General features: G+C 65.7%; 51 protein-coding genes and 1 tRNA gene (1 of these 52 running past the window's edge). 31 read left to right on the top strand and 21 right to left on the bottom strand.

Going from position 1 to position 57,671, the window contains the following annotated elements; translation table 11 throughout:
* From EWH12_RS02780 to EWH12_RS02770, 3 genes are all read right to left on the bottom strand, one after another.
* Positions 1-2,263: the 5' portion of a hydantoinase B/oxoprolinase family protein gene (locus tag EWH12_RS02780; protein WP_129925630.1), read on the bottom strand. Its footprint begins 1,316 nt before the window's first position; the window shows 2,263 of its 3,579 coding nt (coding positions 1-2,263); the start codon lies at positions 2,261-2,263; the stop codon falls past the left edge of the window.
* Between the two features lie 139 nt (positions 2,264-2,402).
* The gene (locus EWH12_RS02775; protein ID WP_242495929.1) at positions 2,403-3,563 is read right to left on the bottom strand and encodes an FAD-dependent oxidoreductase; all 1,161 of its coding nucleotides are present in this window, start codon (positions 3,561-3,563) and stop codon (positions 2,403-2,405) included.
* An 88-nt stretch (positions 3,564-3,651) separates the two neighbouring features.
* On the bottom strand, positions 3,652-3,963 hold the full coding sequence (locus EWH12_RS02770; protein WP_242495928.1) for a hypothetical protein: 312 nt from the start codon (positions 3,961-3,963) through the stop codon (positions 3,652-3,654).
* 131 nt (positions 3,964-4,094) lie between these two features.
* Between EWH12_RS02770 and EWH12_RS02765 the strand changes: the two genes are divergently transcribed.
* The 4 genes from EWH12_RS02765 (at position 4,095) to EWH12_RS02750 (ending at position 7,771) form a co-directional block, all read left to right on the top strand.
* Positions 4,095-5,339, top strand: a complete 1,245-nt coding sequence (locus EWH12_RS02765; protein WP_129925628.1) for a putative DNA modification/repair radical SAM protein — start codon at positions 4,095-4,097, stop codon at positions 5,337-5,339.
* A gap of 74 nt (positions 5,340-5,413) precedes the next feature.
* On the top strand, positions 5,414-5,764 hold the full coding sequence (locus EWH12_RS02760; RefSeq protein WP_066604803.1) for a hypothetical protein: 351 nt from the start codon (positions 5,414-5,416) through the stop codon (positions 5,762-5,764).
* Positions 5,765-5,838: 74 nt separating this feature from the next.
* Positions 5,839-6,309 (top strand): hemerythrin domain-containing protein, encoded by a 471-nt coding sequence (locus EWH12_RS02755; RefSeq protein WP_066599412.1) that lies wholly within the window; start codon positions 5,839-5,841, stop codon positions 6,307-6,309.
* Between the two features lie 52 nt (positions 6,310-6,361).
* Complete coding sequence (locus tag EWH12_RS02750) at positions 6,362-7,771, top strand: UdgX family uracil-DNA binding protein (RefSeq protein WP_129925627.1); 1,410 nt, start codon at positions 6,362-6,364, stop codon at positions 7,769-7,771.
* Between the two features lie 108 nt (positions 7,772-7,879).
* On the opposite strand, the gene EWH12_RS02745 is transcribed toward EWH12_RS02750, so the two are convergent.
* Positions 7,880-8,437 carry an outer membrane protein gene (locus EWH12_RS02745; RefSeq protein ID WP_129925626.1) on the bottom strand — a complete coding sequence of 186 codons (558 nt, stop codon included), beginning with the start codon at positions 8,435-8,437 and terminating at the stop codon, positions 7,880-7,882.
* A gap of 313 nt (positions 8,438-8,750) precedes the next feature.
* Between EWH12_RS02745 and EWH12_RS02740 the strand changes: the two genes are divergently transcribed.
* Positions 8,751-9,452: a peptidase gene (locus EWH12_RS02740; RefSeq protein ID WP_066599406.1), complete on the top strand. Its 702-nt coding sequence runs from the start codon at positions 8,751-8,753 to the stop codon at positions 9,450-9,452.
* Positions 9,452-10,138, top strand: coding sequence for a hypothetical protein (locus tag EWH12_RS02735; protein WP_129925625.1), 687 nt, complete (start codon positions 9,452-9,454; stop codon positions 10,136-10,138). The genes EWH12_RS02740 and EWH12_RS02735 overlap by 1 nt, the downstream gene beginning before the upstream one ends.
* A 135-nt stretch (positions 10,139-10,273) precedes the next feature.
* On the opposite strand, the gene EWH12_RS02730 is transcribed toward EWH12_RS02735, so the two are convergent.
* Complete coding sequence (locus EWH12_RS02730) at positions 10,274-10,729, bottom strand: peptidylprolyl isomerase (RefSeq protein ID WP_129925624.1); 456 nt, start codon at positions 10,727-10,729, stop codon at positions 10,274-10,276.
* A gap of 169 nt (positions 10,730-10,898) precedes the next feature.
* On the opposite strand from EWH12_RS02730, the gene mgtE reads away from it, so the two are divergent.
* Together mgtE and EWH12_RS02720 are read left to right on the top strand one after the other, a co-directional pair.
* Positions 10,899-12,335: a magnesium transporter gene (mgtE, locus tag EWH12_RS02725; protein WP_129925623.1), complete on the top strand. Its 1,437-nt coding sequence runs from the start codon at positions 10,899-10,901 to the stop codon at positions 12,333-12,335.
* A gap of 43 nt (positions 12,336-12,378) precedes the next feature.
* Positions 12,379-12,777, top strand: coding sequence for a DUF1489 family protein (locus EWH12_RS02720; RefSeq protein WP_129925622.1), 399 nt, complete (start codon positions 12,379-12,381; stop codon positions 12,775-12,777).
* A 31-nt stretch (positions 12,778-12,808) separates the two neighbouring features.
* Here the strand turns inward: EWH12_RS02720 and ppc are convergent, their stop codons facing one another.
* On the bottom strand, positions 12,809-15,511 hold the full coding sequence (gene ppc, locus EWH12_RS02715) for a phosphoenolpyruvate carboxylase (RefSeq protein ID WP_129925621.1): 2,703 nt from the start codon (positions 15,509-15,511) through the stop codon (positions 12,809-12,811).
* 127 nt (positions 15,512-15,638) lie between these two features.
* Between ppc and EWH12_RS02710 the strand changes: the two genes are divergently transcribed.
* Complete coding sequence (locus tag EWH12_RS02710) at positions 15,639-17,090, top strand: helicase HerA domain-containing protein (protein WP_129925620.1); 1,452 nt, start codon at positions 15,639-15,641, stop codon at positions 17,088-17,090.
* Entirely contained in the window at positions 17,087-17,545 is a 459-nt protein-coding gene (locus tag EWH12_RS02705) for a low molecular weight protein-tyrosine-phosphatase (protein ID WP_066599382.1), read from the top strand. Before EWH12_RS02710 ends, EWH12_RS02705 begins: the two co-directional genes overlap by 4 nt.
* Here the strand turns inward: EWH12_RS02705 and EWH12_RS02700 are convergent.
* On the bottom strand, positions 17,542-18,555 hold the full coding sequence (locus tag EWH12_RS02700; protein WP_129925619.1) for a LacI family DNA-binding transcriptional regulator: 1,014 nt from the start codon (positions 18,553-18,555) through the stop codon (positions 17,542-17,544). The two genes, EWH12_RS02705 and EWH12_RS02700, sit on opposite strands and share 4 nt — an antisense overlap.
* A gap of 346 nt (positions 18,556-18,901) precedes the next feature.
* Here EWH12_RS02700 and EWH12_RS02695 point away from each other — a divergent pair, with 346 nt between their 5' ends.
* The 14 genes from EWH12_RS02695 (at position 18,902) to EWH12_RS02630 (ending at position 33,028) form a co-directional block, all read left to right on the top strand.
* On the top strand, positions 18,902-21,025 hold the full coding sequence (locus tag EWH12_RS02695) for a sodium-translocating pyrophosphatase (protein ID WP_129925618.1): 2,124 nt from the start codon (positions 18,902-18,904) through the stop codon (positions 21,023-21,025).
* Positions 21,026-21,235: 210 nt separating this feature from the next.
* On the top strand, positions 21,236-22,231 hold the full coding sequence (locus tag EWH12_RS02690) for a sensor domain-containing diguanylate cyclase (protein WP_066599375.1): 996 nt from the start codon (positions 21,236-21,238) through the stop codon (positions 22,229-22,231).
* A 71-nt stretch (positions 22,232-22,302) separates the two neighbouring features.
* The gene (locus EWH12_RS02685; protein ID WP_129925617.1) at positions 22,303-23,427 is read left to right on the top strand and encodes an 8-amino-7-oxononanoate synthase; all 1,125 of its coding nucleotides are present in this window, start codon (positions 22,303-22,305) and stop codon (positions 23,425-23,427) included.
* The gene (bioD, locus tag EWH12_RS02680; RefSeq protein WP_129925616.1) at positions 23,424-24,056 is read left to right on the top strand and encodes a dethiobiotin synthase; all 633 of its coding nucleotides are present in this window, start codon (positions 23,424-23,426) and stop codon (positions 24,054-24,056) included. The genes EWH12_RS02685 and bioD overlap by 4 nt, the downstream gene beginning before the upstream one ends.
* Positions 24,057-24,160: 104 nt before the next feature.
* Entirely contained in the window at positions 24,161-26,212 is a 2,052-nt protein-coding gene (locus EWH12_RS02675) for a M13 family metallopeptidase (protein WP_129925615.1), read from the top strand.
* Positions 26,213-26,436: 224 nt separating this feature from the next.
* A complete protein-coding gene (locus EWH12_RS02670) occupies positions 26,437-26,853 on the top strand; it encodes a DUF4168 domain-containing protein (RefSeq protein ID WP_129925614.1) in 417 nt (138 codons plus the stop codon).
* Positions 26,854-26,988: 135 nt separating this feature from the next.
* Positions 26,989-28,800 carry a cation:proton antiporter gene (locus tag EWH12_RS02665; protein WP_066604790.1) on the top strand — a complete coding sequence of 604 codons (1,812 nt, stop codon included), beginning with the start codon at positions 26,989-26,991 and terminating at the stop codon, positions 28,798-28,800.
* Positions 28,797-29,411 carry an OmpA family protein gene (locus tag EWH12_RS02660; RefSeq protein WP_129925613.1) on the top strand — a complete coding sequence of 205 codons (615 nt, stop codon included), beginning with the start codon at positions 28,797-28,799 and terminating at the stop codon, positions 29,409-29,411. The genes EWH12_RS02665 and EWH12_RS02660 overlap by 4 nt, the downstream gene beginning before the upstream one ends.
* A gap of 130 nt (positions 29,412-29,541) precedes the next feature.
* Positions 29,542-30,840 carry an adenosylmethionine--8-amino-7-oxononanoate transaminase gene (locus EWH12_RS02655; RefSeq protein ID WP_129925612.1) on the top strand — a complete coding sequence of 433 codons (1,299 nt, stop codon included), beginning with the start codon at positions 29,542-29,544 and terminating at the stop codon, positions 30,838-30,840.
* A gap of 65 nt (positions 30,841-30,905) precedes the next feature.
* Positions 30,906-31,124, top strand: a complete 219-nt coding sequence (gene infA / locus EWH12_RS02650) for a translation initiation factor IF-1 (RefSeq protein WP_003049127.1) — start codon at positions 30,906-30,908, stop codon at positions 31,122-31,124.
* 11 nt (positions 31,125-31,135) lie between these two features.
* Complete coding sequence (locus tag EWH12_RS02645; protein WP_129925611.1) at positions 31,136-31,708, top strand: Maf family protein; 573 nt, start codon at positions 31,136-31,138, stop codon at positions 31,706-31,708.
* A gap of 8 nt (positions 31,709-31,716) precedes the next feature.
* Entirely contained in the window at positions 31,717-32,706 is a 990-nt protein-coding gene (locus EWH12_RS02640) for a ribonuclease (RefSeq protein ID WP_129925610.1), read from the top strand.
* Positions 32,696-32,902: a DNA gyrase inhibitor YacG gene (locus EWH12_RS02635; protein WP_066599351.1), complete on the top strand. Its 207-nt coding sequence runs from the start codon at positions 32,696-32,698 to the stop codon at positions 32,900-32,902. Before EWH12_RS02640 ends, EWH12_RS02635 begins: the two co-directional genes overlap by 11 nt.
* 50 nt (positions 32,903-32,952) lie before the next feature.
* Positions 32,953-33,028: transfer RNA gene (locus EWH12_RS02630), tRNA-Phe, on the top strand.
* 57 nt (positions 33,029-33,085) lie between these two features.
* On the opposite strand, the gene EWH12_RS02625 is transcribed toward EWH12_RS02630, so the two are convergent.
* The 5 genes from EWH12_RS02625 to EWH12_RS02605 form a co-directional block, all read right to left on the bottom strand.
* Positions 33,086-33,445 carry an NAD(P)-dependent oxidoreductase gene (locus EWH12_RS02625; protein WP_422917711.1) on the bottom strand — a complete coding sequence of 120 codons (360 nt, stop codon included), beginning with the start codon at positions 33,443-33,445 and terminating at the stop codon, positions 33,086-33,088.
* Positions 33,446-33,529: 84 nt separating this feature from the next.
* Positions 33,530-34,333 (bottom strand): inositol monophosphatase family protein, encoded by an 804-nt coding sequence (locus EWH12_RS02620; RefSeq protein ID WP_066599347.1) that lies wholly within the window; start codon positions 34,331-34,333, stop codon positions 33,530-33,532.
* On the bottom strand, positions 34,320-35,666 hold the full coding sequence (locus EWH12_RS02615) for a TldD/PmbA family protein (protein WP_066599345.1): 1,347 nt from the start codon (positions 35,664-35,666) through the stop codon (positions 34,320-34,322). The genes EWH12_RS02620 and EWH12_RS02615 overlap by 14 nt, the downstream gene beginning before the upstream one ends.
* 45 nt (positions 35,667-35,711) lie before the next feature.
* Positions 35,712-36,644, bottom strand: coding sequence for an NAD(+) diphosphatase (nudC, locus tag EWH12_RS02610; protein WP_066599343.1), 933 nt, complete (start codon positions 36,642-36,644; stop codon positions 35,712-35,714).
* Positions 36,631-37,698 carry an A/G-specific adenine glycosylase gene (locus EWH12_RS02605; protein ID WP_129925608.1) on the bottom strand — a complete coding sequence of 356 codons (1,068 nt, stop codon included), beginning with the start codon at positions 37,696-37,698 and terminating at the stop codon, positions 36,631-36,633. The genes nudC and EWH12_RS02605 overlap by 14 nt, the downstream gene beginning before the upstream one ends.
* A 26-nt stretch (positions 37,699-37,724) precedes the next feature.
* On the opposite strand from EWH12_RS02605, the gene EWH12_RS02600 reads away from it, so the two are divergent.
* The 4 genes from EWH12_RS02600 to smc all read left to right on the top strand — a co-directional run bounded on the left by EWH12_RS02600 (position 37,725) and on the right by smc (position 43,357).
* On the top strand, positions 37,725-38,267 hold the full coding sequence (locus EWH12_RS02600) for a DUF721 domain-containing protein (RefSeq protein ID WP_066599332.1): 543 nt from the start codon (positions 37,725-37,727) through the stop codon (positions 38,265-38,267).
* 114 nt (positions 38,268-38,381) lie between these two features.
* Positions 38,382-39,068: a thioredoxin domain-containing protein gene (locus EWH12_RS02595; protein ID WP_066599329.1), complete on the top strand. Its 687-nt coding sequence runs from the start codon at positions 38,382-38,384 to the stop codon at positions 39,066-39,068.
* Between the two features lie 45 nt (positions 39,069-39,113).
* Positions 39,114-39,845 (top strand): DsbA family protein, encoded by a 732-nt coding sequence (locus tag EWH12_RS02590; protein ID WP_129925607.1) that lies wholly within the window; start codon positions 39,114-39,116, stop codon positions 39,843-39,845.
* A gap of 68 nt (positions 39,846-39,913) precedes the next feature.
* The gene (gene smc / locus EWH12_RS02585) at positions 39,914-43,357 is read left to right on the top strand and encodes a chromosome segregation protein SMC (RefSeq protein ID WP_129925606.1); all 3,444 of its coding nucleotides are present in this window, start codon (positions 39,914-39,916) and stop codon (positions 43,355-43,357) included.
* A gap of 1 nt (position 43,358) precedes the next feature.
* Here the strand turns inward: smc and EWH12_RS02580 are convergent, their stop codons facing one another.
* Positions 43,359-44,813 (bottom strand): phospholipase D-like domain-containing protein, encoded by a 1,455-nt coding sequence (locus EWH12_RS02580; RefSeq protein ID WP_066599324.1) that lies wholly within the window; start codon positions 44,811-44,813, stop codon positions 43,359-43,361.
* Positions 44,810-45,718 carry a 4-hydroxybenzoate octaprenyltransferase gene (ubiA, locus tag EWH12_RS02575; RefSeq protein WP_066599321.1) on the bottom strand — a complete coding sequence of 303 codons (909 nt, stop codon included), beginning with the start codon at positions 45,716-45,718 and terminating at the stop codon, positions 44,810-44,812. Before ubiA ends, EWH12_RS02580 begins: the two co-directional genes overlap by 4 nt.
* A gap of 94 nt (positions 45,719-45,812) precedes the next feature.
* On the opposite strand from ubiA, the gene EWH12_RS02570 reads away from it, so the two are divergent.
* A complete protein-coding gene (locus tag EWH12_RS02570) occupies positions 45,813-46,559 on the top strand; it encodes a 16S rRNA (uracil(1498)-N(3))-methyltransferase (protein ID WP_129925605.1) in 747 nt (248 codons plus the stop codon).
* Positions 46,560-46,658: 99 nt separating this feature from the next.
* A complete protein-coding gene (locus EWH12_RS02565) occupies positions 46,659-48,032 on the top strand; it encodes a glutamate--cysteine ligase (protein ID WP_066599315.1) in 1,374 nt (457 codons plus the stop codon).
* A 172-nt stretch (positions 48,033-48,204) separates the two neighbouring features.
* Here EWH12_RS02565 and EWH12_RS02560 read toward each other — a convergent pair whose 3' ends face one another.
* On the bottom strand, positions 48,205-49,503 hold the full coding sequence (locus EWH12_RS02560; protein WP_129925604.1) for a methyltransferase family protein: 1,299 nt from the start codon (positions 49,501-49,503) through the stop codon (positions 48,205-48,207).
* A 160-nt stretch (positions 49,504-49,663) separates the two neighbouring features.
* Between EWH12_RS02560 and EWH12_RS22135 the strand changes: the two genes are divergently transcribed.
* Positions 49,664-49,816: a CBS domain-containing protein gene (locus EWH12_RS22135; RefSeq protein ID WP_165363559.1), complete on the top strand. Its 153-nt coding sequence runs from the start codon at positions 49,664-49,666 to the stop codon at positions 49,814-49,816.
* Between the two features lie 297 nt (positions 49,817-50,113).
* On the opposite strand, the gene EWH12_RS02545 is transcribed toward EWH12_RS22135, so the two are convergent.
* From EWH12_RS02545 to EWH12_RS02520, 6 genes are all read right to left on the bottom strand, one after another.
* Entirely contained in the window at positions 50,114-51,505 is a 1,392-nt protein-coding gene (locus EWH12_RS02545) for a purple acid phosphatase family protein (RefSeq protein WP_129925603.1), read from the bottom strand.
* Positions 51,505-54,327, bottom strand: a complete 2,823-nt coding sequence (locus tag EWH12_RS02540; protein ID WP_066599304.1) for a TonB-dependent receptor — start codon at positions 54,325-54,327, stop codon at positions 51,505-51,507. The genes EWH12_RS02545 and EWH12_RS02540 overlap by 1 nt, the downstream gene beginning before the upstream one ends.
* Before the next feature lie 192 nt (positions 54,328-54,519).
* The gene (locus EWH12_RS02535; protein ID WP_129925602.1) at positions 54,520-55,734 is read right to left on the bottom strand and encodes an acetyltransferase domain-containing protein; all 1,215 of its coding nucleotides are present in this window, start codon (positions 55,732-55,734) and stop codon (positions 54,520-54,522) included.
* 23 nt (positions 55,735-55,757) lie between these two features.
* The gene (locus EWH12_RS02530) at positions 55,758-56,375 is read right to left on the bottom strand and encodes a hypothetical protein (RefSeq protein WP_129925601.1); all 618 of its coding nucleotides are present in this window, start codon (positions 56,373-56,375) and stop codon (positions 55,758-55,760) included.
* Position 56,376: 1 nt separating this feature from the next.
* Entirely contained in the window at positions 56,377-57,105 is a 729-nt protein-coding gene (locus EWH12_RS02525) for a HupE/UreJ family protein (protein WP_129925600.1), read from the bottom strand.
* Positions 57,106-57,115: 10 nt separating this feature from the next.
* On the bottom strand, positions 57,116-57,496 hold the full coding sequence (locus EWH12_RS02520) for a hypothetical protein (RefSeq protein ID WP_066599294.1): 381 nt from the start codon (positions 57,494-57,496) through the stop codon (positions 57,116-57,118).
* Positions 57,497-57,671 lie beyond the last annotated feature (175 nt).

The following is a 57,671-nucleotide window of genomic DNA, read 5'->3' as shown; positions in this document are numbered from 1 at the left end:
CGATCGGCGCACCGTCCGCGCCAACCCCGCGCCGCCGCATGATCGTGCGGATGCTGTCGCCCATGCTGCCCAGATGCACCGGCATATGCGGCGCGTTGGCGACCAGATGGCCCGCCGCGTCGAACAGCGCGCAGGAAAAATCGAGCCGCTCGCGGATATTGACCGAGGAGGCGCTATGCTGGAGCGCGGCGCCCATTTCCTCGGCGATCGCCATGAACAGACCGCCCATCACCTCCAGCCGGACCGGATCGACGGCGGCGGCGTCGCCGCTTTCGGGCCGGGCGCGTGGGATGTGGCGCGTGAGGATCAAATTGCCATGGCCATCGAGCCGCGCGCGCCAGCCCGGTTCGACCGCGGTGGTGGAGACGGGATCGATGATGAGCGCCGGGCCGTCGATGACGCTATCGGCGGACAGGCCGGCGCGGTCATGAACGGGCGCGGCGTCGCCCGCATAGTCGACATGGGCCAGCGGCGGGGCGGCCTGCGCCGCGATCGCCGCGATGCCGTCCATGGCTTCGTGCGCCGATGCGATCGCCTCCACCCGCGCCATATCAACCAATATGCCCCCCTTGCCCGCGAAGCCGAAGCGGGCGTGATGCTGGGCCAGGAAATCGGCACGCATGGCGTCCACATCCCCCAGCGGCACGTCGAACAGGCTGTCGGCGCCATCATAGCGCAGCCGCAGCAGCGTTTCGATCCGGTCGGCCTGTGGCAGGTCGGCGCGGGCGTCGGCGGCTAGGGTGGCGAGCGCCGCGTCCAGCCCATCGTCACCTAATGGCAGCGCGATCGTCTTCTCCCGCACCGCCCGCCGATCAGCCAAGCCCATGCCATAAGCGGACAACACGCCGCCCAGCGGATGGATCATCACCCGGTCCATGCCCAGCGCGTCGGCGACCAGGCAGGCATGTTGCCCGCCCGCCCCGCCGAAGCTGGCGAGCGTGTAGCGGGCGACGTCATGGCCGCGCGCGACCGATATGCGCTTGATCGCATTGGCCATGCTGGCGACGGCGACCGCGACGAAGCCCTGCGCGGCGTCGCGCGGCGTCATGGCGCGGCCGGTCTCCGCCTCCACCTGCGCGCAGAGGGCGGCGAAGCGCGCCTCCACCGCTTGGCGGTCGAGCGGCTGGTCGCCGTTCGGGCCGAACAGGCTGGGGAAATGATCCGGCTGGACCTTGCCCAACAGGACGTTGCAGTCGGTGATGGTGAGCGGCCCGCCGCGCCGGTAGCAGGCAGGCCCCGGCACCGCGCCCGCGCTTTCCGGGCCGACACGGAAACGCCCGTCCAGGAACGAACAGACGGAGCCGCCGCCCGCCGCGATGGTATGGATGCGCATCATCGGCGCGCGCAGGCGCACCCCCGCCACCCGCGCCTCATTGTCACGCTCATAGACGCCGGCATAGTGCGACACATCGGTCGAGGTGCCACCCATGTCGAAGCCGATGACCTCGGTGAAGCCCGCCTGCTCTGCCGTTCGTGCCAAACCGACGATGCCGCCGGCCGGGCCGGACAGCACCGCATCTTTGCCCCGGAACAGCGCGCCGTCGGTCAGGCCGCCGCTCGACTGCATGAAAAGCATCTCTGCCTGATCGCCCAGCGCATCGCGCAAGCCATCGACATAGGCGCGCAGCACCGGCGAGAGATAGGCGTCGGCCAGCGTCGTATCGCCGCGCCCGACCAGCTTGATGAGGGGGGCGACATCATGGCTGGCGCTGATCTGGGTGAAGCCGATATCGGCCGCGATCCGCGCCAGCGCCCGTTCGTGATCCGGGTAGAGATAGCCGTGCATCAGCACGATCGCGACGGCGCGCAACCCCTTGTCATAAGCGCCCTGCAACGCGGCGCGCGCGGCGCTTTCGTCCAGCGCCACGCGCACCGTGCCGTCGGCCATCAGCCGCTCGTCCACCTCGACCACATCGGCGTGGAGCGGATCGGGCAGGCGGATGCGGCGCGCGAACAGGTCCGGCCGTTCCTGCGTGCCGATGCGGATCGCGTCGCGGAACCCGCGCGTGATCGCCAGCAGCACCGGCTCGCCCTTGCGCTCCAGCAGCGCATTGGTGGCGATGGTGGTGCCGATGCGCAGGACGCAGGGCGGGATCGGCCCTTCACCAGAGCCGGTCAGCCGCCGCACGGCTTCGACCGCCGCATCGGCATAGCGTTCCGGGTCGCTCGACAGCAATTTGGCGGTGTGCAGCCGCCCATCGGGCGCGCGCGCCACCACATCGGTGAAGGTGCCGCCGCGGTCGATCCAGAAATGCCAGGTCATGGGCGCAGGTGATGGCGGCGCGGGGGTGGAATGGCAAGAGACGGGTGGAAAGCATCAGGGACCATTGGCCATCATCCAATACCGTCATTCAGCAAAGGCCGGGATGACGGAGAAATGCGGATACCCCGCTCCCTCCCTGTTACGCCCCCTTACCGTCCGCCCAGAATTGCGCCAGTTGCAGCACCGACGCCTGGGCCGCTGCGTAATCCGGTTCTTCGTTTGCGTCATTATAGCCGAACCATTCGTCGGCCCCGACTTCCTGCACGACGATGCCGTCGCGCCGGGCGAGCATGGATAGCGAGCCATAATAGACGCCGTAGGTCGCGCCCGCCTGCGGGATCAGCCAGGCGATCTGGCCGCGGACCGGCACGATGCTCTCATCCCGCCACAGCGCGCGGGCGCCATAGCCGGTGCAGTTGATGATCGATTTCTGGCGCAGCTTCGTCACGTCATTGGGATCGTGCAGTTCCATAGGTACGACCTTGCCCCCCGCCAGCCGGAAATCGGCCATGAGTTGATGGGCCAGGTCGGCGACGTTGAAGGTCAGGCCGCTGCCGCGTCGGGCATAGGCCGGGCGGAAGGGGTGGGCGCCGGGCGCCAGTTCGACCGAGCGTGGGGTGATGTCGGCCAGTCGCTGTTCGAGGCGGAGAAATTCATCGGGATGCTCGCCTGTCGGCGCGTGTCGCACCCGTTCGGTGAAGGGCGTGTCCGACAGAATGTAGCGGTCGGTCCATTCGACCGGGTCGCCGGGCAGGCCCAGATAGCTCTGGTGCATGGTGAAAGACGCACGGGCCATCGCCTCCCACCGGTCGCCGAAGCCCGGATCGACCGCCTTCTGCATCGCGATCCGGCTGTCGGGCGTCCAGCCGCCGGTCGCGCGGGCGGAGCGGACATAGGGAAATTGCTCTTTGGCATAGATGGTGACGTCGGCCCCGGCGCGCTGGGCGGTGAGCGCGGCGGTCAGGCCCAGCGCGCCCGCGCCGATCACCGCAACGTCGCGCACTCCGTCCGCCAGCGCCATGCCGACCGCGACCTGCGCCGATCCCCAGGATAGCGACCAGCCGCTGCCGCCATGGCCATAATTATGCACCACCCGCTTGGCCCCGACCCGCTCCACCTCGATCCGCGGCCCGGCGGCGCGGAAAGGGCGCAGGCAGACGGTGACGCGAAACAGGCGATCGGGGGTGGCGCGGATCGGCGGCGGCATCCCCTCGCACAGATTCGCCGTGCGGCCCGCCGTCCCCAGCGACAGCGCCGCCATGCCGCCCATGCCCCGGCCCAGAAATGCGCGCCTGTCCACTCGCCTGTCTCCCTGTTCGCTTCGCCCTTTTGACATAACGAACGACTGCGCGGGAGCCGCAAGCGCTGGCAGGTCGCGCCAGCGGCGATCAGTTGCCGTCGGCGTCGACCGTGAACACCATCGGCTTGCCGCGCGATCCGGGTTCCCAGCCCGCCTCCAGAGCGGCGCGGATGCCGCGCGCGATCATCGCATCGTTGATCTGGAGCCGGCCGCGCTGCAATCCCTTGAGCAGCCGTTTGGGCGGGGGAAATTCCAGCAACGCGCCGCGCTGCATATCCTTCTGCAACAGGGCGATGGCCATGCCTTTCCACCCGTCGATGTCGCTCCACTGCGGCTCGCGCCGCAATTCCCATTCATATGTGAAGCCGTCGACGTCGACGGAACCGCTACTACTGTGCATGGCGACGCGCATAGCATGGTTAGCCGCGCGCGCCAGCTTTCTTGCCCGGCCCCCTCCCGGCCCCCTGATCCTTGGGGCAGGACTGATCGAGATTGTGGACAAGCGCCTTACACGAACATATCAGGAACGATATGGCCCAGCTTTCCACCCGTTCGAAACTCGAAATCCTCGCCGACGCCGCCAAATATGATGCGTCCTGCGCTTCGTCGGGCACCACCAGGCGCGACAGCCGCAGCGGCAAGGGGATCGGATCGACCGAGGGCATGGGCATCTGTCACGCCTATGCGCCCGACGGCCGCTGCATTTCGCTGCTCAAGATATTGCTGACCAACAGTTGCATCTTCGATTGCCATTATTGCATCAACCGCCGGTCCAGCGATGTCCGCCGCGCCCGCTTCACCGCGCAGGAGGTGGTGGACCTGACCCTGAGCTTCTACCGCCGTAATTATATCGAGGGGCTTTTCCTGTCGTCGGGCATCATCCGCTCGTCCGACTATACGATGGAGCAGATGGTCGAGGTGGCGCGATCGCTGCGCGAGGACCATCATTTTCGCGGCTATATCCATCTCAAGACCATTCCCGACGCCGACCCGGCGTTGATCCACCAGGCAGGGCTCCATGCCGATCGCCTGTCGATCAATGTCGAGTTGCCGACCGAAAGCGGCCTCAAGCGGCTGGCCCCGGAAAAAAATGGGGTGCGGATCGAAGGGGCGATGAGCCGGTTGCGCAGCGACATGGAGGATGGGCAGGACGCCCGCCGCAAATATAAGAGCGCGCCGCATTTTGCCCCCGCCGGCCAATCGACCCAGATGATCGTGGGCGCCGACGCGGCCGACGACCGGGCGATCATCGCGCGGGCCAGCAGCCTGTATGACCGGCACAAGCTGCGCCGCGTCTATTACAGCGCCTTCTCCCCCATCCCCTCGCCCAGCGCGGTGCTGCCGCTCAAGCGCCCGCCATTGCTGCGCGAACATCGGCTCTACCAGTCCGACTGGATGATCCGATTCTATGGCTATGACGCGCAGGAGATCGCCGCCGCGACGGATGCGGCGACGGGCTGCCTGCCGCTCGACATCGATCCCAAGCTCGCCTGGGCGCTCAACCATCGCGCGACCTTCCCGGTCGATGTCAACCGCGCTCCGCGCGAGGCGCTGTTGCGAGTACCGGGCCTGGGGGTGAAAGCGGTGGATCGTATCCTGTCGAGCCGCCGCCATCGCCGCCTGCGGCTGGACGATGTCGCGCGTCTGACGACATCCATCAGGAAGCTGCGCCCCTTCCTGATCGCGGCGGATTGGCGACCCCTGGCGCTGATCGACAGCGCCGACCTGCGCGCGCGGGTCGCGCCGCCCGCGCAGCAGCTGGATTTGTTCGCCTGAACGCCGATTTACGGTTGATCCATGCCGCGACTCGTGAAATTCTGTCGTCAGGGTCAAGCAAGGAGTTCGAGGCTTTGGCGACGGCGCTCGGCAATCGCACATATCAGCGCAAGGCGTTTGCGAAGCGGATCAGCACGCATCTGGCGGCGTCGCTGGTTGTCTTCTGCCTGCTTCAGATCGGCATCGTCGCCAAGACCGGCGGCTCGCTCGTCCTGCATCTGGGCGTCATCGTCGCGATTGGCGGCTATGCCGTGGCCGCGCGCGGACTGGAACGGCGCTGGCAGTTGCTGGAACGGGGCGGCCTGCCCGACAGCGGCCTTGCCGTGCGCTTCCGTCGCGACGTGGCGCAACTGTGGGCCGCCAGCCTGTTGGGGGCGCTGCTCTGGATTCCGGTCGCGATCATCTTCCGCTTTCTGTTCGGCTGAATATCGGTCGGCTTTTTGGCGGGAGCCAATTGCCGCGCCTGTCGTTGTCTGTCCTCGAAAGAGGAGGACCAATCATGGCCGACGCCAATATTTTCGACCGCCTGAAGCAGGATCACGACACCCATCGCCAGTTGTTCGACAAGATGGCCGACGCGGAGCGCGAAAAGAACGAGGACCGGCTGGAAAAGCTGTTCGAGCAGTTCAAGGTCGAAGTGTCAGCCCATGCCGCCGCAGAGGAGGAAACCCTCTACGCCACCATGCTGGCCCGCCCGGACCTGCGCGAGGATGCGCAGCACAGCGTATCCGAGCACAAGGAGATAGACGATTATCTCGAAGAGCTGGACGCGCTAAAATTCAACGGCGAGGCATGGCGCAAGAAATTCGCCGAGATGAAGAAGCGCTACCTCCACCATATCGAGGAGGAAGAGGAGGAGATGTTCCCCGACGCCGCCAAGGAATTGACGGCGCAGGACGAGGATCGACTGGGCAAGCTGTTCGCCAAGCGCAAGCCGGCCGAACTGGAGCGCGCGCAGGCCGAGGACTGAAGGCCGAAGCTGCAATCGGCCCGCCGCCGGTGTCGCGCGTGGATCGGACGCTATGTATCGCATCGCACTGACCGCCCCGGACGATTTCGACGGCTGGCGGTCAGCAGCGCGGCGCTTGGCGATGCAGGGCGTCGATCCCGCCGACATCGTCTGGCAGGTGGGGGACGCGGGCGGCGATCTGTTCGGCGATGCGCCCCTGCCCCCTGAACGTCCCGGCGCAGCCTTTTCCGTGCCGCGCGCTTTCGTCGATCTTGCGCAAAGCGCGATCCTGCATAGCGACCCCGAACGCTTCGCCCTGCTCTATGCGCTGCTGCGCCGGCTGCGCGATCGGCCGGGGCGGATGGAGGACAAGGCCGATCCGCTGCTGCGGCGGGTCGATATGCTGGCCAAGGCGGTGCGGCGCGACATCCACAAGATGCGCGCTTTCGTCCGGTTCCGTGCGTTAGAGGATAATATTGGGCTGCGCTTCGTCGCCTGGTTCGAACCCGATCATCATATCGTCCGCGCCAATGCGGGCTTTTTCATGCGCCGCTTCGCGTCCATGCGCTGGTCGATCCTGACGCCGGCGGCCAGCATCCATTGGGACGGCGACGTCTTGACCGAGGGACCGGGCGCCAGCCGCGCCGGCGCACCCGCCGACGATCCGGTCGAGGAGATGTGGAAGGGCTATTATGCCGCGATTTTCAATCCGGCCCGGCTCAAGACCGGGGCCATGCTGTCCGAAATGCCGAAAAAATATTGGCGCAACCTGCCCGAAGCCGCGCTTATCCCCGACCTTATCGCCGGGGCGCAGGCGCGCGAGGCGGCCATGATCGCCACGCCCCCCCTGCCCGAAAAAGCGCCGCCCAAGCGCCAGGGCAATGCCGCCGCCGTCTGGGCGGCGGTTCGCAGCGAGGCGAAGACCTGCACCCGCTGCCCGTTGCATCGGAACGCCACGCAGACGGTGTTCGGCGAAGGACCGCTCGACGCGCCCCTGTTCTTCATCGGCGAACAGCCTGGCGATCAGGAGGATCTGGCCGGGCGGCCGTTCGTCGGACCGGCGGGGCAATTGTTCGACCGGTCGTTGGCGGCGGCGGGCGTCGACCGATCGCGCGCTTACGTCACCAATGCGGTCAAGCATTTCAAGTTTGAGAGGCGAGGGAAACGCCGCCTGCATCAATCACCCGACGCTGGCGAGATCGAAGCGTGCCGCTGGTGGCTGAACCAAGAGATCGATCTGGTCCGCCCGCGCATCATCGTCGCGCTGGGCGCGTCCGCCGCGCGCGCGATGCTGGGCAAGGCGGTGACGATCAGCCGGACACGGGGTGAGGCGATCGCGCTCGATGGCGGTGCGGAGGGCTGGGTGACGGTGCATCCGAGCTATGTGCTGCGCCTGCCGGACGAGGGTCGCCGGGCGGAGGAGCAGGCCCGCTTTATCGAGGACCTGCGCGCTATTGGCGAGCGGGTGAAGACACTGGCCTGAGCGGGGAATGCGGAACGGCTACAGTCCAAAGAAGCCGCTCCGCACCCCAACTTCCGTTCGGAAGCTGACTCAAAGGCGGGGCGGGCATGGCACCCGCCCGCCCATTATTCAGAATTTTGCGACGACGCCCGCCATCGGGCGGATCGAGTGGAAATCGCCGGTCGTATCGGCCTGCACGCGCAGGCGGATATTGCTGCTCTGGGCCGAACCGCCCATGTCGGCGGGCGACAGTTCGACGCCGGCGCCATAGGTCATGCCGTGATAGTCGCGGCTATCCTTGCCGAGCGCGTCGAAATTGGTCCACTGATAGCCGACCTTGGTGAAGATCATGCTGTCCTTGCCCGCCTTCACGCCGACCCGGCCCGCGGCGCCATATTCCCAGTCGATGTCGCCCGACACGCCCTTGGACGCGGTGCCCTCGACGCCCAGCACCAGCGGCCCTGCGACATTGACGTTCACGCCTGCCACGCCTTCGACCATGCGGCCTTTGTAACCGACCGGCGGGATGCCTTCCTTGCTGGTTTCGCTGTCATAATTATGCACGCCACCCATCACGCCGACATAGGGTTCGATGCGGCGGGTGGACGAACCGGCGTCATCTTGCGCCATGGCGGCGGCAGGCAACAAGGACGCGGCGGCGGCTGCCGAAAAAAGCAGTGTCTTCATGGGGGTGACCCTTTGTCTATTGTGGATTTGTTCAGCGGCGGTTTGGACCCGCCGGGCCGATGCGAGCGCTTAAAGCTGCGATCGACAGGGGAAAGAATGACCGGACCGGCCGGAAGGTTTCCTGAACAATTCACAAAAGCTGGCCGAAAGGCGATTATGTGACGGAAAGAACACGCTTTCTGTCGCCCCGATGAACAAAAGCCGACATTTCTGAACCTGCGATAAACGCTGGTGCGGAAAGGATAATCCATTCACAACCAATTCAACCGGGCCGCGTTAAGCAAAGGATCAGATGGAGATGAGGAGAAAGGCGATGACGGGCATCCGACATCGGTTCCTGGCGGTAATCGGACTTGCAGGCGCGCTGACCCTGGGTGGTTGCGCCTATGATGACGGCTATGGCTATGGCGGCGTCAGCGTGGGTAGCGGCTATTATGGCAATGGCGGCTATTATGGAGACGGCTATTATGGGCCGTCGGGCTATTATCAGCCCGGTGGTTTTGGCGGTTGGTACGACAATTATTATTATCCCGGCAACGGCTATTATGTCTATGACCGCGGCGGTCGACGCCACCGCTGGAATGACGGGCAACGCCGGTATTGGGAAGGCCGTCGGACCGAACGCGGCGACGATGGTCGCTGGCGCGGCCGGGATCGCGATCGGGACGGCACTTGGCGCGATCGCGATCGGCAACCGGGCAATGGCAACTGGACCCGTCCGCCCCAGGGCGGCGACCGGGATCGAGACCGCGGCGATCGCAATTGGGGACGGGATCGCAATGATGGCCAGGGTCGCGACCGCAACCAGTGGCGCGGCAATGACCGCGGCCGGGGCGATGGCGCGCGACCCACGCCGCAGCCGGGCCTGCGCCAACCCCAAACCCGACCACAGGCGCAACCTCAACCCCGCCCGTCGCGACCGCAGGTCAGCCAGCCGCGCCCGCAGCGCGACTGGGGTGGCGCGGGCCGCGTGACGCGCGGGCGCGAACCGGCGGCGCGGGTCCGTCCGAACTGATGCGGGCAGCGATCAAGACCGCCGCCCTGTTGTCCCTCCTGCTCGTCGTCGCCTGCGACGGGCGGGAGGAGAGCGCGATCGACAATCTGGCCAATGGCGCCAATGCCGCGCAGGTGGAAAACCAGTTTCGCGCCGAAGCGATGGCGGTGATGGAGCCGCTCAACCCGCCCGCCCCCGGCGCGCCGGGCGGTTTGCCCGTCGATCCCGCCCCGATCGCCGAAGGATCGATCGACCCCGACAGCGCGCAGGGCGCGGCGCAGGTGGTGCAGGGCTATTATGGCCTGCTGGAGGAAAAGCGGTTCGAGGATGCGCAGGATCTGTGGAATCCCGCAGGCGCGATCGGATTGCAGGACGACGCCCATTTCGCCGCGCGCTTTCGCGGCTTTAGCGAGATTCACGCCAATGTCGGCGCGCCATCCGACCCGGAAGGGACGGCCGGATCGATGCATGTGACAGTGCCGGTGCAGGTCTATGGGCGCATCGCCGCCAATGGCCGGCCCTGGCATGTGCTGCGGCAGGTGGTGTTGCGCCGCGTCGATGACGTCCCCGGATCGACGCAGGAACAACGGCGCTGGCATATCGAAACGATCGGGGCTTATCAGCCGCCGGTGGATGCGCCCGGTGCGGATAACGGCACGGAGGCGCAGGCCATTTCGGTGACCGACGGGATGGCGAAACGACCGTAGAGGCCGGCAAGGTGATTGCCGGATCGATCGGCGCACCGCCTTCCGCTCGCAATCCCGATGATTCGTCACCGCCTGTAAAAAAGACGCCCGGTCTTTGCGACAGGACGCCTTTTCCTATCCGATGTCAGGCTGATCTCAGGCGACGGTCGCCGTGACGATCTTGCCCGGCGTGCGCGGCGGCTCGCCCTTGGGCAAGGCGTCGACATATTCCATGCCCGACGTCACTTCGCCCCAGACGGTATATTGACCGTCCAGGAAGGTGGCGTCGTCGAAGCAGATGAAGAACTGGCTGTTGGCGCTGTTCGGATTCGACGAACGGGCCATCGAGCAGACGCCGCGGATATGCTTTTCACGGCTGAATTCGGCCTTGATGTCGGGCTTGTTGGGGTGGCCGCCCATGCCGGTGCCGGTCGGATCGCCGCCCTGCGCCATGAAGCCGGGGATGACGCGGTGGAAGACCACGCCGTCATAAAAGCCTTCCTTGGCGTTTTCCACGATGCGCGCGACATGGCCAGGGGCCAGGTCGGGGCGCAGCTTGATCACGACGTCGCCGCCGCTGTCGAGGGTAAGGGTAAGGGTTTCGTCGGCCATGAAGCATCCTCTCATGTGGGAAGGGGTGATGCCCCCCATATAGAGGCTTCAAAAGGGGATGGAAGTTTCTTGTGGAGAAGGCGTCAACCGCCCGTCACCCCATTGCAATTCCATGTTGCATGGGCGAAAGCATCCGCCATGTTACAGGAACCGGACAGTAGGGGGCGCCATGAGCGAGCGCGGCGATCCAGCCGACCCCCTGTTGCGTGGGGACGACACGGACGATGAAACGATCCTTGAACAGGCTGAAACAGGCCTGGACGAGGATGATCGGCTGAAGCCCGAATTCCTGTCCTCCGTGCTTGACGCGGTGGAGGATGGCGACAGTGAAACCGCGCGCGACCTGGTGTCGCCGCTCCACCCGGCCGACATTGCCGACCTTCTGGAACTGACGCCGTCGGACCGGCGCGCCGATGTCGCCTCTGCGCTGGGCGACTTGGTCGGCGCGGAAGTTCTGTCGGAACTTAACGACTATGTCCGCGACGACCTGATCGGCGCGCTGGCGCCCGAACAGGTCGCCGAATTCGCCGCCGAACTCGATACCGACGACGCCGTCGCGATGATCGAGGATATGGAGGAGGCCGACCAGCAGGCCGTCCTTGACGCGCTCGACCCCGAAGACCGCGCCGCGATCGAAAGCGCGCTGTCCTACCCGGAAGAATCCGCCGGTCGCCTGATGCAGCGCGATCTGGTCGCGGTGCCGGCGCATATGACGGTCGGTCAGGTGATCGACTATCTGCGCGACAATGCCGACCTGACGCAGGATTTCTGGGAAATCTATATCGTCGATGCGGCCCATCGGCCGATCGGCTATTGCCAGCTTAGCTGGATTCTGACCTGCCCCCGCGGCATCGCCATGACCGACCTGATGAAGCGCGAACAGACGCTGATCCCGGTCGACATGGATCAGGAAGAAGTCGCGCTGCGCTTCCAGAAATATGCGCTGATCTCCGCCGCCGTGGTGGATTCGGCGGGCCGTCTGGTCGGCATGATCACGGTCGATGACGTCGTCCACATCATCGCCGAGGAAGCGGGCGAAGACATACTCCGCCTGTCGGGCGCGGGCGAAGGCGACATCAACCAGCCGATCCTGATGACGGTGCGCACCCGCCTGGTCTGGCTGGTCGTCAATCTGGGCACCGCCATGGTCGCCGCGTCGGTGGTGGGCCTGTTCGAAGATACGATCGAACATCTGGCGATGCTGGCCGCGCTGATGGGCATCGTGTCGGGCATGGGCGGCAATGCGGGCACGCAGACGCTGGCGGTCATGGTGCGCGCCATCGCCACCAATCAGGTCACCAGTTCCAACACATTGCGCATGATCGTGCGGGAATTTCGCATCGCCGCGACCAATGGATCGGTGCTGGGCGTGCTGATCGGCATCGGTTCCTATCTGATCTACGGCCAGCTTGGCCTGTCGCTGGTGTTCGCCACCGCGATCCTCATCAACAATATGGTGGCGGGTCTGGCGGGCGTGCTGATTCCCGTGACGCTCGACCGGCGTAACATCGATCCAGCCATATCCTCGGCCGTGTTCGTGACGATGATGACCGATTCGCTGGGCTTCTTGACCTTTTTGGGGCTGGCTACGCTCTTCCTGACCTGATGATGCATTGATCTGGCGGCTTCGGCCGCCCATGTGCTGACCCATGCCGCTCCACATGACCAAGATCGCCTTCCGCAGCGAAAGCCCCGCATCCTTGCGCGCCTGGCTGGAAAGCCATGCGGGCGAAGCACGGCTCACGACCCGTTACCTGCCCAAGCGGGTGGAGGAGATGGCGGGCGGGTCGCTCTACTGGATTCACGGCCATATGCTGGTCGGCCGCAGCCCGATCCTGGGCTTTGAGGAAACAGGCCAGGGCCGCCACTGGATCCGGCTGGAACCGCGCCTGATCCCGGTCCGCGCCAAGCCCAAGCGCGCGCATCAGGGCTGGCGCTATCTGGAGGATGCGGATGCCCCGCCCGACTTGGACGGGAGCGAGGCTGACGACCTGAACCCCATGCCCGCCGCTTTGCTGGGGGAATTGAGCAAGCTGGGGCTGGTGTAGGGCGAACGGCGTTGGCGTTAGCTTTCTTTGCCTACCCGCTATTGCGCAGCGCCGTCGCGATCGCGTTGATCGACAATTCGATCCCCTCCTTGATCCGCGGATCATCCTCGCCCGCGCGATGGCGTTTGAGCAATTCCACCTGGAGCAGGTTCAGCGGCTCGATATAGGGCAGGCGCAACCGGATGGAGGCGTCCAGCGCCGGATTCTTCTCCAGCAGCCGCGACTGGCCGGTCGCGGCCAGCAGTCCGTCATGCGCCTGTTGCCACCCCTCGCGGATACGGCCGAACATCGCCTCGCCCGCCGCCTGGTCCTCCACCAGCGGCAGGTAGCGCGCGGCGATGCCGAGGTCCGACTTGGCCAGCACCATCTCCAGATTGGCGAGCGCGGATTTCAGGAACGACCAATGCTGCCCCATGTCGGCCAGCAAAGCCTTGTCCTCAAACTGTGCCAGCGCCTGCCCCACGCCATACCAGCCCGGCAGCATCACCCGCGCCTGCGCCCAGCTGAACACCCAGGGGATGGCGCGCAGATCCTCGATCGCGTTGCTCTTCGTCCGGCTGGCGGGGCGCGACCCGATCTTGAGGCCCGAAATCTCCTGGATCGGAGTGAGCTGGCGGAAAAACTCCTTGAACCCCTCCGTGCCGTACACCAGGTCGCGATAGGCGGCGAAGGCGTTTTTCGACAGTGCGTCCATCGCCGCGCTGAACCGGGCGGCGTCGCGATCGGAAATCCCCTCCGGCTCCAGGCTGGCGAGCAGGGTGGCGCTGGTCATCGCCTCCAAATTGGTCATGGCGACGTCGCGCGAGCCGAATTTGGCGGCGATCATCTCCCCCTGTTCGGTGATGCGGATGCGCCCCTGCACGCTGCCGCGCGGCTGCGCCTGGATCGCGGCGAAGGCCGACCCGCCGCCGCGCCCCACCGCGCCGCCGCGGCCGTGGAACAGCTGCATCGCCGCCCCGGCGTCGGCGAACACCGGCTCCAGCGCCTGGCTCGCCTTGTACAGGCTCCAGGTCGATGTGATGTAGCCGCCATCCTTGTTGCTGTCGGAATAGCCGATCATCACTTCCTGATGGCCCCGCGCCTTCACGACGCCGGCGATTTCGGGCAGGCCGAAATAGGCGGTCATGATGGCGGGCGCAGCCTCCAGATCGGCGATCGTCTCGAACAGCGGGATCGCCATGATCGCGGCCTGCGGCGGCGCGCCATCCACGCCCGCCTGCCACAGCCCCGCTTCCTTCAGCAGGATGCTGACCTCCAGCATGTCGGACACGCTTTCGGCCTTGGAGATGATATAATGGGTGATGCAGGCCGGTCCGTACAGCCGGTGCGCGGTCGCGGCGGCATGGACGATCGCCAGTTCGGACGTGGTTTCCTCGCCATAAGCGGAAAAACGAGACCCCAGCGGACGATTGCTGGCCAGTTCGCGGCGCAGCAGCGCGATCCGCGCATATTCGTCGAGCGCGAGATAGTCCGCCTCAACCCCCGCCGCCTTGAGCAGTTCCGCCACCACCCGCTCATGCACGGCGCTGTTCTGGCGCATGTCGAGCGTGGCGAGGTGAAAGCCGAACGTCTCCACCGCGCGGATCAGCCGCCCCAGCGCCCCCCCGGTCGCCAGCGCGCCGTCGCCCTCGCTCGCCAGCCCCTGCGCCACCGTCACCAGATCGCGGCGGAACTCCTGGGGTGTCGCATAGGCGTCCCCCTTCAGGCTCGACGGCCGCGCCGGCTGCCCGCCGGTCAGCGCGGTGCAGGTGGCGGCCAGCCGCGCATAGATGCCGGACAAGGCGCGGCGATAGGGTTCGTCCTTGCGACTGGGCGATGCGTCGCCGCTGGCGTCCGCCAGGTCCAGCACCGCCTGCGGCACATGGGCGAGTTCGGTCGAGAGCGAGAGTTCCGCCCCCAGCGCATGGAGCGCGTCGAGATAATAGGCGATCGCCGCCTGGCAGCCGCGTTTCAGTGCGAACTCCAGTTGCGGCGCCTGGACGAAGGGATTGCCGTCGCGATCGCCGCCGATCCACGACCCCACCCGCAGGAAGCTTTGCGGCCGCGCGCCCAGCACCCGCTCCCACCGCGCATAGAGCGCGGGCAGCACCGGCAAAAACGTGTCGCGGAAATAGGCGAGCACATTATCGATCTCGTCGGCGACGAACAATTTCTCGCGCCGCAACGGCCGCGTCTGCCACAACAAGGCGATCTGGCGGAAAATCGCCTCGTCCAGATTTTCGCCCTCTGCCGTCTCGATCCGCCCGGCATCCTTGAGGTGCATCAGGTCGGCGATGCGATTCTTGTGGTCGATCATGCTCTTGCGCCGCACCTCGGTCGGGTGGGCGGTCAGGACCGGCACCATCAGGCTGTGCGCCAGCAGGCCCAGCACCGCATCCTTGTCGATGCCATGCGATTCCAGCCGCGCGACCGCCGACGCCACATCCGCGCCCGGCTCCGCCGCCACCCCCTGCCGATCCTCGGCCAGGTTGGCGAGCATCGAAAACAGCATGAAACCGCGGGTGAAATTGAGCGTATCGTCCAGATCGAGCGCGTCCAGCCCGCTATCGGTCAGGTCCGCCCCCTGCAATCCCCGCGCCCGGTCGACCGAGGCCGATCGGATATATTCGGTCTGCTTATAAAGCTTCTCCCCCCCATAAGCGCGGATGACATCGCCCAGCAGCCGCCCCAGATAGCGAATGTCGGGATTTTGCGTGATCGCCGGAGCGGACGGGGAGGGGGAAAGAGTCGCCATGGCAAGGATGCTGCATTGCAACAGGGGAAGGGTCAAGCGGAGGTTGCTGATGGGAACGTAGGTCACCATAGCCGACATCACCGCCCCCCCCTTGCGCTCCCCCACCCCCTGCGCCAAAGACGCGATCGTGACCGCCAGCATCAGCATAGGGACCGACAGCCACGGCAAGGACGTGCTGGTCGATGTCGAGGAATTGCTCGCCACCCGGCTGCTCGTTCAGGGCAATTCGGGGTCGGGCAAGTCGCATCTGCTGCGTCGCCTGCTTGAAGAATCCGCGCCGATGGTGCAGCAGGTGGTGATCGATCCGGAGGGCGATTTCGTCACGCTGGCCGACGCCTATGGCCATATCGTGATCGATGCGGGCGACTATAATGAGCGCGAGATCGTCAAGATGGCGATGCGCATCCGCGAACATCGCGCCTCGGTGGTGCTGAGCCTGGAATCGCTGGAGCTGGAGGCGCAGATGAAATGCGCCGCGACCTTCCTGTCGACCCTGTTCGATGCGCCGCGCGACCATTGGTATCCCGCGCTGGTGGTGGTGGACGAGGCGCAAATGTTCGCCCCGGTATCGGCCGGCGACGTGTCGGACGAAGCGCGGCGGCTGAGCCTGGCCGCCATGACCAACCTGATGTGCCGGGGGCGCAAACGGGGGCTTGCGGGCGTGATCGCGACCCAGCGGCTGGCGAAACTCGCCAAGAATGTCGCGGCCGAAGCCTCCAACTTCCTGATGGGCCGCACCTTCCTGGATATCGACATGGCCCGCGCCGCCGACCTGCTGGGCATGGAGCGGCGGCAGGCGGAGCAGATTCGCGATCTGGAGCGCGGGCGCTTTCTGGGCCTTGGCCCAGCGATCGCGCGTCGGCCGGTCAATGTGAAGATCGGCGCGGTGCAGACCGGCACGCGGGGCGGCGCGCACAAGCTGATCGCCCCGCCCACCACCAGCGGCGAGGATTTACAGGAATTATTGTTCGCCCGCGGCGAGGAGGATATGCCGCCCCCTCCGCCGACGCGCGCCGATCCCCCGCCCCGCCCGGCCGAGGAGATCATTCGCGCGCTCGCCGATACCCCATCGGCCCGGCCCGCCGCGCCGGAACTGGATTTCGGCCAGAACGAACCGGTGGTGATCGCCGTGCTGGACGAGATCGTCGCCGATCTGGGCGACTCGGCCCCCAGCGTTTCGACGCTGTATCAGGATTTCGGCGTGCGCTGCCGGATGAAGGGGCTGCGCACGCCCCCGCTCGACCTGCCCGCCTTTCGCAAGCGCTTCGCCATGGCGCAGGCCGGGATGGCCGATGCGCATGATCCGCGCTGGGCCGATGCGATGCAGGCGGCGGAGCCTCTGCCGGAGGATATGCTCGCCCCCTTCCTGCTGATCGCGCGCGCCGCGATGGCGGGCCTTCCCTGCCCCGATGACGCGCTTCTGGCCCGCGCCTATGGCACCAGTTCGCCGGGGCGGGTGCGGCGGCTGATCGACTATATGGAAAAACTTGGCGTCATCGTCGCCCGCACCGATTTTTCGGGCAAGCGCTCGATCGGCGTGCCGGGTCTTGGCCTCTCCACCGCGGCGGCGGATGGATGACGGCCGCCTCCGTCCTTTTCGTCTGTCTTGGCAATATCTGCCGCTCGCCCTTGGCCGAAGCCGCGCTCAGAGCAGAGGCAGCGAAGACAGGCGTCGATATGACCGTCGATTCGGCCGGGACCGGCGACTGGCATGTAGGCCACCCGCCCGACCGCCGGGCGCAGGCGGTGGCGTTGCGCCATGGCATCGACATTGGCGGCTATCGGGGGCGGCAGGTCGAACCGGCGGATTTCCAGCGCTTCACCCATATTTTCGCGCTCGACGCCGACAATCTCAAAAATCTGTGTCACATCCGCCCGCCGGACGGGACAGCGGACCTGCGCCTGCTAATGGATATGGTGCCGGGGCGCGAAGGAACGGGCGTGGTCGATCCCTATTATGGCGACGATGCCGGGTTCGACCTGACTTGGGACGATGTGACCCGCGCCGCCAGAGCGATCGTCGCCGGCCTTTAGCTCGTTTCGCGGACGATCAGTTCGGGGGCGATCTGCACCGATCCGGCGTCTTCCCCGCCGATGCGCCGGAATAGCAGATCGACCAGATGGTGTGCGCCAGCCTCTATATCCTGCCGGACGGTGGTGAGCGGCGGACGGGCCAGGCGGGCGAGCGGGATGTCGTCGAAGCCGATGATCGACAGGTCTTGCGGCACGCGCAGGTCATGGTCCGCCGCGGCGGCGACCAGGCTCATCGCCACCACGTCGGACGCGGCGAAAATGCCGTCGGGGCGGTTTCCGGCCGCGAACCAGTCGCGCGCCTTGGCATGACTCGCTTCCGGCGTGAGCGGACTGCATATCAGCGCGACGCCGCCACGCAAGGATGCGGGCAGGCCAGCGAGGAAGCCGGCATGGCGGGCGGCGAATTCGGGCACGTCCATGTCACCGAAAAAGGCCAGGCTGCGTCGCCCCCGCTCCACCAGATGCTGCGCCGCCAGCCGCCCGCCCGCTTCATTGTCAGCGCCCACCATGGCGGGACCGCCGCCCGCCCCCTGTTCGCCCCAGACGACCATCGGCCGGTAATGAGCGGCGACGCGGCCCAATACCGCGCCCTGATCCGCCTGGCCGATGATGATGACGCCATCGGCGCGCCCGGCCCGGATGAAGGCATCCAGCCAGTCGTCCCGGTCCGGCGATACCCTTGAGAGCAGCAGGTCATAGCCACGATCCGTCAGCGCATCGGCGAGAAAACCGAGCATCGTCACGAGGAAGGGATCGGACAATTGCAGACCCCTCGCCAGTCCCAGCGGCATCAGCACCGCGATCGCCCCGGTCCGACCGAGGCGCAGATTCTGGGCGGCGACATTGAGCCGGAAGCCGTGCCGGTCGGCCAGCGCCTGAATCCGGCCGCGCGTCCCCTTGCTCAGCGCCCCCTTGCCCGTCAGCGCCCGCGACACGGTGGACACCGACACGCCGGCCAGGCGCGCCAGGTCGGCGATGCTCTTGAGCGGGCCGGTTTCCTGATCGTCCATGCGCCGCAGACTAGGACAAATATGGCGGGTCCACAACGCCTTGCCGCGCGGCATACACGGCCCGACGAAGCCGGCGTCCGCGGCACACCGCACGAGCGGGATGAGGAGAGGCGATGCCGCCTCTCCTCATCCCAACCCATCTTGACGCGCGCCGTCGGGGCTGTAGCTTCCTTCCACCCTATTCTCAGCCCGGTTGGACCGCTTATGCGCGCTGCCATGTTGCTGATTGACGCGGTGCCCGATGCCGGACCGTCCTCGTCCGGCCGCCCGCCTCTGCGCCTTTCGCCTGCCCGTCATTCCCTGCGGAGCGGTCGATGACAGTCATAACAGGGGGAGAGGAACATCCATGCAAATCGTCTATATCGCCATAGGGTGCGGCCTGCTGGCCATCATCTATGGCCTGATCACCAGTCGCCAGGTGTTGAGCCAGCCACCGGGCAATGACGCCATGCAGGCGATCGCCGGCGCGATTCAGGAGGGGGCCAAGGCCTATCTGGGCCGCCAATATACCACCATCGCCATCGTCGGCCTGGTCGTGGCCGTGCTGGTCCTCTATTTTCTGGGCGTCACGTCCGCGGTCGGATTTCTGATCGGGGCGATCCTGTCGGGGGCGGCGGGGTTCATCGGCATGAACATATCGGTGCGGGCCAATGTCCGCACGGCCGAAGCCTGTCGCGGCACGCTGCAGAGCGGCCTCACCGTCGCTTTCCGCGCCGGCGCCATCACCGGGATGCTGGTGGCCGGCCTCGCCCTGCTCGCGATCAGCGTCTTCTTCTGGTATCTGACTGGCCCGGCGGGCCATGCGCCCGACGACCGGCTGGTGATCGACTCGCTGGTCGCGCTGGCCTTTGGCGCGTCGCTCATTTCCATCTTCGCACGGTTGGGCGGCGGCATCTTCACCAAGGCGGCCGACGTCGGCGCCGACCTGGTCGGCAAGGTCGAGGCCGGCATCCCGGAGGATGACCCACGCAATCCCGCCGTCATCGCCGACAATGTCGGCGACAATGTGGGCGACTGCGCCGGCATGGCCGCCGATTTGTTCGAAACCTATGTCGTCACCGTCGGCGCGACCATGGTGCTGACCGCCTTGCTGGTCACCGGGGTCGACAACGCCTTCCTGATGAAGCTGATGGCGCTGCCCCTGATCGTCGGCGGCGTGTGCATCGTCACGTCGATCATCGGCACCTATATGGTCCGTCTGGGCGCCAGTCAGTCGATCATGGGCGCGCTCTACAAGGGGTTCTGGACCACCGCGCTCCTGTCCATTCCGGCCATCTATGTCGTCACCCAATATACGCTGGGCGACCTCAACGCCGTCTTCGGCGCGGACCTGGACGGCTATGGCGGCTATACCGGGATGGATCTGTTCTGGTCGATGCTGGTCGGTCTGGCCGTCACCGGCCTGCTGGTGGTCATCACCGAATATTATACCGGCACCAACTATCGCCCGGTCCGCTCGATCGCCAAGGCGTCCGAAACCGGCCATGGCACCAACGTCATCCAGGGGCTGGCGATCAGCCTGGAATCCACCGCCTTGCCGACGCTGGTCATCGTCGTCGGCATCATCGTCGCCTATCAGCTGGCGGGTCTGATGGGCATCGCTTTCGCGGCGACCGCGATGCTGGCGCTGGCGGGCATGGTGGTGGCGCTGGACGCTTATGGTCCGGTCACCGACAATGCGGGCGGCATCGCCGAAATGGCGCATCTGGACGATAGCGTGCGGGTGAAAACCGACGCGCTGGACGCCGTGGGCAACACGACAAAGGCGGTGACGAAGGGCTATGCCATCGGCAGCGCGGGTCTGGCGGCGTTAGTGCTGTTCGGCACCTTCACTCAGGATCTCGACTATTATGGCGCGGCGCTGGGCCTGACCGAGCCGGTCGATTTCTCGTTGAAAAACCCCTATGTCATCGTCGGCCTGCTGCTCGGCGCGCTGCTGCCCTATCTGTTCGGCGCGATGGGCATGACCGCCGTGGGCCGCGCGGCGGGCGATGTGGTGAAGGACGTGCGCGCCCAGTTCGCCGAGAATAAGGGCATCATGGACGGCGCCAGCAAGCCGGACTATGCGCGCACGGTCGATCTGGTGACCAAGGCCGCGATCAAGGAGATGATCATCCCCAGCCTGTTGCCGGTGCTGGCGCCGATTATCGTCTATTTCGCGATCACCGCGGTGGCGGGCAGCGACAACGGCTTTGCGGCGCTGGGCGCGTTGCTGCTGGGCGTCATCGTGTCCGGCCTGTTCGTCGCTTTGTCGATGACCAGCGGCGGCGGCGCATGGGACAATGCCAAGAAATATATCGAGGATGGCCATCATGGCGGCAAGGGCAGCGAAGCCCATAAGGCCGCGGTGACCGGCGACACGGTGGGCGATCCGTACAAGGATACGGCCGGCCCGGCGGTGAACCCGATGATCAAGATCACCAATATCGTCGCGCTGTTGTTGCTGGCGGCGCTGGCGCATGGGGCCTGACAGGTGGGGAGAGGCCGCGCGCCTCTCCTCCCCTTGCCTGCGCCCCGACTGGTCGCGGCGTCGGCCATGCTTAGTTCATTTTAACCCTTTGTTCAGGGCAGAGGCGCAATCTGCGCGCGCGGTCGGCCTGACGGGGGCGAGCCGCGCCGCACCGGATTTCCCGTCATGCCTTCCAAGGCGTGACCCAAGCCAGCCACCGGATGCCATGATATGCTGCACGCCATTACCAACGACGAACCGGGCCGCATCGCCGCGCTGCGGCGCTATGAAATACTCGACACGCCAATGGAAGGCGCTTTCGACAAGGTCACCAATCTGGTGCGCGCGCTGTTCAGCGTGCCGATATCCGCCGTGTCGCTGATCGATCAGGAGCGGCAATGGTTCAAGTCGATCGCCGGGCTGGATGTGTCGGAAACGCCGCGCAGCGCAGCCTTTTGCGATCATGCCATCCGTCAGGACGATCCCCTCGTCATACCCGACACGAAGGACGATGTGCGCTTTCGCTACAATCCGCTGGTGACCGGCGATCCGGGCATTCGAAGCTACGCCGGCGTGCCGCTGCGCACGCCCGATGGCTATAATATCGGATCGCTGTGCGCCATCGACACCCGCGCCAGGGATTTCCCGGCCGAACAGATGGAGATTATGAAGGGCCTGGCCGCCATCGTGGTCGAACAGATGGAATTGCGGATGCTGGCCGAGCGCGATCATCTGAGCGGCGCCATGACCCGCCGCGCCTTCGTCGCCGAAATCGACAAGCGGATCGCGTTGTTCGTCCGGCACCAGCGGCCCGCCGCCCTTATCCTGCTCGACATCGACCATTTCAAGGCGATCAACGACTGCCATGGCCATCCCGTCGGCGACCGGGTGATCGAGGCGGTCGCGCATTGTTGCGCCGGCCTGTCACGCCCCAGCGATTCGCTGGGGCGGATCGGCGGTGAGGAATTCGGGTTGTTGCTGCCCGAAACCAGCGAGACGGAAGCGCTGGCCGCCGCACACCGTTTCTGTGCGGCGATCGAGGCGTTGGACATCCCCCATGATCCGCCGCTGCGCGTCACCGCCAGCTTTGGCGTGGCCGCGATCGGTCCCGGCCGCATGACCAGTCAGGACTGGCTCACCGCTGCGGATACGGCGCTCTATGATGCCAAGCGCAGCGGTCGCAACCGCGCGGTGCTGGCCCCCATCGAAGCGATCCGCGCGGCATGAGCTGAAAGGCGGCCGCGCCCACCGGCTTACCCCCGCTTGCCGCTTTCCCCGGCCGGGCCTATAGGCGCGGCATGACTGCCGAACCCTTCGCCAAGCAACTCGCCGCGCTGGAGTCGCGCGGGCGATTGCGTCGCCTGATCTCCCGTTCCGGGCGGGATTTCGCCTCCAACGACTATCTCGGCCTGGCCGGTGATCCGATCATCGCGCAGGCCGTCGCCGACGCGATCGGGCGGGGCGTGCCGGTGGGATCGGGCGGGTCGCGGCTGCTGCGCGGCAATGCGCCCGAACATGAGGGGCTGGAGACCAAGGCGGCCGATTTCTTCCGTACGCAGGCGGCGCTGTTCGTCGCCAACGGATATGTCGGCAATCTGGCGCTGTTTTCGACGCTGCCCCAGCGCGGCGACCTGATCGTTGCGGACGAACTGATCCATGCCAGCGCCCATGACGGCATCCGCATGAGCAAGGCGCAGGCGGTGTTCGCGCGGCATAATGATGTGCAGAGCTTCGCCGACCTGATCGCGGCCTGGCGCAAGGAGGGCGGCACGGGCCGTATCTGGATCGCGGTAGAGACGCTCTATTCGATGGATGGCGACGTCGCCCCACTCACCGATCTCGCCAAGTTGGCGGCGACCCATGGCGCGATGCTGCTGCTGGACGAAGCGCATGGCACCGGCGTCTTCGGGCCGGGCGGGCGCGGGCTTTCGACCGGGCTGGACGGTTTGCACAATGTCATCACCCTGCATACCTGCGGCAAGGCGATGGGAACCGAAGGGGCGCTGATCTGCGGCCCGCGCATCCATGTCGACTATCTGATCAACCGCGCCCGCGCCTTCATCTTCTCGACCGCGCCGTCCCCGCTGATGGCGGTGGCGGCGTCGGCGGCGCTGGACCGGATCGAGCAGGCGAGCGACCTGCGCGAACGATTGAAGACGCTGCGGCAGGATGCGGCCGAAGCGATTTGCGCGCCGCTGGGCCTGCCCTCGCCCCGCAGCCAGATCGTGCCGCTCATCCTGGGCGACGATATCCGCACCATGGCGGTGGCCGCAGCTTTGCAGCAGGCGGGCTTCGACGTGCGCGGCATTCGACCGCCGACGGTGCCGGCGGGGACCAGCCGGCTGCGCATCTCGCTGACATTGAACGTCGGTCGCGCCGATGTCGCCGCGCTGGGTCAGGCGTTGCTTAAGGCGATGCAATGAGCGTTCTGATCGTCACCGGCACCGATACCGGCATCGGCAAGACGGTGTTCGCCGCCGGCCTGGCCGGGGCGCTGGGCGCTTATTATTGGAAGCCGATCCAGGCCGGGGTCGATCCCGAAGGCGACAAGGAAACCGTCGCCGCGCTCTCCGGCCTGCCCGCGGCGCGCATCCTGCCTGAAGCCTTTCGCCTGACCACCCCCGCCTCCCCCCATCTGGCCGCGCGGATCGATGGCGTGGCGATCGGGCTGGACCAGCTGGCGCTGCCCCAGGTGGACGGACCGCTGGTGGTCGAGGGCGCGGGCGGCGTGCTGGTGCCGATTTCCGAGACGTTGCTGATGGCCGACCTGTTCGCCCATTGGGGCCAGCCTGTGATCCTCTGCGCGCGCACCGGCCTCGGCACGATCAACCATAGTCTGCTGAGCATCGAGGCGTTGCGATCGCGCGGCGTGCGCGTGGCGGGCATCGCCTTCATCGGCGAGGCGCATGACGAAAATGAGCGGATCATCCCGCAACTGGCGGGCGCGCCGTCGCTCGGCCGCTTGCCGCATCTGGACCGGCTTGATCCCGCCGCCCTGGCCACCGCTTTCGCCGCGCACATCCGGCTTCCCGAATATTTCAACGATCGATAATTTTCGACCAACGACATGGACTTCATTCTTTGACGGGCGTTCAAGTCCGCGTCAGAACGAACGGCCCAAGGCCGATCGCCATTATGATGCAAGGGATGCAACCCATGAAAACCCTCCTCCTCGGCGCAGCCGCCACGGCGCTGGCGCTGGCCGCCACCATGGCGCAGGCCGACCAGCCGGCGACACCTGCCGCAGCGCCGACCTCGGCAAGCGCCGACAAGCCCACCTATGGCAGCTATGGCTTCGACGCTGCGGGCATGGACCAATCGGTAAAGCCCGGCGACGATTTTTACGATTATGCCAATGGCGCATGGGCGAAAAACACGCCGATCCCCGCCGACAAGTCCAATTATGGCGCATTCAACACGCTGGACGACCTGTCGCGCACGCGGACCAGGGCGATATTGGAAAGCGCGCAGAAGGATAGCGGCAGCAAGATCGGCAACGCCTATGCCGCCTATATGGACGGCGCCACGGTCGAGGCGAAGGGACTGGCGCCGATCAAGCCCTGGCTGGACGAGGTCAGGGGCGTCACCGACCTGGCCGGCTATGCCAGGGTCGCGGCCAAGGGCGCCCGCGCCGGCGTACCCGGCCCGTTCCGCTTCTATGTGGGGCAGGACGACAAAGACCCTGAAACCTATATCCTGTCGATGACGCAGGGTGGCTTGGGCCTGCCCGACCGCGACTATTATCTGGACCAGGGCGAAAAGATGGCGGCGATCCGCACCGCCTATGTCGCGCATCTGGAAAAGATGCTGACCCTGGCCGGCGAAAGCGACGCCAAGATGCGCGCGGCGGCGCTGATGGCGTTCGAAACGGAGGTCGCCAAGGTCCATTGGAGCCAGGTCGAAAGCCGCGACGCCGACAAGACCTATAACAAGATGACGCTTGCCGACCTGCAGAAGGCCGCGCCCGGTTTCGACTTCGCGGCCTATTACAAAGCGAACGGATTGACTCCCGCCAGCCTGCTGGTCGCCCAGCCCAGCGCCGTGACGGGTGAAGCCGCGCTGATCGCGAAAACGCCGGTTGGCGTGCTGAAGGACGCGCTGCTGCTGGCCAGCCTGCACGCCTATGCCGACTATCTGCCCGACAGCGTCGCGAACGCTGACTTCGCCTTCTACGGCACCACCCTGTCGGGCACGCCGGAGCGCGAGGAACGGTGGAAGCGCGGCGTCACCTTCCTCAAGGAATCGCTGGGCGAGGAAGTCGGCAAAGTCTATGTCGCCCAATATTTCCCGCCGGAAACCAAGGCGGCGATGGACGTGCTGGTCAAGAATGTCCTGTCCGCCATGGGCCGCCGCATCGACGGCCTGCCATGGATGAGCGATACGGCCAAGGCGCGCGCGCACAAGAAGCTGGCCGCCTTCACGCCCAAGATCGGCTATCCCGACAAGTGGCGCGATTATGACGGGCTGGCGATCAGGCGGGACGACCTGCTGGGCAATGCGCAGCGGTCGAACCAGTTCGAATTCGACTATAATATCGGCAAGCTGGGCAAACCCATCTATCGCTGGGAATGGGGCATGACCCCGATGGAGATCAACGCCTACGCCAATTTCGGCATGGTGGAGATCGTCTTCCCCGCCGCGATCCTGCAACCGCCCTTCTTCGATCCCAAGGCGGACCCCGCGGTCAATTATGGCGGCATCGGCGCGGTGATCGGCCATGAACTCAGCCATCATTTCGACGATCAGGGCGCGAAATATGACGAGACGGGAAAGCTCAACCAGTGGTGGACCGACCAGGACGTCGCCAATTTCAAGGCGCTGACCACGAAGCTGGGCGCCCAATATGACGCCTATGAGCCCTTCCCCGGCGCGCATGTGAAGGGCGCCTTCACCATGGGCGAGAATATCGGCGACCTGGGCGGCCTGGCGGTCGCGCTCGACGCCTATCATGCGTCGCTGGGCGGGAAGCCCGCGCCGGTGATCGATGGCATGACCGGCGACCAGCGCTTCTTCCTGGGCTGGGCGCAGGTGTGGCGGCGCAATTATCGCGAGGCGAATTTACGCCAGCGGCTGGTCACCGATCCGCACGCGCCATCGCAATATCGGACCGACATCGTGCGCAATTTTGACGCCTGGTATGATGCGTTCAAGCCTGCGCCGGGCGGCAAAATCTATCTGGCGCCCAAGGATCGCGTGAAAATCTGGTGACATCCAATGGTCGGCCCGGACCGTTTTGACGAATCCGGGCCGATCGTCATTGCGCGCCGGCGAAGGGCGCTGCGGCGGATCGCGACTGTGGCGGGACGAGCTGTTTCCCTCAATCCCGTTACCCCTCAAATCCCACAACTGGCCGTTCAGGCCTTTTCCGAAAGGAACGCTTTCAACAACTTGGTCGTCTGTTCATCAGTATATCGGTCAAGAGGAGAAGAAAGTTGACGGGTCCCAACAGCAGTAAATTTCTGAAAGCCGGCATCGCGTCGATCGCGCTGTTCGCAGCTTACCCCGCCCTTGCGCAGGATGCCGCCGCTCCTACAGCACCCACCGCGCCCGCAGCAGGCGCCAGCAATTTCAGTGACAGCGACATCAAGCAGTTCGCCGCCGCGGCGGTCGAAGTGACCAAGATTCAGTCGGACGCCTCGATCGCCGAGGCCGACAAGCAGCCCAAGATGCTGGCCGCTTTGCAGGCGTCGGGCCTGCCGCCTGAAAAATTCAACCAGATCGGGCAGGCGGCGGCCGCCGATCCGGCGCTCCAGCAACGCATCCAGGCCGCCGCGCCGCCGGCTCCGGCTGCACCAGCGGCACCTGCGACTCCGGCCGCCCCGGCGCAGCCGGGCCAGCCGCCGCAATGACGTGATAGCGAGGGGCCTGTCACAGACCGGCCCTTTTCTTTCGCGCCCGACACACGGGTTCGTCACGATAGTTCCCGCAATATCGAAAAATATCGGGGGGTGACGACCGCCAATGTGTCCGTCTATCCTGCGCCCATGCAGGAACTGGCTCTATCCATCGCGCTCATCGGCATATTAGGCATCGGCGCGCAATGGATCGCTTGGCGCACCGGCTGGCCAGCCATCGCTCTGATGCTGGCCGCAGGCGTCCTCGCCGGTCCGGTTCTCCACCTCATCAACCCCGAACATGTCTTCGGCGAATTGCTGGAACCGATGGTGTCGGTCGCGGTCGCGCTGATCCTGTTCGAAGGCGGCCTCAGCCTCAATTTCCGTGAATTGCGCCAGACCGATGGCGCGGTCACCCGGCTGGTCGCGCTGGGCGCGCCCATCGGCTGGGTGCTGGGGTCGCTGGCCTGCTATTATGTCGGGGGGCTGGTGTGGCCTGTCGCGATCCTGTTCGCGGGGATTTTGGTCGTCACCGGGCCGACCGTGGTGCTGCCGCTGCTGCGCCAGTCCAATGTCGCGGCGCGGCCGCGCGCGATCCTGAAATGGGAAGCGATCGTCAACGATCCGGTCGGCGCGCTGTTGGGCGTCGTCACCTATGAATATCTGCGCCGCGCGGGCGAGGGCGGCACGCTGGCGTCGGTCATCCTGTCGCTGCTGGCCGCGGCGGTCATCGCCGGTCTGATCGGCTGGCTCGCCGCCCGCGCCGTGGGCTGGGCCTTCCCGCGCGGCCATGTGCCCGAATATCTCAAGGCCCCGGTGCTGCTGGTCGCAGTGATTGGCGTATTCGTGGGATCGAACATGATCCAGCAGGAAACCGGCCTGCTGGCGGTCACGGTGATGGGGGTGGCGCTGGCCAATATGCGTTTCGATTCGCTGCGCGACATCCAGCCGTTCAAGGAAAATGTCACCGTCCTGCTGATTTCAGGCGTGTTCGTGATCCTCTCCGCCTCGCTCAATCTGGAGGTGCTGCGCCAGTTTGAATGGCGGTTCCTGGCCTTCCTGCTGGCGCTGCTGTTCCTCGTTCGCCCGGCGACGGTCTTGTTGAGCCTCGCCTTTTCGCCCGTGCCCTGGAATGAGCGGCTGCTGGTCGCCTGGATCGCGCCGCGCGGCATCGTCGCGGTCGCGATCTCCGGCCTGTTCGCGCTGCGGCTCGATCGGCTGGGCTATAGCGACGGGTCGATCCTGGTCACCTTGTCCTTCGCCGTGGTCGTCACCACCATCCTGTTTCACGGATTTTCGATCAAACCGGTCGCACGCTGGCTGAAAGTTACGGGTGCGTCGGAGCAGGGCTTGCTGATCGTCGGCGCTACGCCCTTCACCCTGGGACTTGCGGCTCAACTGCGCCAATTGGAGGTGCCAGTGACGATCGCCGACAATAGCTGGCAGCGGCTTGCGCCGGCCCGGCATCAAGGCATCCCCACCTATCATGGCGAGATATTGTCGGAAGCGACCGAAGAGCGGCTGGACCTGACCCAGTTCCAGATGCTGGCGGCGGCGACCGACAATGAAGCCTATAATGCGCTGGTGTGCAACGAATTCGCCCCGGAAATCGGGCGCGACAATGTCCATCAGCTGGGCAACGCCAGCGACGATCATGATCCGCGCAGCCTGCCTGAATCGCTGCGCGGGCGCGCGCTGTTCGAATCCGGCCATGGCGTGGAGGACATCATGCAGCGCGAGGAGCAGGGCTGGACCTTCCGCAAGACACGGATCAGCGAGCAGTTCGACTATGACGCAGCGCGCGCAGCGCTGCCGCCGGAGGGCGACATGCTGTTGCTGTTGCGCAAGACCGGGGCGCTGCGCTTTTTCACCCATGCTTCGCGCCCCACGCCCCAACCCGGCGACACGATCCTGTCCTATGTGCCGCCCGCCCAGCCCCGGCGACAAGGAGAGGAAAAATGACGAAATCTGGTCGCGCTTCTATCATCCTGTGCGCAGCGCTCGCCGCCTGCCAGCCGCCGGCGCAGACGCCTGCGGCCAATGCGGTGGACGAAGCGGATAAGGCCAATGCCGTGGCGGACAATGGCGCGGACAATGGCGCCGAACCACAACGGTCGATCCTGCGCCCCGAAGTCGTGCCCGAAACGGAAACGCCCAAGATCGAGCCGGCAGAGGCGGTGATCGGCTTTGGCGAATCGTCGATGGCGCTGGATGAGACGGCGAAGGCGACAGTTGAAACGCTGCTCGCCAGCCCGGCGATGCAGGCCGGCGGTCCGATCACGCTGCGCGGCCACAGCGATTCGCGCGGGTCCGATGGCGACAACAAGGTCGCGTCCCGCATCCGCGCCGAAAAGGTCCGTGACTATCTGGTCGAAAAAGGCGTGGATGAGGCGCGCATCACCCTGGTCGCGCTGGGCGAAGCCCGCCCCGTCGCCCCCAATGCGAAAGAGGATGGCAGCGACGATCCCGACGGCCGGGCGAAGAATCGCCGGGTCGAGGTGACGGTCGCGCTGCCGGCCATCATCGTGCCGCCGCCGGTGGCGCCCAACGCGACCGAGGCCGCAAAGCCATAGATTTGGCGGCCATGCTGGCCTAGAGCAAGTGGTCCGGCTGCGTCGGACCACTTGCTCTAGTTTTTGATTTTATGCGATTTCCGAGTCATCAGGGATTCCACCTGATTAGAAATCGCTTGAAAGGACCGTCATGACATCCCCCGTCTGGCACCCCTTCACCCAGCATGGCCTCAATGAGCCGATCCCCCATGTCGCGCGGGCGCAAGGCGCGCTGCTGCATCTGGCAGACGGCGGCACGCTGATCGACGCGATTTCGAGCTGGTGGGTGACCACCCATGGCCATTGCCATCCGCGCATCGCCGCCGCCATCGCCGCGCAGGCGGGGCAACTCGATCAGCTGATCTTCGCGGGCTACACCCATGATCCGGCCGAAACGGTGGCGCGGGGGCTGATCGATCTGGCCCCGCGCGGCGAGGGGCAGCCGGAGCTGCGCCATGTCTTCTATTCCGACAGCGGCTCGACCGCGGTCGAGGTCGCGCTCAAGATGGCGCTGGGCTATTGGCACAATCTGGCGCTGGACGGGTTGGCGACGGAAGAATCGGGGGGGCCGCGCAGCCGCATCCTGGTGCTGGAGCATAGCTATCATGGCGACACGATCGGCGCGATGTCGATCGGCGAACGCGGCGTTTATAACGCCGCCTGGCAGCCCTTGCTGTTCGATGTCGGCACCATCCCCTTTCCCGCGCCCGGTCGCGAGCGGGCCTGCCTCGACGCGCTCGACGCCGCCTGCGCGCGCAAGCCCGCCGCCTTCATCGTCGAGCCGCTGATCTTGGGCGCGGGCGGGATGCTGATCTATTCGGCGGACATACTGCGCGAGATGGCCGCGATCTGCCGCCGCCATGGCGTGCTGTTCATCGCTGATGAAGTGATGACCGGCTGGGGCCGCACCGGCACCCTCTTCGCCTGCGAACAGGCGGGCGTCGTGCCGGACATCATGGCGGTGGCCAAGGGTATCACCGGCGGCGCGATCCCGCTGGCGGCGACCCTGGCGACCGCCCCGATCTTCGACGCGCACCGATCGACCGACCGCGCCCGGCTATTCTATCATTCGTCCAGCTACACCGCCAACGCGATCGCCTGCGCCGCCGCGGTCGCCAATCTGGCGATCTGGCGCGAAGAGGATGTGCTGGGCCGAATCGTCGCGCTGACGCAGGGTATCGCAACGCGACTCGAACGGCTCGCCCGCCACCCCGCCTTCGCCAACCCGCGGCAGTTGGGCACGATCGCCGCGATCGACCTTGTCGCCGCCGATGCGGGCTATCTGTCCGACCTGGCGCCGCGCCTGCGCGCCTTCTTTCTGGGCCACGGCCTTTTGCTAAGGCCGCTCGGCAACACCATCTACTTGATGCCGCCCTATTGCCTCGACGAAGATCAGCTCGATCATATCTTCACGGCGATCGCCGCCGCAGGCGATCATTTCGGCGAATAAAGGCTTGGCTTCCATTTCCCGCAATTTGGCGCTATGGCGGCGCGATTTTGTGAATTCGGGATAATATGGCTAAAGAAGAACTGCTTGAAATGCGCGGACAGGTTGTGGAGCTTCTCCCCAACGCCATGTTCCGTGTCCGGCTTGAAAATGACCACGAGATTCTCGGCCACACCGCCGGCAAGATGCGCAAGAATCGCATCCGCGTGCTGGTGGGCGACGAAGTGCTTGTCGAGCTGACCCCCTACGACCTGACCAAGGGTCGGATCACGTACCGCTTCAAATAAGCCGCTTGTTCATGCGGCTTATTCTTGCTTCGGCTTCTCCCAGACGGCGTGACCTTCTGGGACAGATCGGCGTCGTCCCCGATGCCGTCGATCCCGCCGATATCGACGAAACGCCCCTGAAAGCCGAACTGCCTGCCGCATACGCCGCGCGCGTCGCGGCTGAAAAGGGCGTGGCTGTGGCCGCGCGCCATCCCGGCGCGCTGGTCCTGTCGGGCGATACCGTGGTGGCCGTGGGGCGCCGTATCCTGCCCAAGGCAGAGAGCGAGGCGGACGCGCGCGCCTGCCTGGCCTTGCTGTCGGGACGGCGGCACCGGGTACTGAGCGCGATCACGCTGATCGATGGCGAGGGACGCGCGCGGCATCGCCTGTCGGACAATATCGTCATCTTCAAGCGGCTGGAGCAGCCCGAGATCGACGCCTATATCGCCAGCGACGAATGGCGCGGCAAGGCAGGCGGCTATGCGATACAGGGCCGCGCCGCGGGCCTCATCCGCACCATCATGGGCAGCCACAGCGCGATCATGGGCCTGCCGCTTTACGAAACCCGCACGCTGCTCAAGGCAGCGGGCTATCTATCCGACTAGGAACGCACATGGCCGAATGGCTCTATGAAGAAGGCATTGGCGAGGCGCGGGCCGCGTTGATCGAGAAGGGCAAGCTGGTCGAGGCCCTGATCGAGCGCGAGGGCGACGCCGTCCGTGCGGGCGCGGTGGCGCAGGGCCGGCTAGTCGCCACCATCATCCCCAAGAAACGCGGCATCGTGCGCCTGATTTCGGGCGAGGAAGTGCTGCTGGAACCGATCCCGCCCCGGCTGGCCGAAGGCGCCAACGTCCTGGTTGAAATCATCCGCGAAGCCATCGCAGAAGAAGGCCGCCCCAAGCGCGCCAAGGGCCGGATGCCCCAGCCGGGCGCCAAGCCCCATGCCGGCCCCAGCCTGTTGCAGCGCATCCGCGCCACCGGCACGCCCGTCGTCCCCTGCCCCGCGCATGAGGAAGACCGGCTGGAAGCGCATGGCTGGAGCGAATTGATGGACGAGGCGATGAGCGGCGAGGTCGGCGCAGAAGACGCCGCGCTGCGCCTGTACCTGACCCCCGCCATGCTGTTGATCGACGTCGACGGATCGCTCCCCCCCGCGCAGCTTGGTCCCAAGGGCGCCAAGCTCGCCGCCCAGGCGGTGCGCCGCATGGGCCTTTCGGGATCGATCGGGATCGACCTGCCGACGATGAACAACAAGGATGAGCGGATGGTCGCCGCGGCGCAGATCGACAAATATCTGCCGCTGCCGTTCGAACGGACAGCCGTGAACGGCTTCGGCTTCCTCCAGATCATCCGCCGCCGTGAGCGCGCCAATCTGATGGAGATAGTGCGCGAAGATGTGGTGCTGACCGCCGCGCTGGCGTTGCTGCGCCGGGCCGAGCGCCATGGGCAGGGCGGTGCGGCCACCATCACCGCCATGCCCGCGATCATCGACCTGCTGCACAAGCGGCAGGACTGGATCGAGCAACTGGCCAAGCGCCGCGGCGGCGCGATCACCTTGAAGGCAGAAGCGTTGCTTGACCTGGCGGGTGGTCATGTCGCCTGAACCTTCGTCCAAGCCCGGCGTCTGCCCGGTCTGTCGCCAGCCCGTCCAGCCGGCGATAAAGCCCTTTTGCAGCGCCGCCTGCCGCGACCGCGACCTGCTGCAATGGCTGGGCGAAGGCTATCGCGTGCCGGGCCAGCCCTCCGACGAAGGCGATCAAAAAAACGGCAATTATGGGCTGGACAGCGAGCCGGATTGACGCTTATAGGCACGCCTCCATCCGGCGGGAGCCTCCCGCCGAAGACCCCTGCCCGGGTAGCTCAGTTGGTAGAGCATGCGATTGAAAATCGCAGTGTCGGCGGTTCGAATCCGTCCCCGGGCACCATAGCTTCCTTAGTCACCATTCACTGACGGGTTCGCAAAACCCGGAAGTCAGCCATATTCAGGCCTGGTTGCGTATCGCTTGGCGGAACGGGCGCGAGAGATGGTTCAGGCGCTCTGAACCTTCAATAGCTCCGCGCGGGATAAACGAAGTGGCGGGATTTTCGCCGCGCAGGAAGCAGGTCAGATCTTCCTGCGCCTTTTGCAGCAACTGGTGGCGAACCAGCATGTGGTTGCCAGAGATATGCAGGGTCTGTCGCATTTGGGCGCGGGAGTGGAGGATCTGGCCTTCGGTCAGTGGCTCCACTTCGGTCACATCGAGCGGAGCAAAGCCAAGCGCCCCGTGGTCGAGCGCAGCGATCAAAGCGGGCTGATCGACATCCCGCTCACCATGGGCAAGGCGAAGATCAAGGGTATCGATTTCGCCTATGCGCAGGTCTATTCGATGGTGTCCGCGCTGTTCGACGGCTTCCCGACCAACGTCAACCCTAGCCCCGCGATGCCTTCAGCCCGGCGACTGGCCCAATATCTCCCGCGCGCGCGGCGCCAGCCGTTCCACGGCGGCGGCGTGGATGCCGGGGGCAGCGCAGAGCAGGCCGAAGGCGGTGGGCTGCGGCCGGTTGAAGCGCAGCGGGTCGCCCAGCGCGTCGGTCACCGCGCCGCCTGCTTCCTGCACGATCAGCGCAGCGGCGGCGATGTCCCATTCATTGCCCCAGCGCACGGTGGCGACCAGGTCGGCTTCGTCCGCGGCGACCATCGCCATGCGCAGCGCGATGCTGTTGGGCTTGTCCACCGTCACCAGGTCGCGATCCACGCGCGGCAACTGGTCGGCGGGCACGCGCGCGCCCGGCAGCATGGTCCGGGTTCCGGCGCGCAAAATCTGGCCGTTGCGCGTCGCGCCCTGGCCCAGTTGCGCCACCCACAATTCGTTGCGCGCGGGCGCCGCCAACAGGCCGATCTGGACCGCGCCATCCTCCACCAGCGCGACCGACACCGACCAACCCGGCCGCCCGCGCAGATAATCGCGCGTGCCGTCGATCGGATCGACCACCCACACCCGCGGCACGCCCAGCCGATGCACGGTATCGGCCGTCTCCTCCGACAGCCAGCCAGCGTCCGGGTCGATCGCCGCCAGCCGCGCGCGCAGCATCGCATCGACCGCCAGGTCGGCCTCGCACACCGGATGGCCCGGCACCTTTTCCCACTGGCGCACGCGGGTTTCCCCGCCCGCCCATAGCGCCAGCGCATGGTCGGCCGCATCCGCCACGGCGGATATGACCGCGCGGAGATGGGCCTCAGCCCCCTGCAACGGTCATCCCGTCGACGCGGATGGTCGGGACGTTCATCGCGTAGCGGTAATGCAGGTCGCTCGCGGGCGTCAGCGCCCGGAACATGGCCTTTAAATTGCTGGCGATGGTGATTTCCGACACGGCATGGGCCACCGCCCCATTTTCGATCAGGAAGCCGGCCGCGCCGCGACTATAATCGCCGGTCACGCCATTGACGCCCATGCCGATCAGTTCGGTGACGTAGATGCCGCGCTTCACGTCCGCCATCAGATCGCCGGGCGAGATGGCGCCAGCCTCCATATGGACGTTAGTGATGCTGGCGCCTGGCGCGCCGCTGCCGCCGCGGCTGGCATGGCCGGTGGGTTCCAGCCCCAATTGCCGCGCCGATGCGCTGTCCATCAGCCATCCGGTCAGCACGCCCTGGTCGATCAGCGCGCGCCTTTCGACCGGCAGCCCTTCGCCATCGAACGGGCGCGATCGCATCCCGCGCGGCAGCAACGGATCGTCGATGATGGTGACGCCCGCCTCGAACAAGGCCTCGCCCAGCGATTCCAGCAGGAAGCTGGACCGGCGCGCGATCGCGGGACCGACCATGCCGCCAATCAGGTGACCCAGCAGGCTGGAGCCGATGCGCGGGTCGAAGATCACCGGCATGACGCCGCTTTCGACCTTGACCGGATTGAGCCGCGCCACCGCCCGCTGGCCGGCGCGGATGCCGACCGCTTCGGCATCGTCCAGATCCTCCAGGTGGCGCACGCTATGGCTGGCATGGTCGCGCTGCATGTCGGCGCCCGCGCCCGCCAGCACGCTGGCCCAGGTCGAATGGCTGGTGCCGGCATAGGCGCCGGCAAAGCCATGGCTGGTGGCGAGTGCGACCTGGCTGCGCCCATTCGCCGCGCCGCCGCCCTCGCTGTTGGTGATGCCGGGCACGCTGCGCGCGGCCTCTTCCGCGATCATCGCGCGTTCGCGCAGCGCCGCGGGTTCCGGCTCCTCCTCGTCGGTCAGGTCGAGCGCGGGCGGGCGCTTCTTGAGCAACCGGTCTTCGGGCGCGAGGCCGGCATAGGGGTCTTCGGGCGCCTCGCGCGCCATGGCGACGGCGCGATCGACCAGCGTGGCGAGCGTCGCCGGGTTCATGTCCGACGCGGAAATGCTGGCGGACCGCTGGCCGATGAAGACGCGCAGGCCGATCTCCTCGCCCTCGGACCGTTCCACATCCTCCAGCGCGCCCAATCGCACCGATACATTGGTCGATGCATTGCAGGCATAGATGGCGTCGGCGGCATCCGCGCCGGCCTTGCGCGCGGCGCTGACCAGATCCTGCGCGCGCGACTGGGCTTCTTCTAGGCTGAGCATGGAGGGAAAATGGTCCTCAAAATCATGAAGGGAAGGGGATCGGCCTTACGCGCTTGCGCCGGCGCTCACAAGGCTGGCGGCGGCGACGTCCGCCAGCCAATGGTCGAGCAGGTGCCAGGCCACAGCCATCGTCGGCGGGGCGAGGAAGGGGGCATCGGGATCGCCCGCCATCGCGGCGCGGACCTGATCCGCATCGCACCAGAAGGCATCTTCTATCTCGGTCGGATCGAGCGTCAGCGCATCGTCCAGCGCCTGCCCGATGCAGGCGATCATCAGCGAGGAGGGAAAAGGCCAGGGCTGGCTCATCACATAGCGGACCTTATGCACCCGCACGCCTGCTTCCTCGAACAATTCGCGCGCGACCGCTTCCTCGATCGTCTCACCCGGTTCGACGAAGCCGGCCAGCGCCGAATAGCGGCCGGGCGGCCAGGCGTGCTGGCGGCCGAGCAGGATGCGCCCGCGATGTTCGGCCAGCATGATGACGACCGGGTCGGTGCGCGGGAAATGTTCGGCGGCGCACGCCTCGCATTTGCGCGACCAGCCCGCCTTGGCAGGCTGCGTCGTCCCGCCGCAGACCGAACAATGGCGGTGGCGGGCATGCCAGTGGACCAGGCTGCGCGCCGTGCCATAGAGCGCGACCTCTTCGGTCGGGACCAGCCCGGCAATGGCCCGGCTGCGCGGCGTGGGGACCAGATTGGGGCCAAGGTCCGCGACCAGCCGGGCGAAGATCGGCCGCTTGCCCGGATCGATGCCCAGCAGCAGATGATCCTCGACCTGCGCGTGCGGCTCCAGCGGCTCCAGCAGCAGATGCCCGTTCACCTCGACCGGCTCCAACCCGTCCAGCACCAGCAGGCGCGCGGCCGGATCGGCGAACGTCTCCGCCAGAAGCGCGGGGTTGGTGCGGATATGGTCCACCCGGTCCAGATTGCTGCCGACGAAGCCCGGCACCGCCTTTATCGCTGGATCAGTTCCGTGCATCTGCCTGCCCTTCCTTCCTCACCGCGTGGGCCGCCCGAACGAACAATGTCGGCAATCCCGCCTCGCCGATACGGTCGATCGGCCACCATTCGCCTGCGCCCTCCGGCGTTTCGTTCGCTTCCACATGGGCATGGTGGACGCGCAGCGCCAGAGAGAAATGGGTGAAGACATGGGCGACCGGCTCATCGATCGTCGTCCAGGCGGCGGCGATCGGCGGCGTCGGGTCAGGCGCGTCGCCCCAATCGGAACTGGGCAGCGCCCGCATCCCGCCCAGCAATCCCTTGTCCGGGCGGCGCACCAGCCAGACATGGCCTTCCCGCTCGATCCACCAGCCATGGCCGGTGCGGTGCGGTCGCACTTTCTTCGCCGCCTTGACCGGGAAGGCCGCCGGGTCGGCGGTCAGCACCGCGGCGCAATCCTGTCGCAACGGGCAGATGCCGCAGGCCGGATTGCGCGCCGTGCAGATGGTCGCGCCCAGGTCCATCATCGCCTGCGCGAAATCCCCGGCGCGGGCATCGGGCGTGATGCTGTCGGCGGCGGCGCGGATCGCCGGCCGGGCGGCGGGGAGCGGCGTCGCTATCGCGAACAGCCGCGCCACCACCCGCTCGACATTGGCGTCCACCACCACCGCGCGCTGGCCGAAGGCGATCGCCGCGACGGCCGCGGCGGTATAGGCGCCCACCCCCGGCAGCGCCCGCAGCCCATCCTCCGTATCGGGAAAGACACCGCCATGATCTTGCGCCACCGCCCGCGCGCAAGCCAGCAGATTGCGGGCGCGGGCATAATAGCCAAGCCCCGCCCAGGCGGCCATCAGGTCCGCGTCTTCGCTGGCGGCCAAATCCTGAACCGTGGGCCAGCGCGCCAGGAATTTCGCATAATAGGGGCCGACCGCCGCGACCGTGGTCTGTTGCAGCATCACTTCGGACAGCCACACCCGGTATGGATCGGCGGCATTGCTGCCCGGCGGCGCGCGCCATGGCAGTCGCCGGGCATGGACGTCATAATGAGCAAGCAGGTCGCTTGCGATTTTTGTGGCTCTACCCTCGACGCGCATGGCGACCCTATGCCATTAAGCGGGCCATGACGGAACGCCCGGCCCCCCCGAAATATAAGAGTCGCAAGCTGCCGGCCGAAGACAGGCCGCGCGTGGGCGCGCCGCGCGCGATCGCGGACCTGATGCCCGACATCGGCCGCGCCGCTTTCCGCAAGTTCGGCTTCGTCCAGTCCAGCATCGTCACCCGCTGGGCGGAGATTGTCGGCGCCCATTATGCCGGCATTTCCGCGCCCGAATCGATCCGTTTCCCGGTGGGGCAAAAGGCTGGCGGCACGCTGCAACTGACGGTGATGAGCGGCCATGGGCCGATGGTGCAGCATATGCTGCCCGATATCGTCGAGCGGGTGAACCGCTTCTTTGGCTATGCCGCCGTGACGAAGGTCGCGATCCGGCAGGGCGATATCAGGCCCGTCGCGGCCGAACGCCGCCCGCCGCCCCGCAATTTGAAGCCCATTCCGGTCGAGCTGGGCGATTCGCTGCGCGATATCGGCGACCCGGAATTGCGCGCCGTGCTCGAATCTCTGGCGCAGGGGCTTGCCAACAGCAGCGGATTGCCGAAGATCAACTGACGCGATCGACTTGAAAATCGCGTCAAAAAAGACTGAGCGATCAACTTGAAAATCGCGCCAGAAACGATGCTATTCGGCTGTGGTTCAGCCGGACCATATTACGGATCGCCCGCCATGAAAAAACTGCTCCTGCCGCTCGCTTTGCTTGCCGTTCCCGCTGCGCTGATCGCCGCGCCCGCCGCCAATTGGGTGAGCCGGGTCGTGCTGTCACCGATCGGCGGCCATGCGATGGGCAATCCCAATGCGCCGACCAAGCTGGTCGAATATGTCAGCTACACCTGCTCGCATTGCGCCCATTTCGTCGGCGAAGCGAGCGGCCCGCTCAAGAACGACTATGTGAAGGGCGGCAAGGTCAGCGTCGAAGTCCGCAACGCCGTGCGCGACCGATATGACCTGACCGCCGCTCTGCTCGCCCGCTGCGGCGGCCCGGCCCGCTTCATGGGCAATCATGAGGCGTTGTTCGCCAACCAGACCGCCTGGATGCCGCAGATCGAGGCCTATGATGCGGCGACGACGCAAAAGCCCTCGGACCAGACCGCGGCGATGCGCGACATCGGGCGGAAGACCGGCCTTTATACGCTGATGACCCAGCGCGGCTTCACCCATGCCCAACTGGACGCCTGCATCGCCAATCCCACGGCGATGAAGCAGATCCTCGCCATGACCGACGACGCCTGGAACAAGGTGAAGATCGGCGGCACGCCCGGCTTCGTCGTCAACGGCACGCTCGTCAAGGGATCGACCTGGTCCATTCTCCAGGCCGCATTGCCCCCCGCTGCATTGCCCACGGCCGCGCGCTGATCTAAACCCCTCTTCATACCGCCAGTCATCGGAGCCTTGCCCGTCGTGAAAGCCGTTTCCGCTCTTGCCCTCATCGCCGTCAGCCTGACCCTCGCCGCCTGCGGCAAGAGCGAGGAAGGCGCCAAGCCCAGCGGCGATCCCGTCGCCGCCGTCGCCGCCCCTGCCGGGACCAGTTGGTCGCAAACGATCGCGCAGACGCCCGAAGGCTATTATCTGATGGGCAATCCGTCGGCCAAGATCAAGCTGGTCGAATATGGCTCCTACACTTGCAGCCATTGCAAGGATTTCTCCGCCGAAGCGTCGGAGGAGATCAAGAAGATCGTCGATACCGGCAAGATGAGCTTCGAATTCCGCACCTATGTCCGCGATCCGATCGACCTGACCACCGCGCTGCTGGCCGGCTGCGGCGGCAAGGACATATATTATCCGCTGTCGGAGCAGTTTTTCGCCAACCAGGCGGCGATGTTCGAAAAGGTGCAGGGTAATGAGGCCGCCTTCCAGGGCGTGGAAAAGCTGCCCCCGGCGCAGCGCCCCGGCGCGATCGCGCAGATTGCGGGCCTTGTCGAATATGCCCAGCAGCGCGGCATTTCCGCCGATCAGGCGAAACAATGCCTGGCCGACACCGGCGCGGCCGAACGGCTCGCCAAGGGCGTCGAGGCGGCGAACAGCCAGTATCAGATCCAGGGCACGCCCAGCTTTCTCATCAACGGCGTGCTGGTCGACAATGTCGCCAACTGGTCCTCGCTCCAGCCCAAGCTCAAGGAAGCGGGCCTCTGATTGCGCCAGCGGGGGCTGACAGCATCGTTTAGCAAGGCCGGGGCGGCGCGCCGCCCCGACATGACGTCATGCAGATAAAGCGGCTCAAACTCTCCGGCTTCAAAAGCTTCGTCGACGCGACGGAGTTGCGGATCGAGCCGGGCCTGACCGGCATCGTCGGCCCCAATGGCTGTGGCAAATCCAACCTGCTGGAAGCCATTCGCTGGGTCATGGGCGAATCCAGCGCCAAATCCATGCGCGGCGGCGGCATGGAGGATGTCATCTTCGCCGGCACCGCCACCCGGCCGCAGCGCGATTTTGCCGAAGTCTCGCTGCTGACGATCCAGGAACAGGGCGAACTCTTCAACGCCGTCGATGTCGGCGCGGACGGCGAACTGGAAGTCACCCGCCGGATCGAGCGCGGCGCGGGCAGCGCCTATCGCGCCAATGGCCGGGACGTGCGCGCCAAGGATGTGTCGCTGGTCTTCGCTGACGCCGCCACCGGCCCGCACAGCCCCGCGCTGGTCAGCCAGGGCCGCATCGCCGCCGTCATCGCCGCCCGCCCGCAGGAACGGCGCGCCATGCTGGAGGAAGCGGCGGGCATCGCGGGGCTGCATGTCCGGCGCAAGGATGCCGAACAGAAATTGCGCGCGGCCGAAGCCAACCTCGCCCGGCTCGATGAAATCCTGCTGGACATGGATGCGCGCGCCAATGCGCTGCGGCGGCAGGCCCGCGCCGCCGAACGCTATATCCGCCTGTCCGACCAGATCCGCGTCGCCGAAGGCCGCACCCTCTTCGCCCGCTGGCGCGAAGCCAATGCGAGCGCCGAGGCGGCCCGCGCCGAAGCGAAGCAGGCGGACGCCGCCGTTGCCGCCGCGCAGGAGGGGCAACTCGCGGCCGCCGCCCATGCCCAGGCCGCCATCGCCACGCTGGCCGATCGCCGCGCCGCCGCCCAGAGCGCGCGCGACGACGCCAATGAGGCGGGCCATCGCCTCGCCGCGTTCCGCACCGAGCGCGAGGCCGTGGTCCGCCGCCTTGCCGACCTGGCCCAGCAGGCCTCCCGGCTGGAGGAGGATCGCGCGCGCGAAGGGACGCTGGCCAATGACGCCGCCGATGCGATCGCCCGGCTGACCGCCGAGATCGCAACGCTGAAGGCGCGTATCGCCGAGACGGACAAGCTGCGTCCGGCCTTCGCCGCCCGCATCGCAGCGGCGGCGGATGCCGCGCGCGACGCCGAACTGGATCTGGCGCGGGCGATGGCGACTCAGGCGGCCGAACAGGCCGAACTGCGCGTCGCCGAAGCCGCACTGGCCGCCGCGCGCACCCGTCTCGACCGGGCGGAGCGTGAGGTGGCGCGGCTTGCCGCCGAAGCCGCGGCCTTGCCCGACGCCGCGCCACTGGAGGCGCAACGCGCCACCGCGCTGGCCGATCAGGACAAGGCCAAGGCCGATCGCGACGCCGCCGAAGCGACGATCCGGACCGCCGACGCCGAGCGCCAGTCCGCCGCCGAAGCGCGCGCCACGGCGGAGGCCGCCCTGTCCTCCGCGCGCGCCGCCCTCGCCGCGCTCGATAGCGAGGCGGCGGCGCTGAAACGGGCCGTCGATAGCGGCGCGGGCCACCGGTCGCGCGCGCTCGACCAGTTGAAGGCCGCGCCCGGTTATGAACGTGCGCTCGCCGCCGCGCTGGGCGACGACCTCGAAGCCCCGGTCGGCGCGGACGGCAAGCGCCGCTGGGCCGGCGCCGATGCGCTGTCTGGTGATCCAGCCTTGCCCGCCGGCGCCACCCCCTTGTCCGACCATGTTACCGCGCCGGCCGAACTGGCCCGCCGTCTGGTGCAGATCGCTGTCGCCGAGCATGACGAGGGCCAGCCGCTCGCCGTCGGCCAGCGTTTCGTCACCCGCGATGGCCAGTTGCGCCGCTGGGACGGCTATGTCGCGCTGGAAGGTGGCGCGGCGGCGGCCGAACGGCTGATCCGTCTCAATCGGCTGGACGCGATCGCCGCTGCGCGCCCCGCGCTCCAGGCCGAAGTGGAAAGCGCCGCCGCTGCCCAGGATGCGGCCAAGGCGCGCGAACAAGCCGCCGCCCAGACGCTGGTCCAAGGGCGCAGCAGCCTGTCGCAGGCCGACCAGCGGTTGCGCGCCGCGCTCCGCGCCGCCGACGAGACGACGACCGCGCTCGAACGGCTGGCCGGGCGGCGCGAGGGGATCGAAGAACGGCTGGGCGAAGCGCAGCGCGATCGCGCCGCCGCACAGGGCGAGCATGAAAAGGCGCGGGCCGGCCGCGCCGCCGTGCCGGACGGCGCAGAGACGCGGGCGCTGGTCGCCGCCCTTTCCCAGGCCAGCGACAAGGCGCGCGCCGCCGTCAGCCAGCTACAGGCCGATCAGGCGCTCGCCGACCGCGCCCTGTCCAGCGACCGCGAGCGGCAGGCGGCCGCCGATGCGGAGATCAAGGGCTGGCGCGCCCGCGCCGGCGAGGCGGCCAAACGCATCGCCGCCATGGTCGCCCGCGCCGAAGAGATCGCGACCGAGCGTGCGACGATCGAGGCGCAGCCCGACGCGCTGGCCACCGCGATTAGCGCGCTCAGCGATCGGGGATCGGCCCTGACCGACGCCGCCGACCAGGCCCGCCGCGCCGAATTGGAGGCGGAAGTCGCGCTGCGCGCCGCCGAAGGCCGCGCCGCTCAGGCGGGCGAGACGCTCGCCGCCGCCCGCGAAGCCCGCGCCACCGCCGTCGCCCGCGCCGAAGCCGCCGACGAACGGCGGGTCGAAACCAACCGCCTGTCGGGCGAGCGATTCGAATGTCCGCCGCCGGTGCTGCCGGAAAAACTGGGCTTCGCCAGCGCCGAGGTGCGACTGGCCCAAACCGAACTGGCCGATCATGACCGTTTCCATGCCGAACGCGAAAGGATCGGCCCGGTCAACCTGATCGCCGCGCAGGAACTGGAGGAACTGGAAGCTGCCCAGGCGAAGAGCCGCGCCGAAAGCGAGGAACTGACCCAGGCGATCCATCGCCTGCGCGGTTCGATCGGCAGTTTGAATCGCGAGGGGCGCCAACGCTTGCTCGCCGCGTTCGAAGCGGTGGACGGCCATTTTCGCCGCCTCTTCACCACCCTCTTCAACGGCGGGCAGGCGCATCTGGAACTGATCGACAGCGACGATCCGCTGGAGGCGGGGCTGGAGATCATGGCCCAGCCGCCGGGCAAGAAACTGGCGGCGCTGACCCTGTTGTCGGGCGGGGAACAGGCGCTGACCGCCGTGGCGCTGATCTTCGGACTGTTCCTGACCAATCCCGCGCCGATCTGCGTGCTGGACGAAGTCGACGCGCCGCTGGACGACGCCAATGTGGAACGCTTCTGCGACCTGCTCGACGCAATGGTGGCGCAAACCAACACCCGCTATCTGATCGTCACCCACAATGCCGTCAGCATGGCGCGAATGCACCGGCTGTTCGGCGTCACCATGGTCGAACGCGGGGTCAGCCGGCTGGTGTCGGTCAACCTGCAAAGCGCCGAAGCGCTGCTGGCGGCGGAGTAGTTCAGCCCCGCCCCAGCCAGCCCTTCATCCGGCGGAAGAGGCCGCGTTCGCTGATCGCTTCGAACATCTCTTCCGGCCCTTCGGGATCCAGCACCTCATGGTCGGCGATCCAAGCCTGCACCTCGTTCAGGTCTGGGGTCACATAGGGACGCAGCGTCCGGCCCGGCTTCTGCCGCAATTCCTCGATCCCCGCCACCAGCCCGCGTTCGGCGATCACCGCCGACACGCGCTCGGCCGGCAGGTCTAAATGTTCGGCGATGAGGTCGTCGCGGATCTTCAGGATCGTCGCCTGCCGCCCGTCATTGCCGGGTAGCTGCGTATCGATACAAATGTCGCATTCGGTGTCCAGCCGCATCGACCGATTGTTCATGTTGGACGATCCGACCCGGATCAGCCGATCATCGACGATCAGCACTTTGGCATGGACATAGATGGGCGCACCGCGCTGGGTGAAGGGATGATAGATGCGAAAACGGCCGTGTGGATCGCGGCTCTTGAGCGCTTCGTACAGACGCGCGCGGGCCGTATCCATCGCCTGCTGTTCCAGCCAGCCGTCGGCCTGCTGCGGATTGACGATGACGATGTCCGGCCCGTCCGCTTCGCCCAGCCGCCTGGCGATCGCTTCGGCGATCCGGCGCGACGCGAAATATTGGCTTTCGGCATAGATGTGCCGCTTGGCCGCCGCGATCTGGTTCAGGTAAAGCCGCTCGATCTCGATCAGTTCGTCCTGATCGTCCATCTTCGGCGCGCTGCGGGCGATGGCGATATCGACGCCCTCGAACTGCACCGGCAGCTTGTCGGGCCAGCAATCCTGCACGCCTTCGACCGGGTCCAGCGGATCGCCGCCCGCGCCGACCCAGCGGTTGCGCGCATGTTCGCCCAGCGCCGCGGCGATCGGCCCCATCAGCGCCGTGGTCGCGTCATGCCAGGGACCATAGGGCGACCCGTCGGGATGATGCCGGCCCGGCTCCTCGTCGCGATGATGGCGCGTGTCCCACCGGTCGCCGGTCATGTCGATGCCGCCGCAAAAGGCGAAGCAATCGTCGATCACCACGATTTTTTGATGATGCGAGGCGGCGGGCGGGTGATGGCTGTCCAGCTTTACCGTGACGCGCGGATGCGCCATCCATTTCAGCGTCGTGAACAGGTTGGTCGGCCGGACCATCGACTTCATCGCGCCGACATCCCAGCGCAGCAGGAAAATCTCCAGTTCCGGCGTGCGTTCGACCAGCCAGCTGATGAAATCGCCGATCACCGCAGGCGCGCCGTCATCCACCTCATCCTCGCGGATCAGGCTGATCGCGGCGTCGAAATCCCATCCGATCAGCATGATGCGGCGCTGCGCCTTCATCATCGCGGCGCGGGCGTTGCGGAAATAATTGTCGGCGTCGATAATGACGCTCGCTCGCTCCGCCCGCGCGATGCGCCAGCAATCGTCGCCCGGTTGCGGCGTCATGCGGCGCTGCTCCCCACCACCAGACAAGCCAGAAACATCAGCAACCCCGCAAAACGATTGGACCGGAATTTGGACAGCGGATCGACACCATCCTGTTCGAGCGTCGCCACCTGCCACAGCAAATGCGCCGCCATCGGCGCCAACGCAGCGAGCGCCAATATCTGATCGCGCACCTGCCAGATCGCGCAGGCCCACAGCGCCAGCGCCAGCGCATAGCAGAACGCCACCCCGCCCCGCACATGCCGCCCCATCGACAAAGCGCTCGACCCGATTCCGATCAGCGCATCATCCTCCCGGTCCTGCAGCGCATAGATGGTGTCATAGCCAACCACCCAGAAAATGGTTCCCGCATAGAGCAGCACACCCGGCAGGCTGAGCGCGCCCATGACCTCGCTCCACCCGACCAGCGCCGCCCAGGAGAAGACCAGCCCCAGCCAGACCTGCGGCCAACCGGTGATCCGCTTCATGAAGGGATAGGCCGCCACCAGCGCCAGACTGCCCAGCGCCACGATCTGCGCATAGCGATCAAGCCGCACCAGCACGATCAGGCCGATGAGGCACAGCGCCAGCAGCCAGGCCCAGGCGAGCTTCACCGACATCGCCCCGCTCGCCAGCGGCCGGGCGGCGGTGCGCGCCACTTTCCGGTCCAGGTCGCGATCGACAATGTCGTTGAACACGCAGCCCGCGCCGCGCATCGCGATGCTGCCCAGCAGCAGCCAGCCGATCAGCGGCCAGCGCGCAAAGCCGCCACCCGCCAATGCGACCGCCCATGCGCCCGGCCAGAAGAGCAGCCACCAGCCGATCGGCCGGTCGAACCGCGCCAGTTGCGCCAATATGCGCGGCGTGTCCGGCAGTCGCGCCAGCAGGCCGCGCGCTTCGCTGTCGGGGACGATCGTCTGATTCACCGTGACTCCGTTCGCATGAGCTTGTCGAAGCCCGCATCTTCTCTTTAGGGAAGATCGGGCCGACCACAAGCGCGGCCGAACCGGAAGAGACAAAATGACCGCAACGCCCGCCTGGCCGCCGCAAAGCGCGCCGCGACTCCATGTCGAAACCCAGCTGGGCGAGGGAGTTGCGGTGCCGATCGACGGCAATCCGGCCCATTATCTGATCGCCGTCATGCGGGTGAAGCCCGACGATATCGTCCTGCTGTTCGACGGCCGGTCGGGCGAATGGGCGGCGCGGGTCCGCGATATTCGCAAGCGCGATCTTGTGCTGGACTGCGTCAGCCGGACCAAGCCGCCCGAACAGGTGCCCGATTTCTGGCTCTGCTGCGCGCCGATCAAGAAGGGGCGGATCGACCTGATCGCGGAAAAGGCGTGCGAACTGGGCGTCGCCCGCCTCCAGCCGGTGCTGACCCGCCGCGCGGTGGTGGACAAGCTCAACCTCGACCGGCTGCACAGCCATCTGGTCGAGGCGGCCGAACAATGCGGACGCACCGCGCTGCCCGACCTCGCCGAGATGGTGAAGCTCGACGCCTTGCTCAAAGCCTGGCCGGTCGATCGCCACCTGTTTTTCGCCGACGAGACGGGCGGGGCGCCTTTGGAACAAAGCCTGCGCGCCCATCCCGGTCCTGCCGCCTTCCTGGTCGGGCCGGAGGGCGGATTCGATCCCGCCGAGCGCGACGCGATCCGCGCGACGTCGGGCGCGGTGCCGGTGTCGCTGGGGCCGCGCGTCCTGCGCGCGGAAACGGCTGCGATCGCCGCGACTTCGGCCTGGATGACGCTGAACGGGGACTGGAACTAGTTTCATTCCGCTATTGGATTGAAGCGCTTAAGGCCAAGCCCTATGTGGTGATCGCCCGTCTTTGTTTGACGGGCCAAGGGGAAGCAGTAAGGGCGGGGCATGAGCACCAGAACCGACTCAGCGGGACATGATCCCGTCATCGAAAACCGCGACCAGCTGATCGCGGCCTTTTCCAAGGGCGAAAAGCCCAAGGACCGCTGGCGGATCGGCACCGAGCACGAGAAATTCGTCTATAATCGCCGCGATCATCACGCCCCGTCCTATGAGGAAAAGGGCGGCATCCACACGCTGCTGATCGGCCTGACTCGCTATGGCTGGAACCCCGTGTTCGAGGGCGAGAATATCATCGCCTTGTCCGGCGCCGACGGCACGATCAGCCTGGAGCCTGCGGGCCAGCTCGAATTGTCGGGCGCGCCGCTGGAAAATCTGCACCAGACCTGTGCCGAAACCGGCCGCCATCTGGAGCAGGTGAAATATGTCGGCGACATGCTGGGCCTGGGCTTTCTGGGCCTGGGCATGTGGCCGGACAAGACGCGCGCCGAATTGCCGATCATGCCCAAGGGCCGCTACGAGATCATGCTGCGGCACATGCCGCGCGTGGGATCTATGGGCCTGGACATGATGCTGCGCACCTGCACCATCCAGACCAATCTGGATTATGGCAGCGAAGCCGACATGGCGCAGAAATTCCGCACTTCGCTGGCGCTACAACCGCTCGCCACCGCGCTGTTCGCCAATTCGCCCTTTACCGAAGGCAAGCCCAACGGCTTCCTGTCCTATCGCAGCCATATCTGGTCGGACACCGATCCGGGGCGCACCGGGATGTTGCCCTTCGTGTTCGAAGATGGTTTCGGCTATGAACGCTATGCCGACTATGCGCTCGATGTGCCGATGTATTTCGTCTATCGCGACGGCAAATATATCGATGCCTCCGGCCTGTCGTTCCGCGATTTCCTGGACGGTAAACTGGCCGTTCTGCCCGGCGAAAAGCCCACGGAAAAGGATTGGGAGGATCATCTCTCCACCGCCTTCCCCGAAGTGCGGATGAAGAGCTTCCTGGAGATGCGCGGCGCCGACGGCGGGCCGTGGAACCGCATCTGCGCGCTGCCGGCTTTGTGGGTGGGCCTGCTCTACGACCAGGGTGCGCTCGACGCGGCGTGGGATGTGGTCAAGGACTGGACCATGGAGGAACGGCAGATATTGCGCGATTCCGTGCCGAAGCTCGGCCTCGACGCGCCGATCGGCGGCGGGCGCAAGCTGCGCGACATTGCGGGGCAGGTTGTCGATATCGCTCGTTCGGGTCTGGCCGCGCGCGGTCGCCTCAACGGGGCGGGCGACAATGAGACGGGCTATCTGTCCTTCCTCGATGAGGTGGTTGCGTCGGGCAAGACCAACGCCGAACACCTGCTCGAACGCTATCATGGCGAATGGCAGGGCGATCTGAGCAAGGTCTATGAGGAAGAGAGTTTTTAAGGGCAGAGCTGACGTCAGCGACCGTTCGTCCTGAGTAGCCATTGAGCGAAGTCGAAATGGCGTATCGAAGGATGCGCATGGACCCGATGCTTCGATACGAGCCTTCGACAAACTCAGTCTCTACTCAGCAAGAACGGATATTATGCAACTTAAAGTCACCGCGCTCTAAACCCTATTCCGCCGCCGGCGCCGTCATCGCCGTCTCACGCTTCTTGCCTGTGACCCAGGCGAAGAAGCGCGGCACCGGCGCGTTGCGCTCCATCCAGTCGCTGTAGATGCGATAGTCGGGGTCGGCCGACAAATGCTGTTCTTCGGTCTTGGCGCGCCAATAATAGACCGCATTGGTCAGCCCCAGCATCGCGCAATTGCGCACCATGTCGGTCAGCGACCCGCTGACCGACAGGAAGGGCAGGGCGGAAAACCACCAGAACAGATTCTTCGACAGATAGGCCGGGTGCCGCGTCCAGCGATAGGGGCCGTGGGTCAATATGCCGCGATGGGTGAGGTTGGAAAAGCGCAGGCCGAATGCCACCGTCGCCCAGGCGTACAGGCCCGTCAGCAGCACCAGCCAGCCGCCCAATATCCATTGCAGCGCGCTCGACCCCTGCGTCCAATAATCCCATTCCGCGCCGCCGGCATGATAATCGAGCGGCCCGCCGCCGCCCATCAGGACGAAGGGCGGGTAACAGATCAGCGCCGCCAGCCAACCGCCCAGATAAGGATTGGCGGTGCGGATATGCGAATCCAGCGGCTTGAAGGTCAATATATAGCCGACCGTCGCCAGGCAGACATCGATCATGAACATGATGGCGATCAGGAAGCCAGCCAGCGCCACCGGATGGGCGAAGGCATCCTCGGTCCGCCATTCGACCACGCTGGCGAAATTGCCCGGCACGATCGACACCATGAAGGCCAGGAAAAATCCCTTCACCGCCCAGGCGCGGGCATGGTGGCCGACCTGCACCATGTCGGCTTGTCCCGCCACGCCGCCGATCACCCATTGGCCGAAGCTGAAGCAGGCGTCCTTCGGCTCCACCAGTCGCCGGTCGATCCAGAGCATATAGGGGACGGACAGGACCAGCAGCCAGGGCGCGGCCGCCATGAACAGGTCCATCGAAAAACGGTAATTGCCGCTCCAATACCAGCGGGCGATGCAATAGAAGATGGCGATGGCGAGCCATGTCGCCCACAGCCCGGCGATCTTGATGATGCTGATGTCCAGCACGTCCCGAACGGTCCGCGCCGGCCCGCGCCAGTCGATCCCGGTCGATGCGTTGCGATGCACCTTGTCCACGATCAGCGACCACAGCACCATGGGCAGCCCGCAGGCGACCACGGCGGCAAGGCCCGCATTGGGACCGTTCATGCCATAATGGCGCGCCACCAGCGTCCAGAGGCCAAGTCCCACCAGGCCGGCAATGCCGACACCATGGCTAACGGCGGATTTCGGACAGGGATCGGCCTTGCTCATGTCCGCGGCTTTAGCGCGAAATGGTAAGCAAGCGGTGAACCGGCGCCCGCGGCCGATCGCTCGAAGACATCGGCGGCGTCCTCCACGTCAAGGGTTTCATCGGGGCGCGGATCGTGGGCAAGGTGGATGGCTTGCAAACCCTGACCGGCCATTGCCGCGCGTGGCCGCCACCACGATAACGACCCAACTGCTCGCACTGTTCAAGAAACAGCGGACCCATGCAGCGCTGGCGGTGGTGGAACATGGCGGCACGCTGGGCTTCGTTACGCTCGAAGATCTGATCGATGAGGAGGAGGCCGCCGAATCCGACTGAAGCCGCAAGACGCCCGATGGCGCGTGGCTGCTCGACGGGGAAGTCACGCTGGCCGAGCTGTCGGAAGATCATGACATTGTCTTCGAGCATGGCGACATCGTCACCATTGCAGGACTTCCCTTGCCGCCCGTGGCGTCATGCCCGAACTGGGCGAATTTATCGACCTGGACGGGTATCGGCTGTCGGTCGAGGCTATTGACGGCTACACGATCACCCGCATCCGGCTGGCAACCACCAAGGACGGGCGCGGCGGCAGGGGACTGACCCGCCGCACCCGTCCTTGCGATTATCGTGCGGCTATTTACCCCGCGCGACGCAGGCGCCGCCGTCCGGGCCGGTAACGCCGGTGCAGGTGCGCGCCGGCGGCAAAGGCTCAGCGATCTCGGCCAGCCTATTCCTGCCATCGGACCCGCGCGTCAGGTCAAAACCATCATACAAAGTGCCGCTGGCCGTAAAGGTGCGAAATTTCAGGCGATCCGCTTCCACGTCGATGATCTGATACAGTTCGGTCGCTTCGGCTGTCCGGTCAGGCTGCGTTCTGGCACGGTCATTGAGACCATACATTTTCGACCCGACGACCGACACCAGATAGACCGGTCCCTGCGCCGCCCCCTTGGCCCGTCCCGCCTTTCCAGCCTCGCTTCCTGCTTCCGCAGTCAGGCGGCTATAGCAATGGTCATGACCCTGCAGCACCAGATCAACGCGACGCCTGTCGAAGATCGGTTTCCAGGCCGCCTTCAGCTCCTCCGTGTCCTGCGGTCGCGCGCAGGTGAAGATCGGCTGGTGGAACAGGACGACATTCCAGTGGGCCTTGCTCGCGGCCAGTGTCGCATCGAGCCATCTCGTCTGCGCGTCAAGCTTGCCCAGATCGAGCGCGGCCGTGCCATCGAGAATGATGAAGCGCACGCCCTGGTAATCGACGAAATAGGTCGTGGCCTTCACCCCCGCGGCGCCGTTGCCGGGCAACGCGAACTGCAGCGGCCAATAGGGTCCAAGCTGGCGACTTTCCTTTCCGTTAGGCAGCAGCACATCGAGATATTCGTGATTGCCGGTCGCCGGGAGCTGGGGCGCCTGGCTGTAATTATAGCCGCCCGCCTGGTTCCACTCACCCCATTCATCATCATGGTCGAGATCGTCGCGCTGCGCCACGAGATCGCCTGCATGGACGGTCAGCGCGATCTCGCCCGCCGCGAATCCCTGACGGATGACGCGCGACGCATCAGCAAGGATGCCGTTCTGGGTATCACCCAGATAGAGGAAACGAAAGGGACGGAAATCTGCGGCCGCCGTGCGGAATTGCAGCCATTCGCTCCACCCCGCCGCGCCCTTTACCCGATAGGCATAGGCGCGACCCGGTTCCAGGCCGGTAAATCGCACCTGATGATAGTTGGCCGCGCCATTGGCGCTTTCGATCGGCCGGGTCGTTCCTATGATCGTGCGCGCCTCCCGCTCCAGCGTAGGGCCGTCCACCGCAACCGCGATCTGGGCTTGGGCATCGCCTTGCGCCCCGTCGGTGCGAAAGCTGACCGCCATTTCGCGCGCCGGATCTGCCCCAGCCGTCAGGACGATCCTGTCGGGGATCGGCCGCGGCGCATAGGGCAGGCCCGGCGTACGTGGCACCGCGATGGGTTGCGCGACAAGCGGCGTGGCAATCAGCGCGGCGGCGGCGGCGAGCAGGAGGGCGCGCATCAGAAGTTGGCCCGCACGCCGAACTTCATCGTATAGGAATATTTCTCATATTGCAGCAGTCGGCGTGTGGTCGGCGCGTTCTGATAGGCGACATATTTGGCGTTGTTGATGTTCACCCATTCGCCGAAAACCTGGATGTTGGGGGTGATCCGATAGCGTGCGCTGGCATCCAGCTGGAAATGCTGGCGGACATAGCGATCCTCATCCGCCACCGCCTGCACTTCATCAAGATATTTGTCGCGATAGGTGCCGGCGAGACGGACACTGACCGGCCCCTTTTCATAGCCCAGAACGACGTTGAAAGTATGCCGGGAAGAAGCGGGCAACGGAATGTCGCGCAATCCCCCGGTATCGCCATCGAAGGTCTGACCATCGGCATCGGTGAAGGTATAGTTGACGTTGGTCAGCAAGCCATCGAACGGCGCGGGCAACATCGAATAGACCTGCGAATAGGCGAATTCGATGCCCTTGATCTTCGCCTTGCCCATGTTGAGCGGGATGTCGGCCTCGGTAAAGGCGATACCGCGATACAGGCCGTTGAATGGCGCATCGTCGGCTTCGAACGTCACCGTGGTGATGTAATCGTCGATATCCTTGTAGAAGAAGCCGAGTTGCAGGACGCTGGACTTGGCGAAATACCATTCCGCGCCAACGTCGACGTTCCAGGCGCGATAGGGGGTAAGGTCTGGATTGCCGAATGCGCCCTCCAGATCGTCACCATCGCGTTCGATCGCAAAACGCGGCGCAAGCTGGCCGATGCCCGGCCGCACAAGGCTGCGGAAAACGCCAGCGCGCAGCACCACATCCCTGCTGGCCTCATAGCGAAGCAGCGCGCTGGGCAGCCAATCGGTATAGCTGCGGCGGATGCTGTTCGGCGCGACGATCAACTGCTCGCCGTCCTCGCCATCTTCGTTCAGCGTGACCGTGTTGCCGCGAATGTCGTTCTTGGTGTGCTCCATGCGCACGCCGCCGATCAGGCGCAATGGCCCAGCCTGATAGCGGCCGAGCAGATAACCGGCGTAAATATCTTCATCGACCGAGAAATCCTCGGCAATCGAGGCGAAGGCGGAGCCAAGCTCGTCGATCTCGAAATCGCCGATGTTGTTTTGCAGGAAACCGCGCTGCCCCTTCTTGGCGACGACAGGCCCAAGGTCGGCCAGGCGATAGGTCTGGGCGCCGACTACATCGGCAAGCGTGAAGTCACCATCATATTCGAGCGTATCGACATTCAGGTCGTACGCCTTCTTCCTTAGCCGCGCCTTGCCGCCGAATTGCAGGTCGAACGTGCCTTCGGCCAGGGCGAAGCTGCGCGTCACATCGGCGCGGAAGGTCCATTCCTTGTCGGTCGCGCGGCTCAGAGTCGTGCGGTCAAGGCTGTCGAATGCATAAGCGGAAGCGTCGTTGAAATCCGCAACGCTTGCGCCGCCGACGGTGAAGCCGGGGATCAGATAATTGCTATAGTCGAACCCGACCGTCAGATCGTCGCCATCCTCGCCGTTGAAATCGCGGCGGAAGGTGATCGGATCGATCGAGCCTTCTTCCAGTTCAGAGGCGCGCGACCATGCTGCGGAATAAACCAGCTTCCAGGGGCCGCTATTGGTTTCGCCGCCCACGGTATAGCTTTGGATCGTCTGCTTCTCGAAGCGGTCCTTCAGGTCGCGCTCGACCCGAATCTGGCCGTCGGCGCTGTCGAACGTGGCGCTCGCACCAGTGGAGGACGCAGGATCTTCGTCCATCTCGAAGATCAGGCGACGGCGATCTTCCTGATCGGAGAAGCGGTTGTAGATGCCGCGCGCGTACAGCCGCGTCGATTCGGCCGGCTGCCAGTCGAACGACAGCGATCCGCCGGTGCGAAGGCGGCGCACGTCATAGTCGCGATATTCGACCGTATCGGCAAAGCCGTTGCCAGCATCGTCGGTGTTCCAACCATCCATTTCGACATTGTCGGTCTCGAATTTGCGCAGATAATAGGAGGCGCCGCCCGACACGCCGAAATTGTCCGCGATGCGATTTGAGAAACTGACGCTGCCCTTGGGCGTCAGGTCTCCGGAATAATGGTTATACGAACCTTCCAGCGACGCGGCGAGCAGATCCTTCTTGCGATCAAATGCGCTGGTGGTGTTGATTTCCACCGACGCGCCGATCGTGTCGCCGTCCATGTCGGGAGTCAGTGACTTCTTGATCTCGATCGATTCGATCAGTTCCGACGCCACGACATCCAGCGCGACCGATCGCGTATCGGCTTCGGGCGCGGGCACGCGCACACCGTTGAGCGAGGCGGCGTTGAGACTGGGATCGAGGCCGCGCACGGCGATGAAGCGGCCTTCGCCCTGATCGTTGAGGACGTTCACGCCGGGCGCGCGGCGGACGGATTCAGCGACATTCTGATCGGGAAACTGACCGATCGAGTCGCGCGTCAGAACGCTCTCCACGCCGTCGGCGCCGCGCTGCCGGCTGAGCGAACTGGCAAGGTTGGCGCGCTGTCCGTTGACGAGAATGTCGTTGGCCCCGCCGAGCAGGACATTCTGCACCAGATCGCCATCCTGGGCGACGGTGATGCTCGTGTCGACCCGCTCAGCGCCCGTGTAAATCGCCCGCAGGGTATAGGTGCCCGCCGGAACGTCGGTAAAGCGATAACGCCCTGCCCGGTCCGCCTCGACGGTCCGGCCCAGTTCGACGATGGATATCTGCGCGCTCGGCAGCGTCCGGGTTCCTGTGATATCGGAAACCGTGCCGACCACATGGCCGGCCTGCGCGATGGCAGGAACGCAGAGCAGCGCCGTGCCGACAAGCAGGCGCGCGCGTATGATATTCGAAAGCATGATTCCCCCTGAGCATTAGTTGCAGGCTCGTTAGGGAATGAAAGTGACAGCCATGTTGTAATTGCGTGACATTATGATTGCACGGCATGACGCAGCAGTAGCAGGGCTTTGGCCATGATAACTGTCTGGGGATTAACCGCTCCAGCATCAGTACGCTGAAAAGACATGCCGATGCGCTCGGATGCTCCAGGCTTAAAGATATTTCAGCCACCAGATATCCTTGCGGCGCTGCTTGAGCCGGGCAAACCATCTCGTCGGAAAATAGAGAACCGGGATCAATATAAACACCCAGATCCATACCCACCGCAAATTATCGACGCCGAACACGGCGCCCTTCGTCGGGCCGTAAAGCAGCATCGCAATGTTGTAGAGCAGCTTGAGCGTGTAGAGATGGACGATGTAGTAGAACATCGGTGCGCCGCCCAGCATGGCGAGCGTCGGCATCACCTTGCTATCCTCGAACTTCTCACACAGCGCCAGCAACAGGCATCCGGTGCCCACGGTCAGCATCAGGAAGAGCAGCGATGGCGGATATTTGGTGAGCGCGAGGAAGCTCATGACGGTTCGCAACGGCGTGTCCGCGATGAACCAGGGCTTGTCGCCATAGAAATTGAGCGTGCGGATGAGCAGGAAGCCGACAAGCAGGCCCAGGCCCAGCATAGCCAGCCGCTTGATCCTTGGCTTGGGATCGGCGCCCCGCGCGAACCACGGACCGCAGGCATACCCTAACAGGATGATGCCGATCCAGGGCAGCACCGGATAGGTGGTCTTAAACAATATCCCGGCGATCTCGAACTTGTCGCGCTGGTGGAGCATCGCCCATGGAATGAAGAAGGGCGAATCCGGGCTTAGGCGAATCGGATCGAGCAGATTGTGAAGACAGACGATCGCCAACCCCAGAGCGAACTGCGCAGGGCGCGGCAGATGGAGCAGCGCAGCCAGCGCGATCATGCTGATGCCGATCGTATAGATCACCTGGAACCAGATGGTGGGCGGCGGGAATATGTTGGCCTGTGTCGGCCAAGCGTAGCAGACGATCGTGAATTCCAGGGCAATCAGGAAAAGCCCGCGCTTCAGCAGAAAAGCAGACACCTCGGCCCGGCTATGCGACTGGCCGTAGAGCCATGCCGAAAGACCGGTCAGTGCGACGAAAGTCGGCGCGCAGAAAGTGGAGAGCAGGCGGGTGAAGAAGAGACCCGGATCGGTTATATTCGCGTCAACAGGATCCGTGACCTGCAAATGCAGGAACCATGTTTCGCGGACATGATCGACCAGCATGAACAGCATCACCAACCCGCGCAGCGCGTCGATGGCGATCAAGCGCGTGCGCGCCTTTGCAGCGGCGACCGGCGATGTCATGCCGGGATTTAAGGCTGTAAGGGGCGCGTGGCCCGCAATGTTGTTCATCTGATTATCCCTCGCCTGGATCTTCACTCACCCTTGGGCAGGAAGAGATCCTTGTAGAAGCCGACCGTCTTGACGGTGACGGTGATCGGCGTTTCGCCCTTGTTGCGGAAATACCAGCCATGCGTGCCATCGAAGGGCGCAGTGAAGCCGCCCTGGCCGCCGGTGAGTTCGAGTTCCTTCCAATAGTCGGTGAAGGAACCGTCGGTAGCGCCGGTTTTTTCGCCGTGCATTTCGGCCTTCGCCGGACCACCTGTCGACTTCCACTGGAAGATGAAGCTGTCACCCTTGACCATGTGCGCCTTCACCTCTTGCCCGCTATGGGGCGCCAGGGTGATGGTCATCTCATCCTGGCGCCATGCGGCCGACTTGGCGATGGTCGCCTTGGTCGGGATCGCGATGTCGCTTGGGGCGGCAGCTTCCGGCGCGGGCGCGGGGGCTGTTTCAGCCGCCTCACCGGCAACCATGCCGTTCAGGCCAAGCGCCGTGCCGACGCCGGTGGGGTCGATGCCATATTCGGCCGGCAGCACGAACAAGGTGAGAATCGCAACGGCCGCGATGGCCGCGCCGCCGGTCGCCTTGGCGAGCGTGGAAGGCGAGGGTTTGATCAAGGTCGGAAGTGCGGAAGCAGTTTGCATGGTCATGTCAGGCACCCTGGGTAAAATAGCCGGCCAACTGGAAGCCGATGAGGACGAAGCCGGCGGTCATCAGCGCGGCGTTGGCGACGATGGCGCTACGATTGAAACTGGGCGACATGCGCCACAGGTTCATCAGCAGGAGGATCACGGTCAGCGCCATCAACTGACCCATCTCAACACCCACGTTGAAGCTGATGAGATTGGGGATCAGCCCGTCCTTGGCCAGCGTCAGTTCCTGGATCTTGGTGGCCAGGCCAAAGCCATGGAAAAAGCCGAAGATCAGCACCGCCGCCTTGGGATTGGGCGATACGCCAAACCAGGTCTTGAACCCGTCCAGATTGTCGATCGCCTTGTAGACGACCGACAGGCCGATGATCGCGTCGATGATGTAGGGGTTGGCGCGAATGTCGAAGATGACGCCCAGCAGCAGCGTGGTGCTGTGGCCGATCGCGAACAGCGTCACATAGGCGCCGACATCCTTCATCCGGTAGAGGAAGAAGATGACCCCCGCCAGGAACAGCAGGTGATCGTAACCGGTGACCATATGCTTGGCGCCCAGATACATATAGGGGATGATGTTGATCCCCGACGCGCCTTCGATGAAGGCCTTGTCATTCTCGTTGACGCCATGCGCCCAGAGCGTCGCGCTCATGAACGCCATGGCCAAGCCCAAAAGCAGCAGCACGATCCGCCGCAATATCTGGGGTTGGAGCGGAAACCGGATCGCGCTGTGCATGTCGGCGCCTTTACTTGGTCTGGAACGTCGCGAAGATTTTCGCGCCGCTCTTGTCAACCAGGGCGACGACGAGCTTGGCACCCTTGGCGGCCTTGAAACCGGGGGCGCTAAGCTTGTTGCCGCCGGCAGCCTTGAGCGCCGCTTCGGTCTTCTTGCCAGCGGCCGTCTGGGTGAGCTTCGCTGTGTAGCCGGCGGCGGCAACCGGCTCATCCTCTTCGCTCAGATAGACGTCAACGCCCTTGGGGCCGGTCACCAACTCGATCAGGGTTTCACCCGACATCTGGACAAGGCCGCCATGCTGGGGCTTCATGCTGCCGTGCGCGAACGCGGTAGCGGGCAGCGCGGCAAGCGCCAGGGCAGCAAGCCCCGTGCGGAAAAGATCGATCTTCATGATGCGTGTCTCCAATGGACTGGTGGAAAGACTTATTCCGGCAGGTGTGGGAGGACGAAGGACAGCGAGGCGCGATATTCCTCATGATCGACCTTCTTGTCGGTCGTCTGGCCGACATAGATCGCCATCAGCACATTGATGCCCTGATTGCGCAGCTTGATCGTGGCGGTGCCAT

This window comes from Sphingobium cupriresistens, assembly GCF_004152865.1.
Taxonomy (GTDB): domain Bacteria; phylum Pseudomonadota; class Alphaproteobacteria; order Sphingomonadales; family Sphingomonadaceae; genus Sphingobium; species Sphingobium cupriresistens.
The sequence above is the reverse complement of the archived record's forward strand: the minus strand, read 5'-3'. Positions and strand labels throughout refer to the sequence as shown.

Excerpts from the sequence above, each read along its gene's own strand:
- EWH12_RS02770 (WP_242495928.1), bottom strand. The coding sequence starts at position 3,963 with ATGCACAGTAGTAGCGGTTCCGTCGACGTCGACGGCTTCACATATGAA.
- EWH12_RS02765 (WP_129925628.1), top strand. The coding sequence starts at position 4,095 with ATGGCCCAGCTTTCCACCCGTTCGAAACTCGAAATCCTCGCCGACGCC.
- EWH12_RS02755 (WP_066599412.1), top strand. The coding sequence starts at position 5,839 with ATGGCCGACGCCAATATTTTCGACCGCCTGAAGCAGGATCACGACACC.
- EWH12_RS02750 (WP_129925627.1), top strand. The coding sequence starts at position 6,362 with ATGTATCGCATCGCACTGACCGCCCCGGACGATTTCGACGGCTGGCGG.
- EWH12_RS02745 (WP_129925626.1), bottom strand. The coding sequence starts at position 8,437 with ATGAAGACACTGCTTTTTTCGGCAGCCGCCGCCGCGTCCTTGTTGCCT.
- EWH12_RS02740 (WP_066599406.1), top strand. The coding sequence starts at position 8,751 with ATGACGGGCATCCGACATCGGTTCCTGGCGGTAATCGGACTTGCAGGC.
- EWH12_RS02735 (WP_129925625.1), top strand. The coding sequence starts at position 9,452 with ATGCGGGCAGCGATCAAGACCGCCGCCCTGTTGTCCCTCCTGCTCGTC.
- EWH12_RS02730 (WP_129925624.1), bottom strand. The coding sequence starts at position 10,729 with ATGGCCGACGAAACCCTTACCCTTACCCTCGACAGCGGCGGCGACGTC.
- mgtE (WP_129925623.1), top strand. The coding sequence starts at position 10,899 with ATGAGCGAGCGCGGCGATCCAGCCGACCCCCTGTTGCGTGGGGACGAC.
- EWH12_RS02720 (WP_129925622.1), top strand. The coding sequence starts at position 12,379 with ATGCCGCTCCACATGACCAAGATCGCCTTCCGCAGCGAAAGCCCCGCA.
- ppc (WP_129925621.1), bottom strand. The coding sequence starts at position 15,511 with ATGGCGACTCTTTCCCCCTCCCCGTCCGCTCCGGCGATCACGCAAAAT.
- EWH12_RS02705 (WP_066599382.1), top strand. The coding sequence starts at position 17,087 with ATGACGGCCGCCTCCGTCCTTTTCGTCTGTCTTGGCAATATCTGCCGC.
- EWH12_RS02700 (WP_129925619.1), bottom strand. The coding sequence starts at position 18,555 with ATGGACGATCAGGAAACCGGCCCGCTCAAGAGCATCGCCGACCTGGCG.
- EWH12_RS02695 (WP_129925618.1), top strand. The coding sequence starts at position 18,902 with ATGCAAATCGTCTATATCGCCATAGGGTGCGGCCTGCTGGCCATCATC.
- EWH12_RS02690 (WP_066599375.1), top strand. The coding sequence starts at position 21,236 with ATGCTGCACGCCATTACCAACGACGAACCGGGCCGCATCGCCGCGCTG.
- EWH12_RS02685 (WP_129925617.1), top strand. The coding sequence starts at position 22,303 with ATGACTGCCGAACCCTTCGCCAAGCAACTCGCCGCGCTGGAGTCGCGC.
- bioD (WP_129925616.1), top strand. The coding sequence starts at position 23,424 with ATGAGCGTTCTGATCGTCACCGGCACCGATACCGGCATCGGCAAGACG.
- EWH12_RS02675 (WP_129925615.1), top strand. The coding sequence starts at position 24,161 with ATGAAAACCCTCCTCCTCGGCGCAGCCGCCACGGCGCTGGCGCTGGCC.
- EWH12_RS02665 (WP_066604790.1), top strand. The coding sequence starts at position 26,989 with ATGCAGGAACTGGCTCTATCCATCGCGCTCATCGGCATATTAGGCATC.
- EWH12_RS02660 (WP_129925613.1), top strand. The coding sequence starts at position 28,797 with ATGACGAAATCTGGTCGCGCTTCTATCATCCTGTGCGCAGCGCTCGCC.
- EWH12_RS02655 (WP_129925612.1), top strand. The coding sequence starts at position 29,542 with ATGACATCCCCCGTCTGGCACCCCTTCACCCAGCATGGCCTCAATGAG.
- infA (WP_003049127.1), top strand. The coding sequence starts at position 30,906 with ATGGCTAAAGAAGAACTGCTTGAAATGCGCGGACAGGTTGTGGAGCTT.
- EWH12_RS02645 (WP_129925611.1), top strand. The coding sequence starts at position 31,136 with ATGCGGCTTATTCTTGCTTCGGCTTCTCCCAGACGGCGTGACCTTCTG.
- EWH12_RS02640 (WP_129925610.1), top strand. The coding sequence starts at position 31,717 with ATGGCCGAATGGCTCTATGAAGAAGGCATTGGCGAGGCGCGGGCCGCG.
- EWH12_RS02635 (WP_066599351.1), top strand. The coding sequence starts at position 32,696 with ATGTCGCCTGAACCTTCGTCCAAGCCCGGCGTCTGCCCGGTCTGTCGC.
- EWH12_RS02615 (WP_066599345.1), bottom strand. The coding sequence starts at position 35,666 with ATGCTCAGCCTAGAAGAAGCCCAGTCGCGCGCGCAGGATCTGGTCAGC.
- nudC (WP_066599343.1), bottom strand. The coding sequence starts at position 36,644 with ATGCACGGAACTGATCCAGCGATAAAGGCGGTGCCGGGCTTCGTCGGC.
- EWH12_RS02605 (WP_129925608.1), bottom strand. The coding sequence starts at position 37,698 with ATGCGCGTCGAGGGTAGAGCCACAAAAATCGCAAGCGACCTGCTTGCT.
- EWH12_RS02600 (WP_066599332.1), top strand. The coding sequence starts at position 37,725 with ATGACGGAACGCCCGGCCCCCCCGAAATATAAGAGTCGCAAGCTGCCG.
- EWH12_RS02595 (WP_066599329.1), top strand. The coding sequence starts at position 38,382 with ATGAAAAAACTGCTCCTGCCGCTCGCTTTGCTTGCCGTTCCCGCTGCG.
- smc (WP_129925606.1), top strand. The coding sequence starts at position 39,914 with ATGCAGATAAAGCGGCTCAAACTCTCCGGCTTCAAAAGCTTCGTCGAC.
- EWH12_RS02580 (WP_066599324.1), bottom strand. The coding sequence starts at position 44,813 with ATGACGCCGCAACCGGGCGACGATTGCTGGCGCATCGCGCGGGCGGAG.
- EWH12_RS02570 (WP_129925605.1), top strand. The coding sequence starts at position 45,813 with ATGACCGCAACGCCCGCCTGGCCGCCGCAAAGCGCGCCGCGACTCCAT.
- EWH12_RS02565 (WP_066599315.1), top strand. The coding sequence starts at position 46,659 with ATGAGCACCAGAACCGACTCAGCGGGACATGATCCCGTCATCGAAAAC.
- EWH12_RS02560 (WP_129925604.1), bottom strand. The coding sequence starts at position 49,503 with ATGAGCAAGGCCGATCCCTGTCCGAAATCCGCCGTTAGCCATGGTGTC.
- EWH12_RS02545 (WP_129925603.1), bottom strand. The coding sequence starts at position 51,505 with ATGCGCGCCCTCCTGCTCGCCGCCGCCGCCGCGCTGATTGCCACGCCG.
- EWH12_RS02540 (WP_066599304.1), bottom strand. The coding sequence starts at position 54,327 with ATGCTTTCGAATATCATACGCGCGCGCCTGCTTGTCGGCACGGCGCTG.
- EWH12_RS02535 (WP_129925602.1), bottom strand. The coding sequence starts at position 55,734 with ATGAACAACATTGCGGGCCACGCGCCCCTTACAGCCTTAAATCCCGGC.
- EWH12_RS02530 (WP_129925601.1), bottom strand. The coding sequence starts at position 56,375 with ATGACCATGCAAACTGCTTCCGCACTTCCGACCTTGATCAAACCCTCG.
- EWH12_RS02525 (WP_129925600.1), bottom strand. The coding sequence starts at position 57,105 with ATGCACAGCGCGATCCGGTTTCCGCTCCAACCCCAGATATTGCGGCGG.
- EWH12_RS02520 (WP_066599294.1), bottom strand. The coding sequence starts at position 57,496 with ATGAAGATCGATCTTTTCCGCACGGGGCTTGCTGCCCTGGCGCTTGCC.